45 protein-coding genes (2 of these 45 cut by a window edge) are annotated in these 57,671 nt (G+C 58.0%); 17 read left to right on the top strand and 28 right to left on the bottom strand.

What is annotated here, in order from left to right; all coding sequences use genetic code 11:
• From hflX to ABJM11_RS03340, 7 genes are all read right to left on the bottom strand, one after another.
• Nucleotides 1-344, bottom strand: the 5' portion of a protein-coding gene (gene hflX, locus ABJM11_RS03370; protein WP_348295806.1) for a ribosome rescue GTPase HflX. 955 nt of this gene lie to the left of the window's left edge; the window shows 344 of its 1,299 coding nt (coding positions 1-344); it begins with the start codon at nucleotides 342-344; its stop codon lies beyond the left edge, outside the window.
• A 143-nt stretch (nucleotides 345-487) separates the two neighbouring features.
• Nucleotides 488-736, bottom strand: coding sequence for an RNA chaperone Hfq (hfq, locus tag ABJM11_RS03365; protein WP_007154829.1), 249 nt, complete (start codon nucleotides 734-736; stop codon nucleotides 488-490).
• 40 nt (nucleotides 737-776) lie between these two features.
• Nucleotides 777-1,820 carry a tRNA (adenosine(37)-N6)-dimethylallyltransferase MiaA gene (miaA, locus tag ABJM11_RS03360; protein WP_348295807.1) on the bottom strand — a complete coding sequence of 348 codons (1,044 nt, stop codon included), beginning with the start codon at nucleotides 1,818-1,820 and terminating at the stop codon, nucleotides 777-779.
• 7 nt (nucleotides 1,821-1,827) lie between these two features.
• On the bottom strand, nucleotides 1,828-3,735 hold the full coding sequence (mutL, locus tag ABJM11_RS03355; RefSeq protein ID WP_348295808.1) for a DNA mismatch repair endonuclease MutL: 1,908 nt from the start codon (nucleotides 3,733-3,735) through the stop codon (nucleotides 1,828-1,830).
• 19 nt (nucleotides 3,736-3,754) lie between these two features.
• Nucleotides 3,755-5,071, bottom strand: a complete 1,317-nt coding sequence (locus ABJM11_RS03350) for an N-acetylmuramoyl-L-alanine amidase (RefSeq protein WP_407069954.1) — start codon at nucleotides 5,069-5,071, stop codon at nucleotides 3,755-3,757.
• Nucleotides 5,072-5,144: 73 nt separating this feature from the next.
• A complete protein-coding gene (tsaE, locus tag ABJM11_RS03345) occupies nucleotides 5,145-5,651 on the bottom strand; it encodes a tRNA (adenosine(37)-N6)-threonylcarbamoyltransferase complex ATPase subunit type 1 TsaE (protein ID WP_348295810.1) in 507 nt (168 codons plus the stop codon).
• 9 nt (nucleotides 5,652-5,660) lie between these two features.
• A complete protein-coding gene (locus ABJM11_RS03340; protein WP_348295811.1) occupies nucleotides 5,661-7,244 on the bottom strand; it encodes an NAD(P)H-hydrate dehydratase in 1,584 nt (527 codons plus the stop codon).
• Nucleotides 7,245-7,363: 119 nt separating this feature from the next.
• On the opposite strand from ABJM11_RS03340, the gene queG reads away from it, so the two are divergent.
• The gene (gene queG / locus ABJM11_RS03335; RefSeq protein ID WP_348295812.1) at nucleotides 7,364-8,428 is read left to right on the top strand and encodes a tRNA epoxyqueuosine(34) reductase QueG; all 1,065 of its coding nucleotides are present in this window, start codon (nucleotides 7,364-7,366) and stop codon (nucleotides 8,426-8,428) included.
• Here the strand turns inward: queG and orn are convergent.
• On the bottom strand, nucleotides 8,423-8,965 hold the full coding sequence (gene orn, locus ABJM11_RS03330; RefSeq protein ID WP_348295813.1) for an oligoribonuclease: 543 nt from the start codon (nucleotides 8,963-8,965) through the stop codon (nucleotides 8,423-8,425). The genes queG and orn overlap by 6 nt on opposite strands.
• Before the next feature lie 150 nt (nucleotides 8,966-9,115).
• Between orn and rsgA the strand changes: the two genes are divergently transcribed.
• The gene (rsgA, locus tag ABJM11_RS03325; RefSeq protein ID WP_348295814.1) at nucleotides 9,116-10,171 is read left to right on the top strand and encodes a small ribosomal subunit biogenesis GTPase RsgA; all 1,056 of its coding nucleotides are present in this window, start codon (nucleotides 9,116-9,118) and stop codon (nucleotides 10,169-10,171) included.
• A gap of 6 nt (nucleotides 10,172-10,177) precedes the next feature.
• Here the strand turns inward: rsgA and motB are convergent, their stop codons facing one another.
• Nucleotides 10,178-11,137, bottom strand: a complete 960-nt coding sequence (motB, locus tag ABJM11_RS03320; protein ID WP_348295815.1) for a flagellar motor protein MotB — start codon at nucleotides 11,135-11,137, stop codon at nucleotides 10,178-10,180.
• A 29-nt stretch (nucleotides 11,138-11,166) separates the two neighbouring features.
• Nucleotides 11,167-12,018 (bottom strand): flagellar motor stator protein MotA, encoded by an 852-nt coding sequence (gene motA / locus ABJM11_RS03315; RefSeq protein ID WP_348295816.1) that lies wholly within the window; start codon nucleotides 12,016-12,018, stop codon nucleotides 11,167-11,169.
• 180 nt (nucleotides 12,019-12,198) lie between these two features.
• Here motA and asd point away from each other — a divergent pair, with 180 nt between their 5' ends.
• Nucleotides 12,199-13,077, top strand: coding sequence for an archaetidylserine decarboxylase (asd, locus tag ABJM11_RS03310; protein ID WP_348295817.1), 879 nt, complete (start codon nucleotides 12,199-12,201; stop codon nucleotides 13,075-13,077).
• Here the strand turns inward: asd and epmA are convergent.
• Nucleotides 13,049-14,023: an EF-P lysine aminoacylase EpmA gene (gene epmA, locus ABJM11_RS03305; protein ID WP_348295850.1), complete on the bottom strand. Its 975-nt coding sequence runs from the start codon at nucleotides 14,021-14,023 to the stop codon at nucleotides 13,049-13,051. The two genes, asd and epmA, sit on opposite strands and share 29 nt — an antisense overlap.
• Nucleotides 14,024-14,035: 12 nt before the next feature.
• Entirely contained in the window at nucleotides 14,036-14,611 is a 576-nt protein-coding gene (efp, locus tag ABJM11_RS03300) for an elongation factor P (protein ID WP_348295818.1), read from the bottom strand.
• A gap of 45 nt (nucleotides 14,612-14,656) precedes the next feature.
• Between efp and epmB the strand changes: the two genes are divergently transcribed.
• The 3 genes from epmB to ABJM11_RS03285 all read left to right on the top strand — a co-directional run bounded on the left by epmB (nucleotide 14,657) and on the right by ABJM11_RS03285 (nucleotide 19,902).
• Complete coding sequence (gene epmB, locus ABJM11_RS03295; protein ID WP_348295819.1) at nucleotides 14,657-15,697, top strand: EF-P beta-lysylation protein EpmB; 1,041 nt, start codon at nucleotides 14,657-14,659, stop codon at nucleotides 15,695-15,697.
• Nucleotides 15,698-15,854: 157 nt separating this feature from the next.
• Nucleotides 15,855-17,663, top strand: a complete 1,809-nt coding sequence (locus ABJM11_RS03290) for a GTPase (protein WP_348295820.1) — start codon at nucleotides 15,855-15,857, stop codon at nucleotides 17,661-17,663.
• A gap of 151 nt (nucleotides 17,664-17,814) precedes the next feature.
• Nucleotides 17,815-19,902: an EAL domain-containing protein gene (locus tag ABJM11_RS03285; protein WP_348295821.1), complete on the top strand. Its 2,088-nt coding sequence runs from the start codon at nucleotides 17,815-17,817 to the stop codon at nucleotides 19,900-19,902.
• A gap of 47 nt (nucleotides 19,903-19,949) precedes the next feature.
• Here ABJM11_RS03285 and serB read toward each other — a convergent pair whose 3' ends face one another.
• Both serB and parC read right to left on the bottom strand, forming a co-directional pair.
• Nucleotides 19,950-21,173 carry a phosphoserine phosphatase SerB gene (gene serB, locus ABJM11_RS03280; protein ID WP_348295822.1) on the bottom strand — a complete coding sequence of 408 codons (1,224 nt, stop codon included), beginning with the start codon at nucleotides 21,171-21,173 and terminating at the stop codon, nucleotides 19,950-19,952.
• Entirely contained in the window at nucleotides 21,166-23,478 is a 2,313-nt protein-coding gene (gene parC, locus ABJM11_RS03275; RefSeq protein ID WP_348295823.1) for a DNA topoisomerase IV subunit A, read from the bottom strand. Before parC ends, serB begins: the two co-directional genes overlap by 8 nt.
• A gap of 216 nt (nucleotides 23,479-23,694) precedes the next feature.
• Here parC and ABJM11_RS03270 point away from each other — a divergent pair, with 216 nt between their 5' ends.
• Together ABJM11_RS03270 and ABJM11_RS03265 are read left to right on the top strand one after the other, a co-directional pair.
• Nucleotides 23,695-23,934 carry a hypothetical protein gene (locus ABJM11_RS03270; protein ID WP_348295824.1) on the top strand — a complete coding sequence of 80 codons (240 nt, stop codon included), beginning with the start codon at nucleotides 23,695-23,697 and terminating at the stop codon, nucleotides 23,932-23,934.
• A gap of 112 nt (nucleotides 23,935-24,046) precedes the next feature.
• Nucleotides 24,047-25,684 carry a methyl-accepting chemotaxis protein gene (locus ABJM11_RS03265; protein WP_348295825.1) on the top strand — a complete coding sequence of 546 codons (1,638 nt, stop codon included), beginning with the start codon at nucleotides 24,047-24,049 and terminating at the stop codon, nucleotides 25,682-25,684.
• A gap of 57 nt (nucleotides 25,685-25,741) precedes the next feature.
• Here the strand turns inward: ABJM11_RS03265 and ABJM11_RS03260 are convergent, their stop codons facing one another.
• Together ABJM11_RS03260 and ABJM11_RS03255 are read right to left on the bottom strand one after the other, a co-directional pair.
• Nucleotides 25,742-26,323, bottom strand: a complete 582-nt coding sequence (locus ABJM11_RS03260; RefSeq protein WP_348295826.1) for a YceI family protein — start codon at nucleotides 26,321-26,323, stop codon at nucleotides 25,742-25,744.
• 44 nt (nucleotides 26,324-26,367) lie between these two features.
• Complete coding sequence (locus ABJM11_RS03255; protein WP_348295827.1) at nucleotides 26,368-26,937, bottom strand: cytochrome b; 570 nt, start codon at nucleotides 26,935-26,937, stop codon at nucleotides 26,368-26,370.
• Between the two features lie 573 nt (nucleotides 26,938-27,510).
• Between ABJM11_RS03255 and ABJM11_RS03250 the strand changes: the two genes are divergently transcribed.
• On the top strand, nucleotides 27,511-28,806 hold the full coding sequence (locus ABJM11_RS03250) for an EAL domain-containing protein (protein WP_348295828.1): 1,296 nt from the start codon (nucleotides 27,511-27,513) through the stop codon (nucleotides 28,804-28,806).
• Here the strand turns inward: ABJM11_RS03250 and ABJM11_RS03245 are convergent.
• The 10 genes from ABJM11_RS03245 to ABJM11_RS03200 all read right to left on the bottom strand — a co-directional run bounded on the left by ABJM11_RS03245 (nucleotide 28,793) and on the right by ABJM11_RS03200 (nucleotide 43,803).
• Nucleotides 28,793-30,568, bottom strand: a complete 1,776-nt coding sequence (locus ABJM11_RS03245) for an SLC13 family permease (RefSeq protein ID WP_348295829.1) — start codon at nucleotides 30,566-30,568, stop codon at nucleotides 28,793-28,795. The genes ABJM11_RS03250 and ABJM11_RS03245 overlap by 14 nt on opposite strands.
• Nucleotides 30,569-30,671: 103 nt before the next feature.
• On the bottom strand, nucleotides 30,672-31,271 hold the full coding sequence (locus tag ABJM11_RS03240) for a DUF2931 family protein (protein ID WP_348295830.1): 600 nt from the start codon (nucleotides 31,269-31,271) through the stop codon (nucleotides 30,672-30,674).
• A complete protein-coding gene (locus tag ABJM11_RS03235) occupies nucleotides 31,271-33,337 on the bottom strand; it encodes a DUF2235 domain-containing protein (protein ID WP_348295831.1) in 2,067 nt (688 codons plus the stop codon). Before ABJM11_RS03235 ends, ABJM11_RS03240 begins: the two co-directional genes overlap by 1 nt.
• 48 nt (nucleotides 33,338-33,385) lie before the next feature.
• Entirely contained in the window at nucleotides 33,386-35,281 is a 1,896-nt protein-coding gene (gene parE / locus ABJM11_RS03230; RefSeq protein WP_348295832.1) for a DNA topoisomerase IV subunit B, read from the bottom strand.
• Between the two features lie 116 nt (nucleotides 35,282-35,397).
• Nucleotides 35,398-35,889 carry a protease complex subunit PrcB family protein gene (locus ABJM11_RS03225; protein ID WP_348295833.1) on the bottom strand — a complete coding sequence of 164 codons (492 nt, stop codon included), beginning with the start codon at nucleotides 35,887-35,889 and terminating at the stop codon, nucleotides 35,398-35,400.
• On the bottom strand, nucleotides 35,886-38,516 hold the full coding sequence (locus ABJM11_RS03220; RefSeq protein ID WP_348295834.1) for a S8 family serine peptidase: 2,631 nt from the start codon (nucleotides 38,514-38,516) through the stop codon (nucleotides 35,886-35,888). Before ABJM11_RS03220 ends, ABJM11_RS03225 begins: the two co-directional genes overlap by 4 nt.
• Nucleotides 38,517-38,685: 169 nt before the next feature.
• On the bottom strand, nucleotides 38,686-40,737 hold the full coding sequence (locus tag ABJM11_RS03215) for a TRAP transporter large permease subunit (protein WP_348295835.1): 2,052 nt from the start codon (nucleotides 40,735-40,737) through the stop codon (nucleotides 38,686-38,688).
• Between the two features lie 14 nt (nucleotides 40,738-40,751).
• A complete protein-coding gene (locus ABJM11_RS03210) occupies nucleotides 40,752-41,762 on the bottom strand; it encodes a putative solute-binding protein (protein ID WP_348295836.1) in 1,011 nt (336 codons plus the stop codon).
• A gap of 57 nt (nucleotides 41,763-41,819) precedes the next feature.
• Nucleotides 41,820-42,875 (bottom strand): hypothetical protein, encoded by a 1,056-nt coding sequence (locus ABJM11_RS03205; RefSeq protein ID WP_348295837.1) that lies wholly within the window; start codon nucleotides 42,873-42,875, stop codon nucleotides 41,820-41,822.
• A gap of 304 nt (nucleotides 42,876-43,179) precedes the next feature.
• Nucleotides 43,180-43,803 carry a TetR/AcrR family transcriptional regulator gene (locus tag ABJM11_RS03200; RefSeq protein ID WP_348295838.1) on the bottom strand — a complete coding sequence of 208 codons (624 nt, stop codon included), beginning with the start codon at nucleotides 43,801-43,803 and terminating at the stop codon, nucleotides 43,180-43,182.
• A gap of 160 nt (nucleotides 43,804-43,963) precedes the next feature.
• On the opposite strand from ABJM11_RS03200, the gene ABJM11_RS03195 reads away from it, so the two are divergent.
• The 8 genes from ABJM11_RS03195 to ABJM11_RS03160 all read left to right on the top strand — a co-directional run bounded on the left by ABJM11_RS03195 (nucleotide 43,964) and on the right by ABJM11_RS03160 (nucleotide 55,954).
• The gene (locus tag ABJM11_RS03195) at nucleotides 43,964-45,772 is read left to right on the top strand and encodes an acyclic terpene utilization AtuA family protein (RefSeq protein WP_348295839.1); all 1,809 of its coding nucleotides are present in this window, start codon (nucleotides 43,964-43,966) and stop codon (nucleotides 45,770-45,772) included.
• A 155-nt stretch (nucleotides 45,773-45,927) separates the two neighbouring features.
• The gene (locus ABJM11_RS03190) at nucleotides 45,928-46,794 is read left to right on the top strand and encodes an SDR family oxidoreductase (RefSeq protein WP_348295840.1); all 867 of its coding nucleotides are present in this window, start codon (nucleotides 45,928-45,930) and stop codon (nucleotides 46,792-46,794) included.
• A 10-nt stretch (nucleotides 46,795-46,804) separates the two neighbouring features.
• Complete coding sequence (locus ABJM11_RS03185) at nucleotides 46,805-48,421, top strand: acyl-CoA carboxylase subunit beta (RefSeq protein WP_348295841.1); 1,617 nt, start codon at nucleotides 46,805-46,807, stop codon at nucleotides 48,419-48,421.
• A 322-nt stretch (nucleotides 48,422-48,743) separates the two neighbouring features.
• Nucleotides 48,744-49,904 carry a citronellyl-CoA dehydrogenase gene (atuD, locus tag ABJM11_RS03180; RefSeq protein WP_348295842.1) on the top strand — a complete coding sequence of 387 codons (1,161 nt, stop codon included), beginning with the start codon at nucleotides 48,744-48,746 and terminating at the stop codon, nucleotides 49,902-49,904.
• Between the two features lie 171 nt (nucleotides 49,905-50,075).
• Nucleotides 50,076-50,894 carry an enoyl-CoA hydratase-related protein gene (locus tag ABJM11_RS03175; RefSeq protein ID WP_348295843.1) on the top strand — a complete coding sequence of 273 codons (819 nt, stop codon included), beginning with the start codon at nucleotides 50,076-50,078 and terminating at the stop codon, nucleotides 50,892-50,894.
• 339 nt (nucleotides 50,895-51,233) lie between these two features.
• Nucleotides 51,234-53,228: an acetyl/propionyl/methylcrotonyl-CoA carboxylase subunit alpha gene (locus tag ABJM11_RS03170; protein ID WP_348294687.1), complete on the top strand. Its 1,995-nt coding sequence runs from the start codon at nucleotides 51,234-51,236 to the stop codon at nucleotides 53,226-53,228.
• On the top strand, nucleotides 53,225-54,052 hold the full coding sequence (locus ABJM11_RS03165; RefSeq protein ID WP_348294688.1) for an NAD(P)-dependent oxidoreductase: 828 nt from the start codon (nucleotides 53,225-53,227) through the stop codon (nucleotides 54,050-54,052). The genes ABJM11_RS03170 and ABJM11_RS03165 overlap by 4 nt, the downstream gene beginning before the upstream one ends.
• 72 nt (nucleotides 54,053-54,124) lie before the next feature.
• Nucleotides 54,125-55,954 carry a long-chain-acyl-CoA synthetase gene (locus ABJM11_RS03160; protein ID WP_348294690.1) on the top strand — a complete coding sequence of 610 codons (1,830 nt, stop codon included), beginning with the start codon at nucleotides 54,125-54,127 and terminating at the stop codon, nucleotides 55,952-55,954.
• A gap of 392 nt (nucleotides 55,955-56,346) precedes the next feature.
• Here ABJM11_RS03160 and ABJM11_RS03155 read toward each other — a convergent pair whose 3' ends face one another.
• Nucleotides 56,347-57,327 carry an NADPH:quinone oxidoreductase family protein gene (locus ABJM11_RS03155; protein WP_348294692.1) on the bottom strand — a complete coding sequence of 327 codons (981 nt, stop codon included), beginning with the start codon at nucleotides 57,325-57,327 and terminating at the stop codon, nucleotides 56,347-56,349.
• Between the two features lie 140 nt (nucleotides 57,328-57,467).
• Nucleotides 57,468-57,671: the end of a BLUF domain-containing protein gene (locus ABJM11_RS03150; RefSeq protein ID WP_348294694.1), read on the bottom strand. 363 nt of this gene lie beyond the right edge of the window; only the last 204 of its 567 coding nucleotides appear in the window; the start codon falls outside the window, past its right edge; it ends in the stop codon at nucleotides 57,468-57,470.

The raw sequence follows: 57,671 nt of genomic DNA, 5'->3' as shown, positions 1-57,671 counted from the left end.
GCCCGTTGGGCAAATATGTCCAAGATGACACCGGTACGGTCAAGAACACGACACCGAAGCTCCCGTTCGATATTACGCTCCTGACTCGGGCTCAGGGCATGGTTGAAAAGAACCACATCGGCTTCGTTCGCGGCCACCGCATCACGGATCTCTTCCAGCTTACCCTCACCTACAAACAGCCTTGGGCTGGGCTGCTTCCGGGAGCCGGTAACAACGCCCACCGGCTCAACACCTGCGGACCATACCAGTTCGCGGAATTCGCCCAGATCCTCGGACTCCTCATGGGAGGAAAACTCAATGTGAACGAGAATAGCCCGTTCACCAACATCGGGACGTTCAAACAAGTAACAGAAACTCCGGATTAGTCAGGTTGTAACAATCAGCGCCGCCGGCAACACACCCGGGCAAAAAACAAACACCCGCGACCCTCCGGGCCTTTGCAGGCCCGTCGGGAGCGCGGGTGGTAATACCGGATTTACCGGGTAAATCAGTCCTCAGACTCTTCCCCACCTGGTGCCTGTGGCGGAATGCGAACATTCCTGGCAGGAACCACTGTGGAAATAGCGTGCTTATAGACCATCTGGCTGACAGTGTTTTTCAGCAAAATCACGAACTGGTCAAACGATTCAATCTGGCCCTGAAGCTTGATGCCATTGACCAGAAAGATGGAAACCGGAATGCGTTCCTTGCGTAATGCATTGAGGTAAGGGTCTTGTAGAGAGTGCCCTTTTGACATGTGTTTTCTCCTGTTTATAAGTAGAGGCAGATCGTCGTATTCAAGGTTTAAATGTGGTGCGAAATTCAATAATTTTCAAGGCAGTGTCTGACATAAGTTTGTCGCCACTGTCCAGCCAGTCCAAACCGGACCATTTCCGCAACCAGGTCAGCTGTCGTTTGGCAAGCTGCCGGGTAGCGGCAGCCCCTTTTTCCATCATGGTGTTGTAATCGCAATCACCCGCCAGATGGGTCCAGGCCTGTCGATAGCCGACACAACGCATGGAGGGCAGGCCGGAATGCAGATCGCCCCTGGCCATCAACGCCCTGACCTCATCAAGAAAACCGGCATTCAGCATTGCCTGAAAACGCAGGTTGATTCTTTCATGGAGTACCCGCCTGTCGGCGGGAGCCATCGCAAGCTGCACCACAGTATACGGAAGAGACGGCCTTTCGTCTGCCTGCCATTGGGTGAAATAGGTGTAATCCTCAACACTGCCACTGCCGGCATCTTCGATGGCTGGATTGTTACGTGACTTGTCCTCCCACAACGACGAAATCGGACGCCCCGTGAGGCGAATCACCTCTAGTGCCCGGATCAGGCGTTGCCGGTTATTCTGGTGAATCAGCCTGGCTGCCACCGGGTCCCGGTTTTCAAGTTCAGCATGCAGACTGCCCCATCCGTTTTCCAGGGCCTCCTGCTCCAGTGTCCGCCGGATGCCGGGATCAGCGGACGGCAGATCGGACAACCCGTGGAGCAAGGCCTTGAAGTACATCATGGTGCCACCCACCAGCAGAGGAATTCGGCCGGCCGAGGTGATATCGGCCATTTCACTCAGGGCATCTCGACGAAAATCCGCGGCAGAGTAAGTCTCCACGGGGTCGCAGATATCGATTAATCGGTGAGGTGCACGGGCCAGCTCCGCCGGCGAAGGTTTCGCAGTACCGATGTCCATGCCCCGGTAGATCATCGCCGAGTCAACACTGATGATATCGCAGGGCAGGCGACGACAAAGCTCGATGGCCAGGTCGGTCTTGCCAGAGGCGGTGGGGCCCATCAGAAATATGGCAGGAGGCTTGGCGCCCTCAACAGTGATGGCTGTCATAAAGGCGTTAGCGCCCCCGCAGGAACAGCTTGTCCAGCTCTGACAGCGTGACCACGGTCCAGGTAGGCCGGCCATGATTGCACTGACCGCTTCGCTCCGTAGCTTCCATGTCCCTCAGCAGGGTGTTCATTTCGGGAATGGTCAGCACCCGGTTTGCCCGCACCGAGCCATGACAGGCCATGGTGCCAAGCAGTTCGTGGGTAACAGCTTCAACACGGTCACTCTCGCCGTTCTCGATCAGGTCCGACAGTACATCCCGCACCAGTTGTTCGGTGTCGGCGCCCCGTAACAACGCCGGCACCTGGCGAACTGCCAGGGTTTCAGGACCTATACGCTCCACCCTTAACCCCAGCTGTAAAAGCTCCTCGCCATGGGTTTCCGCCAATGCAGCTTCCTTCTGGCTGACTGCCATGGAGACGGGCACCAGAAGCGGCTGGCTTTTCAGGTCCTGCGCTTCCAGCGCCCTCTTCATACGCTCATAGGTGATGCGCTCGTGAGCCGCATGCATATCAACCACAATCATTCCCTGGCGGCTCTGGGCGAGGATATAAATACCGTGCAGCTGGGCAATGGCGTAACCCAGCGGCGGTTCGTCGCCACTGCTCTGTGGCGGCGTCGGCGGCGCCACCGCCACCTCTCCGGCACCAGCCATGGCAGGCTGACGATCAACACCTCCTCCCTGATTCAGGGACTGATAGAACGCCATCTGATCACGGGCCTGCCATTCATGCTGTGGTGCCCGCTGGCTGCCGGTAAAGTCACCAGCCTGCCGACTGTTTGAGCCGGCAAACGGACCAGAAGCCGGCGGGGGGTTTACATCAGACATGGCAACCTGGGTGCCATAGCCGCCCGGGCCGCCGGTGGATTCCCGCCCATGGGACTGGGCCACCGCGCCCCTCAGGTGGTCATCCGGCCGCACATCCGCCAAGGCCTTGTGAAGTGTGCGGAAAATGAAATCGTGAACCAGGCGACCATCGCGGAAGCGTACCTCATGCTTGGTGGGGTGAACGTTCACATCCACATTGGCAGGGTCCACTTCCAGGTACAGCACGAAAGCCGGATGGCGGTTGTTATAAAGCACGTCGCGGTAGGCCTGACGCACGGCGTGTGCCACCAGCCGGTCCCGGATCACCCGGCCGTTGACAAAAAAGTACTGAAGATCCGCCTGGCTGCGGGAGAAAGTGGGCAGCGCAACCCAGCCCCAGAGCTTCAGCCCCGTGGCCTCGGCATCAATCACCACCGCATTATCGATGAACTGCTGGCCACACAGAGCGCCGATGCGGCGCTCACGGTCCAGAGAATTTTCCGCCGGGCGCAGGCTCTGGACCACCCGTTGATTGTGACGGAGCGTAAAACCGGTATCAAAACGGCTCAGGGCCTGACGCCTGACGCATTCGTCAACATGGTTGAATTCAGTTTTTTCGGTGCGGAGAAACTTTCGACGGGCCGGCGTATTGAAAAACAGATCCCGGACTTCCACCGTTGTTCCCACAGGGTGGGCCGCCGGAGAGATGCTGGCGTCCATGTCACGCCCTTCCACTTCCACCCTGGAGGCGGCCTCCTGGCTCTCTGTGCGCGAGGTTAATGCAAGCCGGGAGACCGAACTGATACTCGCCAGGGCTTCGCCCCGGAACCCAAGGGAAGCAACAGCTTCAAGATCATCAAGATTCTCGATCTTGCTGGTTGCGTGCCGGCTGAGCGCCAGAGGCAGATCCGACTCGTCGATGCCGCTGCCGTCATCGCGAACCCGGATGAGTTTCACGCCCCCCTGCTCGATCTCGATATCCACCCGCCGGGCACCGGCGTCGAGCGCGTTTTCTACCAGTTCCTTGACGACCGAAGCCGGACGCTCAACCACCTCGCCGGCAGCAATCTGGTTTGCCAGGCGCGGGGTCAGTAATCGAATGGAGGGCATGCTACCGGAACACCTCGTTTCAGGATGAGGGAATACGAATGGTTTGCCCTACCATAACACGGTCATCATTGAGGCCGTTATACTGCATCAGTTCGCTGACGCTTATCTGGTTCTCGCGGGCCAGGCCCGACAGCGTGTCGCCCCTGCGGATGCGATACTGACTGACACTGCCATCCCCCCGACTGTTCTGTTTCTGCCACGCCAGCAAGGTGCCTGGTGGAGGCGTTTTCTGGAAGTAGTCTTCAATACCTTCAAAAACCGCCCTGGAAATCCTTTCCCGATACCAGGAGCTGGAGAGATTCTGCTCTTCCTTGGGATTGGAAATAAATCCCGCCTCAACCAGAATGGATGGAATATCCGGCGACTTGAGCACGGCAAACGCAGCCTGCTCCACGCCTTTTTTGTGGAGCTTGGCAACACTGCCAAGCCGGCCGAGGATGGAACTGCCAACGCCGAGGCTGGAATTGATACTGGCAGTCATGGACAGATCCAGCAGAACACCGGCCAGCATCTCGTCACGGCCATCCAGGGAGACCCCACCGGCACCACCGATCAGGTCCGACCGGTTCTCGCTTTTTGCCAGCCACCGTGCAGTTTCACTGGTGGCGCCCCTCTGCGACAGCGCAAACACCGAGGCACCCCGGGGTTGGGGCGTGCGGAACGCATCTGCGTGAACGGATACAAAGAGGTCGGCGTTGTGCTTCCGTGCAAGCAACGTGCGGCTGCGCAAGTCGATATAATAGTCACCGTTACGGGTGAGTCTGGCGGTATATCCGGGTTTGGCCTCTATCAGGTCTGCCAGGGTCTTGGCCATTTTCAGCACCACGTCTTTCTCGCGCGTCCCACGCGGGCCTATAGCGCCGGGATCTTCACCACCATGACCGGCATCAACCACCACAATGATGTCACGCTTGCCGTTAGTGTTCTGGGAAACGGTCGGCTCCGAGGGCTTGCGGGCTTTCAGCCCGCCCTCATCGATCAGATCCACCACCAGCCTGTGGCCATATTGCTGGTTGGGTTCGAGCTGAAAACTCCGCGGCTTGATATCGCTTTCAAGATCCAGAACGACCCGCAGGTCATTGCCATTACGCGGAGCGCTGCGAATCCGGCGAACCGGACTGCCCGACAGGTCAAGTTTTTCAAAGTCCGCTTTGAGGCTGGCATTCTTGAGGTCAATCACCAGTCTGGACGGACCAGAAAGTGCGAAAACCTTGTGATCAATCTTGCCACCCATGTCCAGTACCAGGCGCGTATGGTCGGGCGCCGGCCAGATCCGTGCACTTTCAACACTGACGCCCGCCATCGCCGCCAGCGAGACCATTAATGACCACACCATGCCTGCCGCAAGAAACCATCTGGAGAACGTTCTTATATTCATCATCCTGCACACCTGCACTGATCATTCACGATTAATATCCCTGCCCCGGGGGCCACTGCTCACCAATCCGGGCCAGCAAACTGCCGCCACGGCTTGTTGGTGCTGAAACACGGGCCCGTCGCCCGTCACCTTCTTTGCCCAGACTAACCAGCAGGTCCGGCTCGGGGAGGACGCCGAGGCCGCGGCCGGGCCATTCTATAACGCACAGATTCCGGCCCTGGAAATAGTCCCGGATACCCATGTATTCCAGTTCTTCCGGATCACCAAGCCGGTAAAGATCAAAGTGATAGGCTGGCGGATCCAGGTGCTCATAAGGCTCTACGATGGTGTAAGTCGGACTTTTCACCGCACCTCCGTGACCCAGGCCGCGCATGATACCCCGGCTCAGAGTCGTCTTACCCATCCCAAGGTCACCCTCCAGGAACACCACCAGCCCCTGGCAGCTCTCGTTGACGAGCCCGGCCAGAATCCTGCCCAGTTGCTCGGTATCCTGCTCATCCTTCAGAAAAAGTCTGAGTTCGTCCGCTGCGACCTTCATTATCCTCTATCACCCTCCGAATTCCCCGATCGTCCAGTGCTCCCCCTGCCCGCCTGCTGATTGCTTCTCCGCTTCCAGAAGCACCCGTGGCAGAGCGTCAATGACATCCATGGGCAGCAAGCCCATGTAGCCCCGGGTTGCTGTTGCCCGGTTTGCGGCCGCCAGATGGAGCGCTGCGGCTGCCGAAGCTGCCAGGTGACCATTCCCAAGCTGTGCATAGAGACTGCCGAGTATGCCGGAGAGCACATCTCCCATACCACCGGTCGCCATTCCGGGGTTGCTGCCATTGATTATATCCGGCAGCGCGTCTGCCGATGCGACCACTGTCCCGGCCCCCTTGAGCAGAACAACACCGCCGAAAAGCTGACGTATCCGCTCTGCAGCCCCTACCCGGTCACTCTCAATATCAGCCACGCCGCATTCCAGCAGACGAGATGCTTCTCCCGGGTGCGGAGTCAGAATATGATTATCCGCGGGTTGTGCAACCCGCGATGCCATCAGGTTCAAGGCATCGGCGTCCAGCACACGCGGCTTGCCGCTGGCCACAACCTGTTGCAGCATCTGCTGCCCCCAGGCGCCCTGGCCGATGCCGGGGCCACAGACGACCACATCCGCAGCGCTGAGCAGCGGCGGCAACTCAGAACCGTGAATCAGGCCCTGAACCATCACTGATGGGCAGCGGGACAGGGCCGGTGCCACATACTCCGGGCGCGTTGCCAGGGTCACCATGCCGGCCCCGGACCTGGAGGCGGCTTCGGCCGCCATCATGCCGGCACCGCCAAACCCCCGGTCGCCAGCAACAATCAACACATGGCCGAAGCGCCCTTTGTGGGCGACCTTCGGGCGCCGGGGTAACGCCATGCTGATAACGCCCCAGTCCACCCGACGGGCCACCGGGCGCTGTCCGCTTTCGGCTGCCCAATCGTCGGTATCCAGGGATACAAATACAACCTCGCCGGCGTATTCCGGGCCCTGAGCAGTAAACAGGCCGGCCTTCAGGCCAATGAAAGTCACCGTTGCCGCCGCCCGGACCGCGCCGCCGGTCACAGTCCCGGTGGTGGCGTTCAAACCCGAGGGCAGGTCAATGGCCAATACTGGCGCAGCAGCTTCGTTACACTGACCAATCATGGCGGCAAACGGCTCCCTGGGAGCCCCGGAAACGCCGGTGCCCAGCATGGCATCGACAATCAACCCGGCGCCAACAAAATAGTCGTCGATGTCGGAGCCAGCAACATCCGCCAGTTCCATCACACGGACGCCGTCCTCGACCGCTTTCTTCCAGGCATTGTGGGCGTCGCCAGACAACTTTCCGGTAGGCGCCACGGCAAGACAGTCGACATGCAGGCCGTGACGAACAGCATTGGCAGCGACCAGATAGCCGTCGCCCCCGTTATTGCCGGCACCACATAACACCAGAATCCGGCCCGGTTCCGGCCAGTAGCGCACCAGCCGCCGGAATGCACTGGCAGCCGCAGCCTGCATCAACTCGAATCCGCCGACCCCTTGTTGATCAATTACATAGCGGTCAATCTCCCGCACCGCATCGGCGGAGTAGAGGTCTTCTGGTAAACTGTGACCACCAGACAGGGGCATGGAAGTCCGCTCCCGTTACAGAATTCGGATTAAGAAAAACGGCCAGACACCTGTAAAGAGTAGCAAAACAGCGAGAAAGGTCATAACTTAATCAAATTAAACTTCGTTACTGGCATTCAATGACCGATCCTACCGACCAGAAACTGGATGATCTGCCCCGCCAGATCCGCGCCTGGGCACTCGAACTGGGCTTCAGTGACGCCGGCATCACCCTGCCCGACACGGGCGTTCACGGTGAACGACTGAAGGCCTGGCTGAACAAAGGGCATCATGGCGAAATGTCCTATATGGCAGACCATGGCGACAAACGTTATACCCCCACCTCTCTGGTGGAGGGAACCCGGCGGGTTGTCTCCGTGCGGCTGGACTACCTGCCGGCACCGGACAACCCGGCGCGGGTGCTTACTGACCGGGAGAAAGCCTATATCACCCGCTATGCTGTGGGACGCGACTACCACAAACTGATGCGCAAGCGCCTGGCGACCCTGGCAAAGTGGATCGACGAAGCGGTATCAGGCTACGATTACCGGGCCTTTGTGGACAGCGCGCCGGTTCTTGAGCGCGCACTTGCCCAGCGTGCAGGACTTGGCTGGATCGGCAAGAACAACATGCTGATACACCCGAAAGCCGGATCGTTCTTCTTCCTCGGGGAAATCTTCACCAGCGCGCCATTACCCCTCGACAAACCCTTCGAGAAAGAACACTGCGGCACCTGCGCGGCCTGCCTGGATGTCTGCCCCACGGACGCCTTCGAAGGCCCTCACAAGCTGGATGCCCGCAAGTGCATCAGCTACCTCACCATTGAACTCAAGGGCAGCATTCCCGAAGAGCTGAGATCGAAGATGGGCAACCGTGTTTTCGGTTGCGACGACTGCCAACTGGTCTGCCCGTGGAATAAATTCAGCAAGCCCACGGCGGAGAAAGACTTCCAGCCGCGCCATGGCCTCGACAACAGCGAGCTGGCCACTCTGTTCCTGTGGACCGAGGAGGAGTTCCTCCAGCGTACCGAAGGTTCGGCCATCCGCCGCACGGGCTATGAGGGCTGGCTGCGGAACCTGGCGGTAGGCCTGGGTAATGCCCCTTCAACCATTCCCGTGATCGAGGCCCTCAAACAGAGAGCCGATCACCCGTCAGACATGGTTCGGGAGCATGTCCAATGGGCCCTGCGCAGGCACGGCCTATAACTTGAAGAAAGTCTCGCGATAGTGGCGAAGCTCGTTGATGGAGTCCCGGATATCGTCCAGCGCCAGATGACTGCCCTTCTTCTTCACACCATCCAGCACATCCGGCCGCCATCGACGTGCCAGTTCCTTGATGGTACTGACATCCAGATTGCGGTAGTGGAAGAAGGCTTCGAGCTCCGGCATGTACTTCACCAGGAAACGCCGGTCCTGGCCAATGCTGTTGCCGCAAAGGGGGGACTGACCGGGCTCAAGATAACGCTGTAGGAATTCCAGGGTTTTCTGCTCCGCATCAATTTCACTGAACTTGCTGTCCTTTACTCGCTGGGTAAGCCCGCTTTCGCCATGAGTGCGGGTGCACCACTCATCCATCTCGCTGAGCAGGTTGTCTGACTGGTGTACAGCAATAACCGGCCCCTCTTCAATCGTATTCAGGTCCGAGTCGGTAACAATTGTCGCTATCTCTATGATCCGCTCTTTCTCCGGGTCCAGCCCGGTCATTTCCAGATCAATCCAGACAAGATAATTAGCTTCTGGCATTCAGCGGTCTCCGGCGGTTAATTCGTAATTCGTACAACGGCCGGAACACCCTGCCCGGCCGCTGCAGCACATAGTCTGCCTATTGTGGATGAATCACGTATGATGTTACAGCTTTCACCATTCTTCACCAGGATCTGACCGACCTACGATATGGCTAAACGTCGACTGAACAAGCAGCAGCAATGGCGCATCAAGAAAATCCAGCAGGAACGGGCGACAAGAGCGGCTAAGAAAGAGGAGTCCATCGGTGAGAAACTGGATGCCGGCGATCTGGGCCCCGAGCAGCAGGGACTGGTTATTGCCCACTACGGCCAGCAACTGGACGTGGAAGCGCTTGAAGGAGAAGACACCGGCAAGGTGTTGCGCTGCTTCGTAAGGGCCAACATAGACAGCCTTGTGACCGGCGACAGGGTCATCTGGCGGCCGGGCAGTGACGGTACCGGCGTGATTGTGGCCCGCTGCGACCGCCACACACTATTGCAGCGGCCCGACAATTTTGGCGCGCTAAAACCCGTTGCCGCCAACATCGACTACATCATTCTGGTGATCGCCCCGGAGCCGGAACCCCACGACAACCTGATTGACCGCTACCTCGTGGCAGCGGAAAGCACGGATATTCCGGTGATTATTCTGCTTAACAAGACCGATCTGATCACTGACCGGAACCGGGAAGCCATCGACAACCTGCTGGCACGCTATGAAAGGCTTGGCTACCGCACCGAGCGCACCTCGGCAAAGACCCTGGAAGGTGAACAGGCCGTTCGGGTGGAGGATCTGGTGAAAGACCAGACCAGCGTATTCGTGGGCCAGTCCGGGGTTGGCAAATCGTCTATTATCCAGACTCTGCTTCCTGACGAGTCAATCCGCGTAGGCGCCATATCGGAGAGCACCGGCAAGGGTATTCATACCACCACAACGGCCAGACTGTTCCACCTCAACTGTGGCGGCGACCTGATCGACTCACCGGGTATCCGGGAATTCGGCCTGTGGCACATGACACCGCAGGAGATCGAGTACGGTTTCCGGGAGATCCGCGACCTGATCGGGCACTGCAAATTCCGCAACTGCAGCCATATGGGGGACCCAGGTTGCGCCATTGCGCAGGCAGCCGAAGACGGGCGGATAAGCGTGGAGCGGATGAAAAGCTTCAACCGGATTCTGCAGGATATGGCAGAACAGCAGTCCCGGGGGCTAAAAGCTGACTGAACCGGTTTACCAGTTGAGCTCACCGGGCGCGGGCTCTTCCCGCTCTTCTGACCAGTTACCCTCTTCCAGCCGCTCCATGGCTTCCTGCTGCTGCGCTTCGGAGGGTGCAGTAAGGTCGATCAGGGGCTCGCTCGATCTGCCGGCATTGCTCTGGATACCTTCCGCCGTCTTCTTGTTCATCACGATGATGGAGATACGACGGTTAACCGGTGCCTGCGGGTCGTCCTGATCAAACAGAACGGAATCACTCAGGCCCACAACCCGGCCAATCTGCTTCTGCCTTACGCCACCAGCCACCAGTGCCCTTCGAGCCGTGTTGGCGCGATCCGCTGACAACTCCCAGTTGGTGTAACCCGGGCGGCCGCTGAAGGGGGTGGAATCGGTGTGGCCGGTAATGCTCAGCTTGTTGTTGACCGTGCTCAGGGTTTTGGCCAGCTCGAACAGGATGTCCTGGGAATAATACTTGAGCTCGGCGCGGCCACTGTCGAACATCGGGCGCTGGGAGCGGTCGACAATCTGGATCCGCAGACCTTCGCTGGTGATGTCGATTAGCAACTGGTCCTTGAACTCCTGCAGGGTTTCATTCTGTTCAATCCTCTCCTTGAGGTCCTGGAACAGTTCTTCCATCTGTTGCTGCTCCAGTGTCTGGGCCAGCTCCTCAACTACCTGGTCTTCAATCTGGATATCGCTACGCTCAATATCCTCGCTGCTCTCGTTGATAACGGATGCACTACCTTCGAGATCCACCGGGTTGGGCGAACCGCCCTCGGTAAACCCCACCGGATCCTTGAAATAGCCTTCCACGGCACGAATCTGTTCCGGGGAGGCAGTGGCCGTCAGCCATAACACGAGAAAGAAAGCCATCATGGCAGTAGCAAAATCGGCAAAAGCCACTTTCCATGACCCACCGTGATGCCCACTGACAACTTTCTTTTTTCGCTTTACGATAATTGGCTGGTCTTCCAAGGAACTGCTCCCGACGGCTTTTGCTCAGATTATTTCGAACGCACGTGGTCGTTCAGTTCCTGGAATCCCGGCCGCTTGTCTGACGGCAACGCCTTGCGGCCGAACTCAATGGCCATCTGCGGTGCCTGGCCGGAAACCGTCGCAACAATTGCGGATTTCACACACTCATAGGCCTTGAGCTCATACCGGGCGGAGTGTTCCATGGCAATGGACGTGGGCCCGACGAAGCCATAACCCATCCAGATGCCCAGAAACGTACCCACCAGAGCCGCCGCCACGCTGAGGCCGATCTTCTCAGGCCCTTCGCTGAGAAAGTTCATGGTGATAACGATACCCAGTACCGCCGCTACGATGCCCAGCCCAGGCAATGCATCCGCGATCTTGTTGACGGCATGGGCCGGTTCTTCCAGCTCATGCTGGCGGCTGTCGATCTCGTTTTCCATCATGCCTTCCAGTTCATGGGTAGCCATATTCCCGGAACTGATGATCCGCAGGTAATCCGTCATGAAGGCAAGCAGATATTTGGATTTCATGATGGCGGGGTAGCGGGTAAAAATCTGGCTCTCCTGGGGATTGTCGATGTCCTCTTCAATGGCCATCACGCCCTGTTTCCGGGATTTGTCGAACACCTCATACATCAGGCTCAGCAGATCCATGTAATAGGACTTGTTGTAGGGGGAACCGGTTAACTGGATGAGTACACCCTTGCCCACTTCCTTGATGGTATGCATCGGGTTTGCAATCACGAAAGACCCAACCGCTGCACCCCCGATAATCAATATTTCGGTTGGCTGCCACAACACCATGAGATTACCGCCATGGAGAACGTACCCTCCCAGGACGCTTGCGATTACAACAACTGCACCGATTATGAGTAGCATGGAAAGAGAACATACCTTCTGTGATTGTTATCAGGAAACCGAGTCTGGACCCAAGCCGCCGTTTCGCATCGCACAGATAATAGCAAGCAGCGATGAGAACCGCGAAGGTGTGAAACAATTTCTATACACACCGCGCAGTTTGGTAAACTTCGCCTCTTTGAGCGCCAAGGATTCCACCTGATGTACGACAAGCTATTTGTAACGGGCCAGTACGTAGCACCACAACTGAGCATCTCCCGCCTGGCGGGCCGCCTTGCGGACAACGAAAGCGTTCCGGCGCTCAAGAACCGTGTCGTAAACTGGTTTATCGGCCGATATGGCGTAGACATGAGCGAAGCAGTTGAGCCAGACCCGGCCGCGTACCCCAGCTTCAACGCTTTTTTCACCCGCGCGCTCAAACCGGGGCTGCGCCCCGTGGCTACAGGTGACACTGTGATGGTCAGCCCTGTGGATGGCACCATCAGCCAATTGGGTCACATCAACGGTGGCCGGATCTTTCAGGCCAAGGGTCAGTCCTTCAGCCTCAACGAACTGCTCGGCGGCGATCAGGAGCGGGCACGCACCTTCACAGATGGCGAGTTTGCGACCATTTACCTGGCCCCCAGGGACTATCACCGCATTCACATGCCATTGGCGGGCACCCTGCGGGAGATGGTCTATGTTCCCGGCAAGCTGTTTTCCGTCAATCCGACCACGGCCGAAAACGTGCCCAACCTGTTTGCGCGGAATGAACGGGTGGTCTGTATTTTTGACACGGAGGCTGGCCCCATGGCGTTCGTGCTGGTGGGCGCGATGATCGTCGGCAGTGTTGAAACCACCTGGGCGGGCATTGTGGCCCCGGGTAAACGCCGGGTTGACGCAACCCACTACGACGGGCTCAAAACCCCCATACGCTTCGACAAAGGAGAGGAGATGGGCCGCTTCCGCCTGGGCTCAACGGTTGTCATGGTCATGCCTAAAGGCTCAGTCTCCTGGAACGGCGATCAGGTGGCTGGAGGACGGGTTCGCATGGGAGAAGCGTTTGGAGAGCTCACGCCCGGTCAGCAGGAAACGCAATAACCCCGGCGAGGTCCTCCAGCCCCAGCTTCAGCATCAGCAAACGATCAAGCCCCAGTGCCACCCCTGAACAGTCCGGCACGCCGGCATCCAGGGCTGCCAGAAATGCCTCATCAACGGGCATTTCGGGCTTGCCGGCGGAACGTCGCGCCTGATTATCTGCCGCGAACCGCCGCTGCTGCTCTTCCTTGTCGGTGAGCTCCCAGTAGCCGTTACAGAGCTCCACCCCCTGTACATACAGCTCAAAACGGTGGGCCTGGCGAAAACCGTCCTGGTCGGACACACGTGCCAGCGCTGCCTGTGATTCCGGATAGCCGGTAACGAACACTGGCCCGGTTTCAGCCAACGCCGGCTCTACCTGGCAAGTCATCAGCAGATCCAGGCATTCATCGCGGGAAAATGACTGCAACCGGGGCGCCTCCATCCACTGCTCGCAGCGGGCCGATAATTCGCTGTCGCTGGCCAGGAAGGGATCAATGCCTGCAAAGCGCAGAAAAACATCCCGGTAACGCATCGTGTCTGGCGCTTCACAGCCCAGCCACCCACATACCAGGTCAGATACTTCGGCCATCAGGTCCGAGTCAGTGAAACCCGGCCGATACCATTCAAGCAGAGAAAACTCGGGGTTGTGTCTTCGCCCGGACTCTCCATCCCGAAATACTCTCGCCACCTGATAGATGGGCCCGGCACCGGACGCCAGCAGGCGTTTCATGTGATATTCAGGGGAGGTCTGCAGCCAGGCGTTCGAAAACCCCGCTGCCACGGGTGTCGGACTGGCCGGGATACTGTCGATGTTGAGGTCGGTGACTCCGTATCGGCCCATCACAGGCGTCTCGACTTCCATCACGCCTCGCTGTGCGAAAAAGCCGCGCACCCAGGCAAGCTGGTGTGCACGGCTTCGGAGGGCAGCCACAGATGTGGAAGGCTGCCAGGAAGGTGTTGCGGCCACTTCAGAAACCAATCAGCCGCCTTTCACACGGCTGACGTATTCACCGGAGCGGGTGTCCACCTTGAGTACCTCACCAATGGTGATGAACAGGGGCACGTTCACGACAGCACCGGTAGAAAGGGTTGCCGGCTTGGTGCCACCCTGGGCGGTATCGCCCTTCATACCCGGATCGGTGTCTACCACTTCCAGCTCGACAAAATTGGGCGGAGTGACAGACAGCGGCGCACCGTTGTAAAGAGTTACGGTGTAAACATCCTGTTCCTTCAACCACTTGAGGGCATCGCCAACGGCTTTCGCATCCGCGGGGTACTGCTCGAACGACCCATCGGTTTTCATGAAGTGCCAGAACTCACCGTCGGTGTAGAGATACTCCATTTCCAGATCAATCACGTCCGCGGCTTCCAGGCTCTCACCGGACTTGAAGGTGCGCTCCCACTGACGATTGGTCATCAGGTTGCGCAGCTTGACCCGGTTAAATGCCTGACCCTTGCCGGGCTTTACGAATTCGTTCTCGAGAATGATACAGGGGTCCCCGTCCAGCAAAACCTTAAGACCGCCGCGGAATTCGTTGGTAGAATATGAAGCCATGAAATTATCACCTGAAAAGATGCGTATAAAAATTCGAAGGTCGCTATGATACAGCGAACCGCCACCCGTATAGAAGCCCGCCCATCGGATCGTGATTCACGTAGCTGGCAGCAGCTACTGTCAGCCTCTGTGACAACACCAGAGGATCTGCTCAGGCGGTTGGAGCTTGACCCCGACATCTGGCTGTCCGGTGCAACGGAAGGTCACCGGCTGTTTCCGCTGCGCGTACCAGAGCCCTACCTCCAACGCATCATCCCGGGTGATCCCGCGGACCCGCTGTTAAGGCAGGTACTCCCTCTCTCTGCAGAAACTGACACCAGATCGGGTTTTGTCCGTGATCCGCTTCAGGAGCGCGATTCGATGCAGACTACCGGCCTGATCCGGAAATATCAGAGCCGCGCCCTGCTGATGGTCACCGGGCAATGCGCCATCAATTGTCGGTACTGTTTCCGCCGCCACTTCCCCTATGACGAACACCGACTGACACCGGAAGACCGGGCCGAGGTGCTGGCGACCCTCGGTAACGACACCCGGATTAACGAAGTGATTTTCAGCGGAGGGGACCCGCTGGTCGCCAATGACCGATTGCTGTCATCCTGGGCCGAATCGCTGGCGGGCATCTCCCATATCCGTCGCCTGAGAATCCACACACGGCTGCCCATAGTGATTCCCCAACGTGTCTGCGAATCGCTCCTGGGGTGGATTTCCGAAAGCCGGCTACAGGTGGTCATGGTGATCCATAGCAATCACCCGGCCGAGCTGGACAACGACACCCGTCACGCCCTCGAGCGCCTGAAGGCCGCCGGGGTCACCCTGTTGAATCAGAGCGTCATACTGAAAGGCGTCAACGATACAGCCCGGGTGTTGAGTGACCTCAGCGAGCGGCTGTTCGAATGCGGCGTACTGCCCTATTACCTCCATGCGTTTGACCCGGTGGAAGGCGCCCACCATTTCAGTGTCAGCGACGACAGGTCCCGGGAGCTGGTTCGCCAACTGATTGGCACACTTCCCGGATTTCTGGTGCCAAAACTTGTCAGAGAGCTGCCGGATCAGCCCGGGAAGACACCTCTGGACCTCTTTGCGTGACACGTTTGGCAAAGTTGGCCCAAATTTACTTGTTAAACATTGTCAACTCGTGCTCTGCTCGCTTTTTGTTATGCGTTTGCTATTTTAGAGTGCGAAGAGTGACAACAATAAAAAGCTCCGGAGTACCAACCGTGGTCCAGACAATTGGCGTGAACTCATGGAAGGCATGATCCTGAAACCCGATCTCCGTATTCCTGAACAGAAAACAGCAAGCCTGTCATTTTGCCAGACGTCACCAAAAGCCTTCAGGGCCTGGGTCAACCAGTTGCCCATGGCCAATATTGGTGAGGCGTCCCGGCAGCTCTATCATGCCATTATTGAACTGAATCAGCTGTTTGTTGCGCCGCAGCAGCGACTTCAGCTACTGGAGCTGATTCGCCCGAAAATACACTTTGTGTGCTCGGAGCTGTCCAGGCACTATCTGGGCATGGCCATTGCCCTGCCCGAAAAGCAGCGCAAGATCGCCAACCTTTCTCAGGCACTCCAGCTCCACGCGGCCAGCGGCTATAAACTCTGTGTACTGGAGTTTCTGGATAATGGCGGGCTGGACAAGAACCGTAAGGCAGTGGCCACAGCGATTCACCGGGCAATCTCGGAACTGGCCGCGACGATTGTGCGGTCCCATCAACTGTATTGCCCCAGCCCCGCACAAAGCTGGCTGGAATGTCATCGCCTGTTCCGGTTTGCCCACCGCAACAAACTCAGTGGGCTGTCTGTGGAGGATGAGACTCTGGGCCACCGCCACGCCAGCACGATAGGAGACAGCTACAAGCGAATTCTGCTGCTCGGCTGTGCCCGCCCCAACCAGTTACGACAGGCGGAACTTGCGCTGGTCTACGAACTGTTCGAGGGCTGGACCCATCTTGTCTCCTGCGGCCCCGACGCTGACAGCGACAGTCTGTTCGTTGTGAACATGGAGCGTGACACGGCCCCCATATACCGCAGCCTGCTTGAGCAGAAGCCCGGTAACGACAGTTACAACTTCGACACCCGCGAATTGTCAGAACGCATTACCGAGTCTCTCCATGCCCGCCACCAGAAGGACGGCCACACCACGGGAAGCCTGGAGCTGCCATCCCGGGTCAGTGACACCCTGCTGACCCACCTCAGCCAGGCACTGGGAATTCTGGCAAAGAGGAATTTTAACCGCATTGCCAGCCAGGGCACCCTGGAAGTATGCGTGGGCCTCACAGCCACCCACTTTTACGTGGCAGGCGCCAAGACCTTCAATGAATTTGTCAGTGGCAATGACAACGGCCACCTTGAGGAAGACAACCAGTTCATGAGGTCGTCCCGCCGCAGGGATGACGCCTGGGCTGGCGCTCATGACGCGGGCCCCGGCGATGACCCGATACAGTCGGCGGACACGCCCATCAATTTCCGCAATAGCATCGGCGCCAAACCGGATAGCGAACATGACCGCAGGCGCCCCCAGTCTCACCATGCCCTGCTGATCAACACCAGTCCCGGCGGTTACTGTGTTGGCTGGGAAACCAACGTGCCGGCTTCACTGCAGGCCGGAGAGATTCTCGGGGTTCGTGAGCAGTCCAATCATCCATGGAGTATTGCGGTGGTACGCTGGATACGCCAGGTTCGAAACCAGGGTACCCAGGTAGGCATCGAGTTGCTGGCGCCCAGTGCGGCCCCCTGCGGCGTGCGACTGATCCAGAAGGTCGGCAACAGCAGCGAATACCTTCGGGGCCTGTTGTTGCCGGAAATCAGCGTGGTCAATCAGGCCGCCACCCTGATCACACCGAGGCTCCCCTTTCAATCCGGGAGCCGTATCTCTCTACTCCACGACGGCCGCGAGGACCAGGGCACGCTTTCCCGCAAGATCTCCGCAACCGGAAGCATCAGCCAGTTTGAGCTCAAGCTTCAGAACAGCGGAGCTGCAACCGCGAGCAACACGTCGCCAGCGGCCGGCACCAGCGAGGATGAATTTGATTCGCTGTGGCCGTCACTCTAGGGCTTGATTTCCGACAATCGGAAGCGCCCAGGCCGGCGCCAAGGGTTGTTATTGAACGGTAACCCCTGCATCATTCAGCGTTAGTGAAAAGCCCGCTCTATACTTGCTGAAGAGCCGGCACAGCCAACGCGTATCACGAGACACCTGACGAATGCAGAAAAAGAACGCAACCGTACACCTGCTGATCCTTGATCCCTCGCAAAACGACGCTGAGACGCTTGTGAGCCTTCTCCGGAACTCCGGCAAGGCCACGCGCGCTCACCGCATCACGTCAGAGGAAGATCTCGAGGAAACCCTGAAGGCAGGCAACTGGGACCTGTTACTGGCGCGGGACGACGCAGATCAGGAATTCGGACCAGACGGCGCCCTGGCGATGATTCGTCGCATGGACAAGGATATCCCGTCCATACTGCTGACCACCGAATTCAGCCGCGAGCGCACAGTCGCGGTCATGAAAGCCGGGGCCCACGATGCGGTCCCCTTCGAGAACAGCGATCAACTGGTCCTGGTGGTTAACCGTGAGCTGAGTGCACTCGAAGATCGCAGACGACGCAGAACCCTGGAATCCCACCTGCGTGAAGCGGAGCAGCGTTGCCAGTTATTGCTGGAAAGCTCCAAGGACGCCATTGCCTACATCAACGACGGCATGCACATCTACGCCAACCAGTCCTACATGGAATTCCTTGGCTACGATGATATCGACGACCTGATCTGCATTCCGGTGCTGGACACCCTGACCCCGGAAAGCCAGGAAAAATACAAGGAATTCATGAAGTCCTTTGCCGAGAGTGGCGAAGACGGTATGACCATGAACTGCGTGGCCCGCCGCAGTGATGACCAGGAACTGAACGTAACCATGTCGGTGTCAGCAGCCACCTATGACGGCGAGATCTGCACCCAGATTGTCATCCAGCCGGAACACAGCGATGCTGAGCTGGAGGAGAAGATTCGCCAGATCAGCAGCCAGGATCTGCTCACCGGCCTGTTCAACCGGCAATACCTGATGGATGCCCTTGGTCAGGCCATTGCAAAGGCCGGCAAGGACAACCAGACCGGCGCCCTGGCCTACATCGCCCTTGATAATTTCATGAGTCTCAAAGGCCAGGTTGGCATCGCCGGCGCCGACCTTATGCTGGGAGATCTGGCCACGCTGCTCAAGGAACAGACGCCCGAGAATATGATTCTCGCACGCCTGAGCGATGACGCTTTCTGCCTGCTTTGCCAGCCCTGCGAAGAAAAAGCCCTGGCGGAGCAGTGTGAGGCCATCTGCAAGAAGGTGGAGGACCATCTGTTTGACATCAACGGCCGCACGGTGCAGCTGACCCTGAGCATCGGGGTTGCCGCCATTACCGAAAATGCACCCAAGGCTCCTGACCTGATGGGGCGGGCTCATACTGCCTCTTCTGAGCTGAAGAAAAAAGAAGGCCACGAGCAGGGCAACGGCGTGTTGGTCTACAACCCGGCCGATTACGAAACGATGGACGAAAGCAACTCGGCCGATGCCATACAGAAGGCGCTGGACGACAATCGTTTCAAGCTGCTGTTCCAGCCGATTATTAATCTCCGTGGTGAAGGCGAGGAACACTACGAAGCGTTCGTCAGAATGCTCAACAAGGACGACGAGGAAGTGTCGCCCTACGACTTCCTGCCACCGGTTGGCCCCTCGGAAATGGCCCTCAAGATCGACCGCTGGGTAATCCTGCAAACCATCAAGCAGCTCTCCAGCCATCGCTCACGGGGGCACGACACACGCCTGTTCCTGAATGTGACGGCGGAAACGCTGGAAGACAGGACCTTCACACCCTGGTTGAGCGTGGCGTTAAAGGCAGCCCGACTGCCCGGTGACTCATTGATTTTCCAGATTCGCGAAGGTGACGCCAACAATTACATGAAGCAGGCCAAGGATTTCGCCAAAGCCGTACATGAACTGCACGCCAAGGTGTCGATCTGCCAGTTCGGATGCGCACTGAACCCGTTCAATACCCTGAAGCATATCGATGTGGATTACGTGAAGATCGACGGTTCTTTCACCGAAGAGCTTCAGAAGAAAGATGAAGCCAAGGAAGAAGTCAAGGAGATGGTCAAGAGCCTCCAGAGTGCGGGCAAGCTGACCATCGTGCCGCTGGTGGAAAATGCCGGCGTGCTTGCCACCTTGTGGCAGGCGGGCGTGAACTATATCCAGGGCTACTACCTTCAGGCACCGGTTCCGGAAATGAACTACGACTTCGGCGACCACTAGCCTTCACAACAGCCCGGGCAGGCCCCTCGTCTCGCCCGGGCTAATGGTTACTGCTTCCCTGTCTGAAGACTGTCGCTTTCCCGGAATCCAATCAGGTAGAGAATCGCATCCAGCCCCAAAGTTGAAATGGCATGGCGGGCAGACTCCTTTACCAGCGGTTTCGCCCGAAAGGCGACACCCAAACCAGCCTGGCTCAGCATGGGCAGGTCATTGGCGCCATCCCCAACCGCGATAACCTGTTCCCGCGAGATATGCTCACGTTCCGCAATTTCCAGGAGCAGTTCCGCCTTGCGCTTGCCATCGACAATCTGACCAGCGACACGGCCGGTAACCTTGCCATTCTCGATTTCCAGCTCGTTGGCGTAAACGTAGTCAATGCCCAGCTTCTCCTGCAGATGACGAGCAAAGTAGCTAAAGCCCCCCGACAGAATGGCCGTACGGTAACCCAGCGACTTCAGGCTGAGAATGAGGTGCTCGGCGCCCTCGGTCAGCCGCAGGCGGCCGGCAATGCTTTCCAGCACTGATTCATCCAGGCCCTTGAGAAGAGCCAGGCGTTCTGCAAAGCTCTGACTGAAGTCCAGCTCCCCCTGCATGGCGCGCTCGGTAATCTCCGCTACCTGGCTGCCTACTCCGGCCTCCAGGGCCAACTCGTCAATCACCTCGGCATCAATCAGGGTGGAATCCATGTCGAACACCACCAGCCGGCGGTTGCGACGGAAAATGGAATCCTCCTGGAAGGCAATATCCACGTTCATTTCAGCGGCTATGTGCAGGAAGTCAGAGCGCAGCTGCTCAAGATCAGAGGGCGTGCCCCTGACCGAGAATTCGACACAGGCAATGCGGTTTTCAGAGGAATTCAGCGATGGCCGGGCTGAGAGCCGGCTGATATTGTCGATGTTCAGGCCGTGGCGGGCGGTAATGGCGGATACCCGTGCAATCTGCTCGGCCTTGATATCCCTCGACAGCAGCGTGACGATGTAACAGGCACGATTGCGGCCCTCCGCCCATTGCTGATACTCCTCGATGGTGATCGGCGCAAAGCGCACCTGCAGGTCCAGCGCATGCAGGCGGAACAGCAGGTCCCTGATCACCGGCGAGGACTTGGACTCGTCCGGAATTTCGATCAGAATCCCCCAGGTCAGGTGGTCATGAATGACCGCCTGACCAATGTCGAGAATCCGCACATCGTACTGTCCCATAATGCCGGTAATCTCGGACGTCAGGCCGGGCTTGTCACGCCCCGACACATTAATCAGAACGAGCTCACTCACGGTCAGACGGCTCCTCTGCATTGGCTGCGTCAGCGGCTTCGGCGTTACTGGCCGACTGGATGACATCAATGGCATCCACCCGCTGGAGCCCGCGCGGCAGCTTGTGGCCACGACGGCCGCGCTCACCCAGGTAATGCTCCAGATCGCTGAACTGCAGCCCCATCTTGCGCTTGCCGGCGCGAATTTCCAGTTGGTCGTCCTCGGCAAACACGGCAACAGCAACCACGTACTCTTCGCGATTCTGCACTCGAGCCGAAGGAATGCTGATGATCTTGTTGCCCTTACCCTTCGACAACTCCGGCAGCTCACTCAAAGGAAACACCAGCATCCGGCCCTCATTGGAAATAGCGCCCAGATAAAGCGGTTTCTCCGAGTCCGGCACCGTTACCGGCGGCATAATTCCTGCCCCTTTCGGCACCGACACCACCGCCTTGCCGTTGCGGTTCTTGCTGATCATGTCGTTCAGGGAAGTCACGAACCCATAGCCGCCATCAGTAACAAGCAGCACCTTGCGAGCTGGGTCCCCCATTAGCAGCCCGGAGAAGGTGGCACCGGAAGGGGGGTTGATACGCCCACTCAGCGGTTCGCCCTGCCCCCTGGCAGACGGGAGGGAGTGGGCAACCAGGGAATAGGCCCGCCCGGTGGAATCCAGGAACACCGCTTGTTGGTTATTGCGCCCCTTTGCCGCCATGGCAAACTTATCGCCGGCCTTGTAACTGAGGCCCTCGGGCTCGATATCGTGGCCCTTGGCTGCCCTCACCCATCCTTTCTCAGACAGTACCACCGTGACCGGATCGTTAGAGACCAGCTCGGTTTCACTGAAGGCTCTTGCTTCACTGCGCTCAACAATCGGTGAGCGGCGATCATCACCATAGGTTTCCGCATCCGCCAGCAGCTCGTCCTTGATCAGTTCCCGCAGGCGGTCTTCCGAACCCAGAATGGCCTGGAGTTCATCCCGCTCGGCGGCAAGCTCGTCCTGTTCACCACGGATTTTCATTTCCTCGAGTTTGGCCAGGTGGCGCAATTTAAGCTCGAGGATGGCTTCAGCCTGCTCTTCCGACAGCCCGAAGCGGGAAATCAATTCCGCCTTGGGTTTGTCTTCATAGCGGATGATGGCAATAACTTCGTCGATGTTCAGGTAGGCCACCAGCAGGCCTTCAAGAATGTGCAAGCGTGCCAGTACCTTGTCCAGGCGATGCTGAAGACGCCGGGTGACCGTGGTGCGGCGGAAACTGAGCCACTCCGTCAGCATTACCCGCAAGCCCTTAACGCCCGGGCGTCCATCGTTACCGATGACGTTGATATTGACCCGGTAGGTTTTTTCCAGGTCGGTACTGGCGAACAGGTGAGCCATCAGCCCTTCCTGGTCTACCCGGTTGGAGCGGGGAACAATCACCAACCTGGTCGGATTCTCATGATCTGACTCGTCACGCAGGTCCGCCACCATGGGCAGCTTCTTGGCCTGCATCTGCTGGGCGATCTGCTCCAGCACCCGGTTGCCAGAGACCTGGTGGGGCAGATCCGTTACCACAATTTCCCCACTCTCGTTGATCCAGCGGGCGCGCATCCGCAGCGAACCCTTGCCGGTTTCGTACATCTGCCGGATATCCTTGTTGGGCGTAATAATCTCGGCATAGGTCGGGAAATCCGGGCCCTTGACGTGTTCACACAGTTCGTCCGTGGTGGCGTCCGGTTGCTCCAGCAGCCGTACACAGGCCGCGGTGATTTCACGGACATTGTGGGGCGGTATGTCGGTCGCCATGCCCACTGCGATACCAGTGGTGCCATTCAGCAGAACGTGAGGAAGCCGGGCGGGCAACACCGATGGTTCGTCCATGGTACCGTCGAAGTTCGGCACCCAATCCACCGTACCCTGCCCCAGCTCGCTGAGCAGGACATCCGCAAATTTGGCCAGGCGGGATTCTGTATAACGCATGGCGGCAAAGGATTTGGGATCATCAGGCGCGCCCCAGTTGCCCTGGCCATCAACCAGTGGATAACGGTATGAAAAAGGCTGGGCCATGAGCACCATGGCTTCGTAACAGGCGCTGTCACCGTGCGGGTGGAACTTACCCAGCACATCCCCCACCGTTCGTGCAGACTTCTTGTATTTTGAGGTGGACTTGAGACCGAGCTCGGACATGGCGTAGATGATCCGGCGCTGAACCGGCTTCAGGCCGTCACCCACGTTGGGTAATGCCCTGTCGAGGATGACGTACATGGAGTAATCAAGGTAGGCCTTCTCGGTGTAGTCCCTCAATGAAACCCGCTCAAAGCCTTCATCCGTGGTCTGAAACTCTGGCATGGATGCCCCTTTGTTGCGTGACTTGCTTGTTATGAATTCCGGTGGCTACCCGGGCGGCAGCCGAAGGGCACATTATATGGAGGCGGGGACAGATACACCAACACCCTGTCGGATTTCCAATAGCGGAATTCCCGCATGGAGAGAGTTTAACCCTCGCCGTATGCTCGCAATCAGTAAAACGATGACCCGTTTCACGACATCCGAGAGTGGAGAACTATGAGACCCAACCTGAAAGCCTGCGGGCAGGCCATGATCACGGCCGCGGTGAATGCTGTTCTTGCTCTGGCCCTGATGCTGTTGGTGGAGTTTGCCATAAGCGGTACGTTTCAACTGGCAGAACCCTATCTTTGGGCAGGACTCCTGATCGGCCTGGTTATCTTTTTCGGCCAGTTCTGGCGCCAGCGCCACCTTTGCCGCAACGGGCAACCGGGCCACGGCTCCACTGACACCTATTAACGCGCCACTTACCAGGCCATATCAAGCGTTACACTTATCAACAATGTCAGCTCCCTTTCCGGTGCTATCCTGACTGAACGCGCTAGACTGCAACGAACCGTCAGGATTGAAAATGACTATAAGAAACTCCCTGGGCCTGAGGGCCAAAGTCGCCTTACCTTTTGCCGTTTCTGCCATCGCCCTGGTTGTGATAGGTCTCTTCAGCGTCCTGACGGCGCGCAACCTGGTGTCAGACACTGACACACTGTCCGAACGTTATCTTCCCGCCGTAAGTGAAGCTCTCAACGGTGACCGCGACCTTTACCAGGCCCTTGTCGCGCAGATGTCATTTATAAACGCTACTGACAATAATGCATCCACTGCTCAGTACAAAGCGGCCTTCGAAGAAAATGCCACACAGGCTCTGGACAGAATGAACGCAGCCGTGGAGCGCCTGCGTGGCACGGGCGTTTCCGAAATAACCGATGGCTTTCGCAGCACTTACGACCGCTGGCTCAAGTCGGCGCGGGAGTCCATGGACGTCGCGAAGGCAGGCGATCCTGACCGCGGACACCAGCTGTTGACCGGCCCGGGTGACCAGGCGTTCAGCCAGCTTCGGGATTATTACGACAGCGTCGGCGTGCACGCTGATGAAAAGGCTCAGGTCGTTGCCCGGGAGGCGTCTGATGAAGGACTCGCCAGTTCCGTCTTTATACTTTCGATTACGGCCGGCGCCCTCATCATTGGTATCATTCTGTTCGTTGTAGTCCTTCGTATGATCATCCAGTCTATCAGCGTGCTGCGGAAGCAACTGGACAACATCGCCCAGGGGGAGGGAGATCTCACCCAGCGTATTCCTGTTGAAATGGACGATGATCTGGGAAAGCTTGCTGCGAGCTTCAATCACGTGCTTGAAAACCTCCAGGGCATGATCGGCTCGATCCAGAATCTCAGCAGGCAACTGGGCGAAGGCGCCTCTGAATTGTCCTCGACCGCCCACGACAACAGTAACGGCGTCACCCGGCAAACCGATGCCATTTCCATGGTCGCAACCGCCATCAATGAAATGCAAAGCGCCATCGAGGAGGTGGCGGGCAATGCCTCTCGCGCCGCCGACATCACCAGGCACGCCCAGGAGAAGGGGCGTAATGGTGCGACCATCATCCGCAACTCATCGGTCCAGGTACAACGTCTGGCCGCACAGATATCCAAAGCTGTGGAGGTTATACGCAAGCTTTCACTGGACTCGGAGAACATTACTTCGGTACTGGACGTTATTCGGGAAATCGCCGACCAGACCAACCTGCTGGCACTCAACGCAGCGATAGAGGCTGCCCGCGCCGGGGAGCAGGGCCGGGGCTTTGCCGTGGTTGCCGACGAAGTACGCACATTGGCCAAACGAACACAGCAGTCGACCGAAGACATACAGACCATGATTACCGCCCTCCAGACCGGCGTCGCCGATGTCGTGGCGGTGATGGAAACCGGAAGCAAGGAAGCGGTGGAAACCGAAAAACTTGCGACTGAAGCCGAGGCGGAACTGCAGGGTATTCTTGAATCGATGGCGGACATCAGCGACATGAATACCAGCGTGGCGTCGGCGACAGAAGAGCAGACTCAGGTGGTCGACGAGATCAACCGCAGTGTTACCGAAATCAATGATCTGGCTTTTGAAGGGATGGAAAGATCAGGAAGCATCAACCGCATAAGCAAGTCGCTGGACGGCTACGCCAGAGAACTGGAGCAACAGACAGGAAGGTTCAAGGTATAATGGGCGGGAGTTCGCCCCATCTCCGGCTTCTCCAGGAGACGGGGCGAGCCGTGACGGTTACTGGCGAATGCCTTCCACTGAAATGATCATTTCGACCGTTTCAGAGGCTTTGCCAAGATCCATGGGAATACCGAAGTCAGAGAGCTTGAACTCGGTTTCAGCCTCGAACCCCATCCGGTAGCCACCCCAGGGATCTTCCCCATGGCCCAGCATTTCCACATCAAGGGTGATTTCTTTCGTCACGCCACGCAGAGTCAGGTCACCGATAATGTCGGCTTCGCCTTCCTCGTCTACTTCTACCCTTTTGCTCTTGAAAGTCGCTTCCGGGTATTCGCTGACATGGAGGAAATCATCGGAACGCAGGTGCTTGTCCCGCTCACCATGGTTTGAATCTACACTGGATGTATCGATTGTCACTTGCACAGAGCTGTTTTCCGGGTTCTCCGCGTCGTAGGCAAACTGGCCGTCAAAGTCATTGAACCGGCCATACAGCCAGCTGTAACCCAGGTGGGAAATCTTGAAGGTAATAAACTGGTGTGCGCCTTCGGTATCGAAGGCATAGGTTCCGCTATGCTCCGATGCCTGGACGCCACCAGCCATCGTGAGTGAAACAGCAGATGCGAGCAGCAGTTTTTTCATGTTCATCTCCTTGTTGAAACAGCCCGAAGGCGCGATTAAAGACATCAGTCAGTTCGGTGTTGATGACGATCCTTACCCAGCATACGCCGTAAGGTGTCGTCACGATCAATCACATGGTGCTTGATTGCCGCAAGGCCATGCAGGCCGGCAAGCACAACCAGGACCCAGGTTACCCAGTAATGAACCAGGCCGGCCGTATCCTCCATTCCCTTGATCCGCCCCGTCACCGAAGGAACGTCAAACCAGCCAAACACACTGATGGACGACCCGTCCGCGGTAGAAATGAGATAACCACTGATCATGGCGACGAAGATCAGGACATATAGCAGCAGGTGCGCACCGTGGGCTGCCAACACCTCGAAGCGGCTGTGACTGGGTAGCGGACGCGGCATCGGATTAATGAAACGCCAGGCCAGGCGAAGCACCATAACCATCAATAACAGAATACCGATGCTTCGATGGATATCAGGGGCTGTCCGATACCAATCGTCATAATAAGACAGGTCTACCATCCAGTAGCCAAGGCCGAAAAGGCCGAATACAGCCACGGCAACAAGCCAGTGAATACCAATAGTAACAACCCCAAACCTGTTGGCCGTGTTGCGTACCTGCATAACAGTCTCCGTTCCCGATACCCTGGCTAGTCTGGCACCTGCCCGTTAAATCTTGAAGCAGTGTAGAAACAGGCGCCCCCGAAACCAATCAAAATGTTTTGCATGCATAGGTCAGAAATTCTGACCAAGAGACTTGTTGCGGACTTACACGTACTTTCCCTTATACCTTTGGTCTGATACGGGTTCTACGGATTGTCGAAACGATGGAAAAGATAGAATTTACACATATTGAATGCCCGGTTCGGGTTACTCATTGAACGAGAGAAAGCGACATGGAAATTGAATTCGACGAATCTGTTGTAGTTCCCAGCAACAACTGATTTCAGACGGCTCTGCCGGGCCGTCTACATTCCCTCCCCACGGCGGCATTTGTGCGCTGTTACTTCGTGTTGCCTTTTTTTACATGAAATAGTGGCAATAATATGCTGGTTTTGGCACTCTTCCGTCTGGATCAATAATCCTGTGCATCCTCGTTGAAATTTCACCAGAATCAGCAAGGTGCAGCCTGGACCAACAGATTGGAAAGCCACCGGGCGTTTCCGATGTTTTCGTATATCCGGACCCCAAAGGCCTATGTCGCGAACCCTCCCAGAAGAGTTGACCGCACCGGAACTGGACGTGCTGTCGCCTATGTTATCCAGGGAGGGTGAATCATGGACGGCCGATTATCAGGGCCTGACCCTGCGAACGGCGTTACAACCCATATTCAGTATTTCTCACAAACGCATTGTCGGCTACGAGGCTCTGATCCGCGCTTTTGACCCCGACAATGCAGCCGTGCTCCCACTGCACCTGTTTGAACTGCCGGCGTCCGATGCGGAAAATCTGTTGCTTGACCGACTCTGCCGTTACTTGCACATCCGCAATTATTCGAATTTCCACGACCAGCTTAACTGGTTGTTCCTGAACGTTTCTCCACGAGTGGTCTCGGCAGGCAACCGGGCTGACTCGTTTTTTGGGGAGTTGCTGAAGAAAACCGGGCTGCCCCCTCACCGTATCGTGATGGAAATCGTTGAGCAGCCCACCGACGACGCCGACCGGCTGCGGGAGACCGTTGCTTACTACCAGCAACTGGGGTGCCTGACCGCCATTGATGACTTCGGCGCTGGCCACTCCAATTTCGAGCGCATCTGGAATTTATCACCAGACATTGTAAAGCTCGACCGCAAATTGCTGACCCGTGCCACCGATGACCGCAAAGCCCGGCAGATTCTTAACGGTATTGTCTCGCTGCTCCACCAGTCAGGATGTCTGGTCCTGCTGGAAGGCGTGGAAACCCACCACCAGGCCATGATTGCCATCGATGCGGGGGTCGATTTTGTACAGGGTTTCTATTTCCGCAAGCCCAGCATCTCACTGGCGGACATCCCCGGTGAAGTGACGGATCTGGACGGATTGCTGAAAGACTACAAGAGCAAGAACCGGATAAAGCAGGACCCAACCCAACAGCTGACATCCTTTTTCGAGGGATTCTTTCGCAATGCGGTAGACAGGCTCAGCCAGGGCATGGTGATGAAGGAAGCCTGCAATACCCTGCTGAATCACCCGGCGGTCTCGCGATGTTATCTGGTGGATGAGAGCGGCGTTCAGATCGACGATACCCTGGTTTCAGAAGCCATGGCCAGCAGCCTTGACCCCCGCTTCCGCCCCCTGGAAAGCACCACCAGCGCCGACTGGTACCGCCAGCAATATTTGCGGCAGGCTATCGCCCTGCCAGGCTACCTGCAGGTGACGGCTCCCTACCTCTGCATTACCGGTGCCTACATGTGTGTAACCCTGTCCCTGGGCTATTATCATAATGGACAACTGAGGGTGCTTTGCTGCGATATTCTCGCCAACCCCACCGAAACGGCGGTCAGGAAAGCCTGATTCCGTAGACCAGGGAAATCACCCCCACCGTGACCAGCCCAATAAACAGATTCATCGGCAGGCCAATCTTCACGAAATCCATGAACCGGTAGCCACCGGGGCCGAAGACCATCATATTGGTCTGGTAGCCCAGGGGAGTAGCAAAACTGGCAGATGCGGCCATCATCACCGCAATGACGTAGGGCTCGGAGGCAATACCCAGTGAGGCAGTCATCGACAGCACGATGGGTAGCACCAGCACCGCCGCAGCGTTGTTGGTGATCACTTCAGTGAGTACTGACACGGAAAAATACACCAGCAGGACCGTCAGCAACGGATGCCCACTGCTGACATTCAGTATCCCCTCGGCCACAAATGCTGCTGCGCCGGTTTCCTGCAGCGCCGCGCCCAACGCAAATGAGGCGGCGATGGTGAGCATGACGGGCACGTCCACCGCTTTCTGTGCCTGACCAACCGAACAGCAGCCACTGAGTACCATCAGCGCCGCCCCCATCAACGCGGCGTTGAGCATGCTCAATACCCCAAAGGCGGCGGCCCCCACCAGTACCAGTAGTATTCCCCAGGACAGATACGCGCGGTCGTGACGGGGCGTTTCCGTTTCCAGGTCATTGATCAGCAGGAAGTCCTTGGCGTACCGCTGGCGGCTGACAAACGCGGGACGGGCCTCTAGCAGCAGAACATCCCCCGGTTTGAGACGAATATTACCCAGGTTACCGGATACCCGCTCACCGCCCCGCGCAACCGCCAGCACTACCGCCCCGTATCGGTCCCGGAACCGGGCATCGCGGATGGTCAGGCCAAGCACTTCAGACTGGGGCGATAGCGCGGCCTCCACCAGCCGTCGCTCTGCCCGGTCTTTACTCAGGCTAGGTTCGTCGTCGTGAACAGAGGGCACAATGCCGTTGATACGCAACAGATCGGAAATGGCCTGGGTATCCCCGGCAAACACCAGCCGGTCACCTCCCCGCAGGCGCTCCTCCGAGGGCACAGCGGTGACCACACTGCCATCCCGCTCGATCTCAACCAGGTAGAGCCGCTCCAGCTCACGCAGGCCGGCTTCACCAACGCTCTTGCCTACCAAGGGTCCATCGAAGGCAACAGCCACCTCCAGGGTGAACTCCCGCATGGAACCAAATTTCTGCTGGTCCTTGCGGTCAGGCAGCGCGCGCGGCAGCACCAGAAGCATGGCCGCTACGCCAATCACCGCGACCGGCAACCCGACGGCGGTAATGGAGAATATCGAAAAGCCCGCTTCCCCGGTTAGCTGCTGGTACTGACCATTGACCACCAGGTTGGTACTGGTGCCAATCAAAGTCAGGGTACCACCGAGGATGGCGGAGTAACTCAGGGGCATCATCAGCTTCGATGGAGATATGCCGATCTTTCTTGACCAGGCGTGTACCGCCGGAATCATGGTGGCAACGACGGGGGTGTTATTAAGGAAGCCGCTCAGTAACGCAACGGGGAACGCAATCCGGGCCTGGGCAGAACGTACGGTACGGGGCGACCGCAGAAGGTGATTGACCACGAGGTCCACGCCACCGGAGTGATGGATACCGGCAGCCACTACAAACATTGCAACAACGGTTATCAGGCCGGTGTTGCTGAATCCGGCGAGAGCCTGATCGGCAGCGACAATACCACTGGCACTCAGCACGATCAGCACGCCCAGCATGACAAGATGTGGGCCAAAACGCCCGACACTCATCAACAGCAACGCTACCACCGCGAGGCTTAAAGCAAACCAGCCCTGCCAGTCCATCTGGTGTTCCCCTGGATAAAAGGCGCAGGATACCGAGTTTGCAGAAGACTTAGAAAGAATAAAGGATGCTTTTTAAAGCACTTTAAGATATATAATAAACCCCCTACCAACCCTCGGTCGGCACACCATGCTCTTCAAGGTAATCGCCGTGCTGCTCCAGATAGTTTTCCGTTGCGACCGCAAAGTCACCGGGATCGCCTTCTGTCTCCGTGGCCTGCATGCGCATCACTTCCACCTCATTGCCAATCTGGTTCAGGATCCAGACCACCACGGTGCCTCCGGGGGCCAGACCAATGGTCATGGTGTGCCGGGGGCTCATACGTAACCCATCATAAGCCTTGAACGGTGCAGGTTCCCGCATCTGGTCCAGAAGGCCGGGCGGCACTTCAATCAGTTTGGTGTAATATTTCTGTTCGGCAAAGGAGAACCAGCGAAGGAAGATCAGTTCGGGGAAAGGGTCCGCGGCTGTTCCCTTACCCGAAGGCCCGTGGGGCCCTTTCCAACAACATGCAACGCTACCAATGGGTTGACGCCAGCTCCGTTCTCCACTCTTCTCCAGAAACATGTCGATCACCCACACTTCGTAATTCATGGGTGCCGCTATCTTGATGTTCCACGGTTCACGGCTATCAGGCGACGAAGCACAAGCGCTGACCAGAAATATTGTCAGAGTCAGCCACAGAATCACAATTTTTCTAACCATCAGCAGCCTTCCTGTTGCGGGTACACCCTGCGTTCCCTCGATGACGCTGGGGCATGTGGCCTGACATGGCGGAACAGGCTTACCCGCACGGGCACCTCGCCGATCAGTGTTTCAAAACTGTTATAGTTCGCGGAGTAGTGAATATAACGTTGCAACAACAACTCGTGGCTCTCCCTGGATAGAGAAGGCTCATCGTCTCCCTGTTTGACCTGCTGCATAAGCTTGTCGAGTATGGCTTTCAACTCTTCAGGCATTGTTTCATCCCGCTTCGTCGCACCTACATCCTTCAATGGCACCCCCTTGTCTGTTGCAAGCCGGTGCATCATTCGCAGGGCCACCCGGGAATAGTCGCCACGAACCTGTCGGGTCATGCGCAGTGCCAACTCTACCTCACCTTCCGGTGCGGGATGGTCTTTTCGGTTTGTCACTATGTCCAAGCTGGCATCACCTTCCGAGCCAGGGTTGGCCTCCCAGTTGTGGGGTTTGCGGGACTGCCGAACCGGTAAACTGTGGAGGCCAATCCAGCCCTCAGCTGCCACTTGTGTTCGCAATGCCTCAAGGTTATCCCATTCCATACTCTTCTCTGGCCAGCGCAGCCGGCTCGGTGGCACCGGCAATAGCGGACTGATCAAGACCTCCTCTCGCTGACTGTCACCGTATCCACCACCAATGTCCGAGTGGGCTCCGGGTAGCGCGATTTCACGGAAATTAGCAGGAAGGGTACCGTTCGGACTACGAAGACTATTCAGGGCGAAGTTCTTGCGGTGCTCGTGGGTAGCGGTTAGATGCACCGCATGATCAACCTGACCGGGGTCCAGATAGAGCTTAACAGGACTGTTGCGGGCATTGTCCGCAGCCAGGTCGCCGGCAAAAACGTTGACGATACCAGCAACAGTGTCATACAGCCCAACGAAACGGATGCGAACCTCCTTTGGCCAGGCGACGCCGTACTCACTCAAAACCTTTGCCAGCAGCCCCCCTGGGCCAATATTAATCTCATGCGCTGCATGACGAGCCGCTGCCGCACCGCGGCTAAAACCAAAAAGATCGACTTTCAGTTGGTCACTTTGTTTACCTTGCAGGTCTTCTCTCATCTGCATGGCCAGCTGTGAAAATGCATAGTGAACCTGGCGAATAACGCCAGCAGCTCCCAAGCCGGTAGCTGCACCGTACAATGAATCTTCGCTACCCGACTTTGAACCGGCGCCCGGTGCGTAAATGCTTCGACGAAAAGTAATTTTATTGTCTGACCTTAGTTGTCTATTTGGGTACAAATCCCATAGTTTCGCCACATTACTCGGAGCATTGGAGTAACTGCCACCCAGCATCAGACCCAAACGACGTTCACATTCTTCCTGGCTTATTTCATCGTTCTCAAAGGGAGCCAGACACTCTTTCTCCAACTGCTCCTTAAAAACCCGGGTGTTCGTCGCATTATTCAAGGTCCCATCTGTAAAAATCCCCACCTCCAGATGAATACCGGCCGGTTCTTCCGACTTCTTAGTGGCATCAGTCGCTGGACTGGCAGTGGCAGGAAGCGGTATCACCGACGCGGCACTCCCTAGAGGTAGTGTCAGTGCACTTCCAGATGACGATTGTCTCTGATGGTTTTCGGCGTGATGCCGGATTTGCATGTCGATGCCAAATGTCCGACTCCGGAATCCGCCAATTCCCGCAGGATTGCTGCTACGCAACTGCTCCGGGGTAACCGCCCATTCATTCAGCTTTGCCACGTCGTTTTCGAGGAATGCGCCAACAATCAGCGTGTTCACTTTCCACTGGCCACCGCCAGGAAAGTGTTCGCCGGGGTGCCAGGTAACTACCGGGGACACTGGAAAGCCGTCCACGGGACCAAGGACCAGCAACAGCTCACCGTTGCGAACCTGGTCCTGGAGGGTATCGGGATAGGCATTACGCCCATAAGGCTTGCGGGGGAGGTCCTGAGGTAGCTGCAATGCAGAAAACGGGTCGGCCAACAGGTGCTGAACCTTATTGGCGGCCAAAAACGGGCTTTCAATACGAGGAAGATCATAGGCGGTCAAATCCCTTGACCGGACAAGTTTCATCGTCACCACTCCTTGCTGACGTTGTTGTTTAAGCTGTTGCGGACACCATCACACCTCGATGTCTGCCATATTGCCGTAGGTTTCCAGCCAGACCCGACGATCGGAGGCGCGCTTTTTGCCCAGTAGCATATCCATACGGGCGTCGGTGTCGTCACCATCGGCAATGGTAAGCATCACCAGCCTGCGGGTATCCGGAGCCATGGTGGTTTCCCGAAGCTGGAGAGGGTTCATCTCGCCCAGGCCCTTGAAACGGGTGACCGAGATTTTGCCACGCCGGTTTTCCGCCGCGAGACGGTCGAGAATGCCCTGCTTTTCATGTTCATCCAGGGCGTAGAAGGTTTCCTTGCCCAGATCCACCCTGTACAGGGGTGGCATGGCAACGAACACATGGCCGGCAGCAACCAGCGGGCGGAAATGCTTGACGAACAGCGCACACAGCAAAGTGGCGATGTGCAGCCCGTCTGAGTCTGCATCGGCGAGGATACAGATCTTGTTATAGCGTAGCCCCTCGAGTTTGTCGGAGCCCGGGTCTACGCCGACGGCGACGGCAATGTCGTGGACTTCCTGGGACGCAAGGATCTCGCCGGAATCCACTTCCCAGGTATTGAGAATCTTCCCCCGCAACGGCATCACGGCCTGGAAGTCCCGGTCGCGGGCCTGCTTGGCAGAGCCACCGGCTGAATCCCCTTCCACCAGAAACAGTTCCGAGCGGTTGCTGTCGCTGCCTGAGCAGTCCGCCAGCTTGCCAGGCAGTGCCGGGCCAGAGGTGACCCTTTTACGGGCGACTTTCTTGCTGGCACGAAGGCGGCGCTGGGCGTTGCTGATGAACAGTTCTGCCAGCATTTCGGCAACGGCGGTGTGCTGGTTAAGCCACAAACTGAAAGCATCCTTGACCACGCCGGAGATAAACGCCGCCGCTTCCCGCGACGAGAGACGCTCCTTGGTCTGGCCGGAGAACTGGGGCTCCTGCATTTTGAACGACAGCACGTAGGCGCAGCGCTCCCAGATATCCTCCGGCGACAGCTTCACCCCGCGGGGCAGGAGGCTGCGGAACTCGCAGAATTCCCGCATGGCTTCAAGCAGGCCCGTACGCAGCCCATTGACGTGGGTGCCCCCTTGGGCGGTGGGAATCAGGTTAACGTAGCTTTCCATCACCGCTTCGCCACCTTCCGGCAGCCACTGGATGGCCCAGTCCACTGCTTCCTTGTTACCGGAAAAGCTGCCGGTGAAAGGCTCCAGCGGCACCGCTTCGATGTCTGCCAGTTCGGTGCGCAGATAATCACGCAAACCGCCTTCATAGCACCATTCGTCCTTGTCACCGGTCTGCTCCTGCAGGAAGGTGACGTTCAGGCCCGGGCAAAGTACGGCCTTGGCCCGCAGATTATGGCGCAAGCGGCTGACAGAGAATTTCGGGCTGTCGAAGTAGCTGGGATCGGGGGTGAACTTCAGCCGGGTACCGGTGTTACGCTTGCCAACGGTGTCGACAACGGCGAGGTCGGTTTCCTTGTGGCCATTTGCGAAGGTCATCCGGTGCAATTGCCCGTCGCGCTTGATCAGTACTTCAAGATGCGTCGACAGGGCGTTGACCACTGACACCCCTACCCCGTGCAGACCACCAGAGAAGTTGTAATTACCCTCCGAGAACTTGCCACCGGCATGAAGGCGGGTAAGAATCAGTTCCACACCGGGCACGCCGTGCTCTTTGTGCATGTCCACCGGCATGCCACGGCCATCGTCTTCCACGCTGAGTGACCCGTCGCTGTGGAGGATCACGTCTATCCGGCGGGCGTGGCCTGCCAGGGCTTCGTCAACGCTGTTATCAATGACTTCCTGGGCCAGATGGTTAGGGCGACTGGTGTCGGTGTACATGCCCGGGCGTTTGCGGACCGGGTCCAGACCACTCAGAACTTCGATGGCATCGGCGTTGTACAGTTTCTGACTCATGGGAAGGAAGCGACTCCACGGGTTTGTTATTAAGCTGGCCCATAGCTTATGGATTCACGGGGAAAGATCAACGGTTGATTTGTGCAGGTGAGGATCAGCGCAGCCCCACAGGACAGTTAGCGCTGGCGTGTAGTGGTTTCCAGGCCTTTGCCGGATACCCTGAGCTGCTCCCAGTCATCTGGGGTGATGGCAATGATGGCGCAGGGCGTGGTGAGCGCCTGGGTGACCATGGCATCCGGAGCGGGCGTCCTGACATCGAGGGTCAGCTCCAGCACGTTGGCCGCTATCTCCGCGGAGTCCAGGGTCAAACCATAGCCCCCGGTAGCCTTCTGGCCCAGCCCCACAAGCACCAGATGCTCCGTTTCGAGATCAATAGCCCGGAGCTTTTTCATCGCAAGGTTGCCGGATGGCAGGCGCCCGAGCTTGTCCAGCTCGCTGGCATTGCTGATATAGACCAGCCCCGGCGCGGTCAGGCCGCAATGGTCTGACTCGGTGACCTGCCTTGCCAGCGGTGCCCCGGTGGCAGTTGCGGACCGGTTAACGGCACAACCAGCGACCAGGACGGTGGCGAGGGTCAGTGCTGTGATATCCCTGAAACGTTTGATCAAGGTTGGTTCTCCACACTACGAGTTGGCACCTTCTCCTGCCCCTTTTCATCACCGGACTTCAGGCGATAGCCTTCAAACCCAACCCGGGGCAGGCCCATGGCAGAGATGGTCGGTCGGCGGAAACTGGTGCTTAACCTTACCCCGCCGAGTGACTCGCCACCAATTACAATTTTTTCCGGGAGCCCGTTGACCGGGTATTCCGCACAAGCTTCTCCGTTCTCACAGATCAGGCCATTGTTGTCGATGTCGGTGCCGGCCACCAGGAAATACTCTCCCGGCTCGACCTGATCAAAGGCAAATCGGTACTGGCCACCACTTGCCGACACCACCGTCTGCTCAATGGTATTGCGGGCATCATCAGCGCTGACCAGAAGCACATAATGCCTGCCTGCGTCGCGGTCGTCTGCGGATGTGCCCAGACGCAGAGAAACCGGGACCGTCAGGGTTGCGGCATCGCCATTCTGTGGATCGTAGTCAATGGACAGTTCGGTCGTGTAACGCTGATTATCATTGAGCCCAGAGGTGTCCACCGAAAGGGTGAGCGACTGGGATGGGTCGGTCGGAGCCTCCCCCAGAGTGAGCCAGGCCGCGCCGGCGGTTACTCGGGTGATAGTGACCGGCTCTCCTTCGGGATAGACGGAAAACTCGAGTTCCGCACTCAGAACAGCCGGGTTGAACTGCAGCGCCGACGGAGAGGTCCCGAGGGTGATGGGGAAGTTGCCGTCCAATGCGGCATCCATGGCCGCAAGGGCGTTAATCAGCCCGGCACCGTACTCAAAAGCAGGGCCCACCTCTTCCGTCAGAGCACCACTTCTTAACAGATTACGGAACTCCCCAGGCGTGATGGTGGACTCTCCTTTCATCAGGGCGTAGATACCCGCCACGTGAGGTGCTGCCATGGAGGTTCCCTGAAGGCCGGCATAGCCAGGCTCGAACGATCCACTGTCATCCCTGCCCCAGGTGCTGATAATCACGTCCGCGGTTCCATCCTGATTGGCGTCCCGGCTCGCGTCACCGCCCGGTGCGACCACGTCCACGGACTCGCCCACATTGGAATAAGAGGCACGTTTGCCGCCTCCGTCCACAGCGCCCACGCCGATGACGTTGGGATAAGCAGCCGGGTACGTTGGCTCGTCTGTGCCCTGATTGCCAGCAGCAGCCACCACGAGCTTTCCATTCCCACCATTCCAGGCCGCATCAATGGCGTTCTTGAGAGCGTCACTGGGCCCCAGACCACCAAGGCTGAGGTTGATTACATCGATTTCACTGCGACCGGCTGCCCAGTTCAGTGCAGCAATCAGGTCGGCAGAAGAGCCTACGCCGTCTCGACCAAGAACCCTGACCGGATAAATGCTGGCGCCGGGCGCCATGCCGACAATACCTTCGGCGTTATCCACCGCTGCGGCAATGCCGGCTACGTGGGTGCCGTGGAAATTACTGCTTCGGGCCTTGCCGTCGCCGGGGTCGGCGGGGTTGGCGTCTCGGCCTGGTTCCTGATCAATATCCAGATCACCGGACACATAATCCATGAGTTGACCGGATATCAGTTGAACATTTGCCGCCAGGTCCGGGTGCCAGGCACCGCTGGTTGCAGGGGGTGATCGAAACACCCCGGTATCCATTACCGCGATACCGATCCCGGCACCCACCTTTGGCGCAGCCTGCCAGGCCATGGGCGCTCTTGTCAGTGGCAGATTCCATTGTCTGTCATAGAGCGGGTCATTCCCCGGAGAGACCTGTTGAGAGGTGTACAGATAATTGGGCTCGGCTGCGACGACACCGGGCTGCTCACGAAGCTCCCTTATCCAGCCCAGGGTTTCCTTGCGGGCATCCCGCAACTGGCTGGCGGACATGGCACCGACATTTCGGGCGCTGTCCCTGCGCATCAGCCAGGCACCCCGGCCCAGGTCCCGTCGTTCCGATACCGCCATGGCTGCAGCCTTTGAACTGCCACCGGATTCTGACTCAAAACTCACGATGGCTTCGTCCATCATGAAAGCAGGCTCGGAATAGCTGGTATTCATGACACTGCCAGAGGCCTGGCCCGCCAATGTAAGAACATAACGGAACGGAGTACCCCCGGTAGTGCTGACTTCGATAAGATAGGAGCCAGGGTCTGCCGCCTCCGGGAGGGTAGCAATCAGTGCACGTAGATCACTGGAGGTGCTATCGGAATCCACCTCCACCAGGCTTGCCCCCTCCTGTTTGAGGATACGCAGGTTTCGATCTGGCAGTGGCTGACTCTGGTCCGGCGACAAGAATGTCTGCACGGCTACCCGGTCACCAGGTGACAGTTCCGCCGTGTAAAAGTCCTCGGTATCTTCAAAGAAATCGAAACGATCCGGAGTTCCCGTGTTGTAGGTACCTTCGGTGGAACTGAGATAACCGCCCGCAATCACCCCGGAAGGCAGCGCCTGGGCAGATCCGGGCGTGCCATTGTCCACCGACTCACTGAGGCGGATGTCGTCAGCCGTGTCTGAATCCACCCGCGTTCCGCTTTCTATATCAACAGTCCCGGCCAGGTCAGGCGGGTCTTCGGTGCTTCCGCCCGAGCCTCCACCACCACACCCCGATAGCATCAGCGCAAATAACAGAAAACCAGAGGCGACAGGCACAATCCGGAACATAATAATTTCACCAGAGCGACATCGTGGATACGCGAGAACAACTTTCCTTGTTCTTCCGCATGATAGCTAAATAATGTTGGTAGCATCGGATACGTTGCAAACTTTTCATCAGATGCAAAAAACCGCCTTCAGATTACCCCGAAGGCGGTTTCTTTATAGTGACAAACGGTTACAGCGCGTAAAACAGCAATGGCACGAAGGCAGCTGTCAGCAACGTTGGCCCCATCACCACGAGCGGCAATAGCAAACGCTCATACCGATGCCAGAAAGAGCCGGTGCGCTCGGCCGCCAGCACCTCGGTTTCACCAACCACCTGCCGTGTCAGCAGATGGTTCAGTGCCACAGGCGGGCTCAGGTATCCCAGTTCAAAGGCCACCAGGCACACGATCCAGAAGTGCAGCGGGTCAATGCCGAGCTGGATGGCCGGCTGGGCTATGGTTGCGGACACCAGGATAACCGCGCCGAACGGGTCCATCACCATTCCAATCACAGTCAGCATTACGACGATTACCAGCATGGCCACCCAGGGGCTGGTCAGGTCTTCGGGGAACAGCGCATGAACAATCTCAGAGCGCTCCAGGATACCACCAAGGCAAATGGAGAAACCGATCAGTGCCAGCAAGGCACCGATGTGCACGGCGGAGTCGCTGGCGGCAGCTGTACTGCGCATCCAGAACGCCCGGCCTCTCGATTGCCCCTGTTCATCAGGGTCCTTTCCGGAGTCCAGGTAGACCAGCGCCAGCATCACCAGCGGCAGGATCATCGGCGCACTGTACTCATTGAACCCGAGCCCGAGGATCAACCAGATGGCAAGAATCACCACCGCAGCGACAGCGGCGTAAGGCGCCAGTGGCCGTAGTTCGGCAAGGGATTTCCTGAAGGCCCCGGGGGCCGGGCGTGGTTTCCAGTTGCCCTGGGTTTTGCAGACCACTACCGAAAACAGCGTCGCTGACATGATAAACACCCAGAAGCCCCAGCCATACATCTCGGATGTGGTCACTTCCTTGTTCAGGGCAGCCACTACCACGATCAGCAGGCAGGGGTTCAGCACCACACCCAGGCTGCCGGACATCGCCGTTGTTGCCAGGGAAAGCTGACGCCCCGCCCCGCTCTTGCGCATCTCATCATAGACAACGCCGCCAACGGCCAGGATAAAAATACCCGAAGCACCCGTGAATGCAGTAGGAAAGGCGGTGGCGAAAATTATCACCGAGGCCAGCATGGGTGCGGGGAGATGGTATGGCTTGATCACGTTCAGCAGCAGTTCCGGAATTCTGGTCTGCTTGAGGGCCATACCCACCAGCACATAAAGGCCGATATTGATAAACATGGACGACAGGTTGGTCATCATGCCGAAGTAAATGGCCAGGCCGGAGGAGTAGCCATCGATGAAGAAGAAGTAACTCATCGCAATCAGTCCCATGGCGCAATACAAGGGCAGAACCAGGCCGGAGGATGCTGCCAGCACTCCCGGCCTCATTCGAGCCGGTACGGAGAGGATACGCACGAAGTTGATGGCCATGAACAGGCCAAAAACGGCTGCCCAGGCGTACTGCAGCACCATGGCATCGTCCGAGCCGGGGGATGACGACAACCGGCCCACATAGGAAAACAGCGAATACACCATCAGCCCGTTGACCACGAACTGCATACCCTGGCTCAGACGCCATTCTGCGCGGTTACGGGGCAACCTCAGGGCAATATGGTCGGCATCCAGTGCGGATATGGCGGCGGCCATGGCAAACATGGCAATGAACAGGTACTTGGTCAGCTCGATATTATCCAGCAGGAAATCCGCAAACCCCTGCTCAACCGCCTTGAACACGGCCAGCGCGTCGGTAGCGTGCTTCTGGTTTTCCTGGTACAGAAAATGTTTCTCCTGACAAAGCGCCAGGTTCTTTTCCAGGGAGTTGCGGATCGCGTCCGGGTCGGGCGGCGAGCTGAACAGGTCATCGGGGTCGGGCTCATAGGCCTCGACCCGCTTTTCAACTTCCGCATCGATATCCATGACCAGTTGGCACGTTGGCTCCGTGGCGTCCGGGTCCAGCAGATAGTAGTTTGGCCAGGTTTGCTCACCCACCCACAGCATGCGGGAGTGAAGTGAGTTCCCCATACCCAGAAGAAGCGTGAAGATAAGGAGCAGCAGGAGAATAACCCCGTGCAACCGGTGCACGGGGTACAGCGTTTTCGAGCCTGCGGCTGATAATGCTCGCCAGTTCATGGAGTATCAGCCCTTTATTCGCGATCAGACGCTGTGCACTCGGAGGCACCAGGATTACTGGAGCAGCGAATTTTGCTCAGCAGGCTCATCATCTTGGGATGGTAAACCTCGTCGGCGCCATTTGTGCCATCTCGCAGTTGCAGGCGGTTCTCACGGAACATTTCCTGGTAGCCTTCAATATCTTCGTCCGGAATGCGTACCCATTTTTCCTCGGGAATGGCCGACTCCTGGCGCTCAATGAGATCCATGGCCTGGCCATACATCCCCCAGGCAACCTCACGGGATTTCTGGGCAGTTTCGTCGTTGAATACCTCATCCCGGGCAATGATCTGGATGGTCAATTGCGCCAGCGGATAATCCACGATACCGCCTTTGTCACCAATGCCCTTGTAAAGCTCCAGAGCCTCGTAGGCGAAGGCCGGTGCATAAGCCGTGTCCACCGAACCGTTGTTGAACTTGCCCGCGAAGTTAGTGATATCGGAGGGCACAACGGTCGCCTTTACGTGGTTTACCATGTGAATGGCATCTTTCTGATAATCCAGTGTGGCCATTCGTTTACCGGCAAGCTCACCGGCGGTATCGATGCTGCGATCATTCACGAACAGGTAACCGGCGCCGGCCGGAACAATCCCCAGCACTTCATAATCCCCGGTTTTCATAAGTGGAGCTGCCTTGGGCTGAGCCAGGGTTGCCAGGGTTGTCTTGAGGTCACCGTAGGTAGGAATGGCGCCAACCGCACTGATACTGCCGGTAAACCGGTTGAAAGGGCGGGTACGAAGATCTGTTGCCGCTACCGCATCGCACTGCCCGGAGTTGAAGTCACCGACGGCCACTCCCTCATCCGTGTAAGGCCGCAATTCAAAGTCGACGCCATGGGCCTTCATTTCCAGCGCATAGTCTTTGACCATGTTGTACATATCGCCATTGGCGCCGATCACATCGAAAACACACATTTTGACAGGTGCAGCCGTCACAAAAGGGGCAGCGACAACCAGTGACAGGGCAGTAAGAGATTTGCGGATCATAAACGACCTCCGGGTTTCTTGTGTTTGTTGGCTTTTTGTCAGAGTGGTGGACGCCCGCTACAGCAGGTCGTCCAGATCCATGGTTTCCGGTTCTTCGCCCTCTCGCTCCGGGCTCATGCGGCCAAAATGAGTGCGAGGGGTGCGATAGCCATAGTTGGCAGTCCAGTGTTTATCGGATGAGAACTGGATGACGTCGCGGGCCACTTCGTCCACCAGCTGGAATTCGTCCCATACCACGATGGTGTTCTCGGCCTCGGCAAACCTTGCAATGACGTCTTCAAGCACCTCCGGGCGGCCGAATGTCTCTGCGGCAACGGCCTGGACAGCCATGGAAGCGCGAATTCCGGCCGCCACACCCAAGCGGGAGCTGTCTTCCAGCACTTCCCAGGGATCGGGCGACAGGCTGGGACGGGTATCCGGCAGCAACAGCCAGACCAGGCCGCGAATGGCGTTCGGCAGCCCACCCCACTTCTCGTTGTCCACGCAGGTAGCAGCACGCTCCGCTTGCGGTGCAATGTTGCGTGGCACACCTGCAATGGCTCCGGAGTTGGCATCATTGACGATGGCCTGCATCCCCGTCAGCAAGCCCAACAGGAAGGTGAGTTCTTCCTGGTCGTCAAACAGGAACGGACACTCGAACTCTTCGGCTGCTGGGTCGAAATCGTAGGCTGCCATGGCCCTCTGGTAGGCAATGTAGCGACGCCTGGCAGTCTCAGCGTTCAACCGCTTTGCCTTCTCACGGGCGTCCTTTGCCGCTGGCACGTTCCCGGCGAAATCCGCACGGAGGTAATCAAGCTCCGCTTCCCAGGCCCGGTACTCGGAACAGTTTCCCGCCAACAGCATCAGCAGAGAGCCGGTGCTTTCCGGGGCATCCGTTACCCGGGAGAAGGAATACAGCAAGGGGTCCACGCCCTCACCCAGGGCACAGGCCATTTTGGGATCGGACATCTGCATCACGTAGGGGGTTGCCTCTCCTTCCGAATAACTGGAGAGAACCACCCCCGTGGTCGTGTAGATGGGGTTTGCCGAGCAACCGGCAAGGAGCGTCAACACCAGAAGGGCAACGCCACTGTTGCGAAGGCGCGCGAAGGATTTCACCAGTGGGGAGTTCATAGTTCGTCCTGTCTTACATTGTTTTTATAGGTGGGAGATGACCGGGGTTTATTATCACTGTCTGATCGACAGATACCGTGACGGATAACCCGCTATCAAATCCCCGCTCGCATTTTGACAGGGGCAAGAATGCTGCGAATCTTGTCTGACAAAAATGGCTGGAATGCCGAAATGGTTATGCCGATCAGGCCAATGGCCCGCAGAGACGGGGAAAAATAAAGTTAATATTGATTTAAAACAATAACTTATGAAATTTATTACAATTGACACATTCGTACCAGCACCAGAAATTTCCGGGCCAGGGTCAGCGCCCGGACCCTGCCAGCCCCATCATGGCGACCACCTGTTGTGTCAGGTCATCCAATGTCAGGCCACCATTCGGCCGGTACCAGGTCACCGTCCAGCTCAGTGCGCCAGTCAGCATACGGCGCACCACAAACGGATCTGCAGCCAGCACGCCGTCCTTCCTCAGAGCCTCCAACACATCCAGCCACAACTGCTCGTAGATATCCCGGAGTTCAAGCACGTAGGCACGGGATTCCTCTGAAAGGCTGCGCCATTCGAACACAAGCACAGCCATGGCTTCTCCGGTCTGGCCGTTGATGGACTCCAGCTCTGCACGGACGAGCGCCTGAAGTTTGTCACGATAGCTTGTCGCGGCCTCCATTGCCGCCTGCATCAACGCGGTGTTGAGGCGAATGGTTTCCACCATTACCGCCTTGAGGATCTCCTCCTTGGTTCTGAAGTGATGAAACAGACTGCCGGACTGAATCCCAACTGCCGCCGCAAGGTCCCGAACCGTCGTGCGTTCGTAGCCCTTTTCCCGAAACAGCCGGGCTGCCTCGTGAAGAAGCCGGCCGCGCGCACTGGCGGGGTCGGAAACCAGGTTTTCGGCAATCAGTGAGCGCAGTATCGAGTCGTGATTCACGGTGTTTTCCAGCCAGGGAACAGAAGAACGTCAATTCTATCCTGATTTTGCCTGTTTACAAACCAAGCGCTTGCTTGGTATTGTCAATGGCATCGCTGACAAACTTCGCAAACGACGCCTCAGTTGGCGACTTTGCGGCTTCCGCTTACAAGGTGAAGACATGCCCGATTCCGATCTTTCCAGGCCAGAAACCATCCGCATCGGCTGTTCCGCCGCGTTCTGGGGCGACACCGAAACCGCCGCGGCCCAACTGGTCCGCAAAGGTAATATCGATTATCTGGTGGCGGACTATCTGGCGGAAATCACCATGTCGATTATGGCCGGACAGAAGATGAAGGACCCGAGCCAGGGTTATGCCCGGGATTTCGTACAAACGGTGATGGGACCGCTCCTGGGTGAGATCAAACAGAAAGGTATCCGGGTGCTGGCCAATGCCGGCGGTGTCAATCCAGTGGCCTGCCGCGATGCCCTCCAGGCGCTGTGCAAGGAAGCGGGCGTCAACATGAACATTGCCCTGGTACTGGGTGACGATTTATTGCCCAGGAAGAAGCATCTGACAGACTCTGGCATCACCGAAATGACCACTGGCCAGCCGATGCCGCCAATGATGGTAAGCCTCAATGCCTATCTCGGCGCTCCGGGGCTGGTGGCAGCACTGGAACAGGGCGCGGATATCATTATTACCGGTCGGGTTGCCGATAGCGCTCTGGTGCTGGCGCCGCTGGTGCACGAATTCGGCTGGAGCTGGAACGACTACGACAAATTGGCGCAAGGCAGCCTTGCCGGACATCTTCTGGAGTGCGGTGCGCAGTCCACCGGCGGGAATTTTACCGACTGGGAGGAGGTGGCAGGCGGCTATGCGGATATGGGGTTCCCCATTGCGGAAGTCTCTGACAGCAGCGAGTTCGTCATGACCAAGCCGGAAGACACCGGAGGCAAAGTCTCCCGGGGAACGGTGGCGGAACAGCTGGTCTACGAGATTGGCGACCCGAGGGCCTACCTGCTGCCGGATGTGACCTGTGATTTTACCAACGTCACCCTTGAGGAGGTGGCGGCGGACCAGGTACGAGTCAGGGGAGCACGGGGCATGCCCCCCACGGACAGCTACAAGGTGTCCGGCACCTGGCCGGATGGTTTCAAGTGCACCGTTACCTTCCTGTTAGCAGGCATGAATGCCAAAGCCAAGGCACAGACAGTAGCGGAGGCGATACTGGCAAAGACGTCCCGGATGTTCAGCGCGCGTGGTCTGCCGGAGTACACGGACACCAGTATCGAACTGCTGGGCACGGAGACGACCTATGGTCCACAGGGCCGCATGGGAGACTGCCGTGAGGTGGTGGTGAAGATCAGCACCGCTCACATGAAGAAGGAAGCACTGGTGCTGTTTTCCCGTGAGATTGCCCAGGCGGCGACGGGGATGGCCCCGGGCATTACCGGGATTGTGGGTGGACGCCCGACCGTGTGGCCGAAGATCCGTTTGTATTCCTGCCTGGTTCCCAAGACGGACGTTTCAGTGGCCGTGGATCTGGATGGCAACAGGCAAACGGTGGAAGTGGATACCAGGGGTGGTTTCAAGCCGGGGCAACTTGAAGAACAGGCGTCCGGAACTGCGGCACCTGCCACGGATACGACGGTGCCGTTGATCCGGCTGGCATGGGCGCGCAGTGGGGACAAAGGCGACCACACCAATATCGGGGTGATTGCCCGCAAGGCGGATTTTGTGCCGTTTATTGAGGCGGCGTTGACGGAACTGGCCGTGGCGGAGTGGATGGGCCATACGCTGGACCCAGAGCATGGCCGGGTTACCCGTTGGGCGTTGCCGGGGTTCCATGCGTTCAATTTCCTGCTGGAGCACAGTCTTGGTGGGGGTGGCGTTGCCAGCTTGCGTATTGACCCTCAGGGCAAGGCATTTGCCCAGCAGTTGCTTGAGTTTCCTGTGCCTGTAAGGGCTGAGTTGCTTGACGCTTGATGCCTACAAATTTGGTGCATGCACTCTGGTGGGAAAATTTGTCCGGGACACGCTGTGAATACGTCCATGTACGCTCGACAAAAACATCCATGTTTTTGACGGTCCCGGACAAATTTTCCCACCAGAGCGCCCAGAACTTTTAGAGGATTTCTGACATGGGTTATCGATCGGTTTTTCATCCTGATCTCTTTAAAGATCATATTTTCATTGTGACCGGGGGTGGATCTGGAATTGGGCGTTGCACCGCCCATGAACTGGCTGCGCTTGGTTCGCGGGTTGCACTGGTTGGGCGGAAGGCCGAGAAGGTTGAGGCGGTCAAAGCTGAAATTACCGAGGACGGCGGTGTTGCCTCGGCTCACGTGTGTGACATCCGCGAGGAAGAATCGGTCAAGGCTACCGTGAAGGCCATTATCGAAGAACATGGTGGGCTGAACGGTGTGGTGAATAACGCCGGCGGGCAGTTTCCCTCTCCCTTGGCGAATATTAACCAGAAAGGCTGGGAGACGGTGGTTCGCACCAATCTTACCGGTGGCTTCCTGATCGCCCGTGAGGCTTACACCCAGACGCTGTCGAAAACCGGCGGGGCGATTGTGAATATTGTGGCGGACATGTGGGGCGGTATGCCCGGCATGGGGCATTCCGGGGCGGCCCGGGCGGGTATGGTGAACTTTACCCAGACAGCAGCGGTGGAATGGGGTTGTTCCGGGGTGCGGGTTAATGCGGTGGCGCCGGGCTGGATTGCGTCCAGCGGCATGGACAACTATCCGGAACATATGAAGCAGTGGATTCGCAGCCTGGGGGATAACGTGCCCATCAAGCGTATGGGTACAGAGTCGGAGGTCAGTGCAGCGATCTGTTTTCTGTTGAGCCCCGGGGCTGCATTTATCAGTGGGGATTGCCTGCGGATTGACGGGGCTGCTTCTCAGGGTGGCCGGGTATGGCCTTTCCCGAAGGCGAAGAACAACGAACCTTTCGATGGTTTCCATCGGGCGGTCACGCCTAAAGTTCTGAGTGACGACTGAGGAGCACGCAATGCAGGTACTGGAGTCCATGGTAAATCCCCAGTCCGAAGACTTTCGCGCCAATGCGGAGGTGATGGAAGCCCACATTGCCGCCTTCCGGGATGTGGAGCAAAAGGTGCTGGATCTGGCAGAAGCTGCGCGGGAGAAATTCACCAAGCGTGGCAAGCTGCTGCCCCGAGACCGTATCAACCGTTTGCTGGATCGGGGCACGCCGTTTCTGGAGCTGTGCTCGCTGGCCGGTTACATGATGCACGATGACAAGGACGGCAGCATGTCCGGTGGCGGCATTATTGCCGGCATTGGCCACGTAAGCGGTATTCGCTGCCTGGTGGTCGCCAGTAACAGTGCCATCAAGGGCGGCACCATAACGCCTGCGGGCCTGGACAAGACCTTGCGGCTGCAGCAGATCGCCATGGAAAACAAGTTGCCGGTGGTGTCGCTCTCCGAGAGCGGCGGCGCCAACCTGAACTACGCCACGGATATTTTTGTGCTGGGCGCACGTGGGTTCGCCAACCAGGCCCGCATGTCTGCCGCCGGCATTCCCCAGGTGACCATCGTGCACGGCAACGCCACCGCTGGCGGCGCTTACCAGCCGGGGCTGTCAGACTACGTGATTGTGGTGCGCGAACAGGCCAAGATGTTCCTGGCCGGCCCTCCCCTGCTGAAAGCCGCCACCGGCGAAGTCGCCACCGACGAGGAGCTCGGTGGCGCCCAGATGCACGCCGAAGTAGCCGGTACGGCGGAATACCTGGCCGAAGACGATTCCGATGGTATACGCCATGCCCGCAATGTGCTCGAAGCGCTGCCCTGGAACGAACAGCTACCCCCGGCGCGGGAACCGGAATGGGAAGAGCCGCTTTATCCTGCTCAAGAATTACTGGGCGTGATCCCCAGCGATGCCAAGAAACCCTACGACGTCCGCGAAATCCTCGCCCGCATTGCCGACGGCTCGAAGTTCATGGATTTCAAAAACGGCTACGACGACCAGACCGTCTGCGGCACCATCCGCATTGAAGGCCACTCGGTGGGCATTATCGGCAACAACGGCCCAATCACCCCGGCTGGTGCCACCAAGGCCGCCCAGTTTATCCAGCTCTGCGACCAGGCGGGCACGCCGTTGCTGTTCCTCCACAACACCACCGGTTTCATGGTGGGCACCCACTCGGAACAGAACGGCATCATCAAGCACGGGTCAAAAATGATCCAGGCGGTGGCGAACTGCCGGGTGCCAAAGGTCGCAATTGTTATCGGCGGTTCCTATGGTGCAGGTAACTACGCCATGTGCGGCCGCGGCCTGGACCCGAGATTCATCTTCGCATGGCCCAACAGCCGCACCGCAGTCATGGGCCCGGCACAGGCTGGCAAGGTGATGCGCATTGTCGCTGAGGACAAACAGCGCCGGGGTGGTATGGAGCCGGATCCAAAGACGCTGGACTTCCTGGAACAGGCCACCGCCAAGAAACTGGAAGACGGCTCCACTGCCCTGTTCGGTACAGCGCGGTTGTGGGATGACGGCCTGATCGATCCCCGCGATACCCGGCGGGTTCTGGCCATGGTGCTTTCGGTCTGTCGCGAGGCTGAGATTCGGCAGTTGCGGCCTAATTCGTTTGGCGTTGCCCGCCTCTAGGCGGTCTTAATTATGGTGGTTGGAACCGGGGCGGAGGGCTTCCCAAAAAACGCCCGTGAATACGTCCCTGTAGGGCTCGGTCGCGCCATCCCTGGCGCTCCACGTTTTTGGGAAGCCCTCCGCCCCGGTTCTGGTAGACCGCCAGTTGTCGCGTTTGGCGAGCAGGCTTATCTGGGCAACGGGTCGCAAAAATGTCGGATTACGCCTCCGGCTAATCCGACAAAAAAGAAACAGGAAGCACCAAACTTACAGCCGCCACCCAAGCTTACGGACGTGCACCAACACCAAACAGGCACGAACTAACAACCAGGAGAACAAAAACGTGAAATTCACTGCCGAACACGAAGCCCTCAGAAAAACCGTCCGCGATTTCGTGGAGAAGGAAATCAATCCCCACTGCGACGAATGGGAAGAAGCCGGCGAGTTTCCGATTCACGACATTTTCAAGAAACTCGGCAACCTCGGCCTGCTGGGCATCCAGAAGCCGGAAGAGTACGGCGGCATGGGGCTGGATTACAGCTACAACCTGGTGGCTGCGGAAGAGCTGGGCACGGCCCACTGTGGCGGTGTACCTCTGGCTATCGGTGTTCAGACCGACATGTGCACCCCCGCCATTTCACGCTTTGGCTCCGATGAACTGAAACGAACCTTCCTGGCCCCGGCCATTGCCGGCGACATGGTGGGCTGCATCGGCGTAAGTGAAGTCGCGGCCGGTTCCGACGTGGCGGGAATGAAGACCACCGCGAGGCAGGATGGCGATGATTACGTCATCAACGGCTCGAAAATGTGGATCACCAACAGCCCCAGGGCGGATTTTATCTGCCTGCTGGCCAACACCTCCGATGACAAGCCCCACAAGAACAAGTCACTGATCGTCGTGCCCATGAACACCCCGGGTATTTCCTTCAGCCCGCACCTGAACAAGCTGGGTATGCGCTCGTCCGAGACCGCGCAGATTTTCTTTGACGACGTTCGGGTCCCCCAGCGCTACCGGATTGGTGCCGAGGGCACGGGGTTCATGATGCAGATGTTGCAGTTCCAGGAAGAGCGGCTGTGGGGCGCCGCAAACGTCATCAAGGCCCTGGAGCACTGTATCACCAAGACCATTGAATACTGCCGCGAGCGCAAGACCTTCGGCCAGCCGCTGATCAATAACCAGGTGATTCATTTCCGCCTGGCGGAGCTGCAGACCGAGGTGGAGGCCCTGCGTGCCCTGACCTATCAGGCCTGTGAGCTTCATATTGAAGGTAAAGACGTTACCAGGCTGGCATCCATGGCCAAACTTAAGGCCGGTCGGCTTGGGCGTGAGGTAACGGATAGCTGCCTGCAGTATTGGGGTGGCAATGGTTACATGTGGGAGAACCCGGTGTCCCGTGCGTTCCGGGATGTGCGGTTGGTGTCCATCGGTGGTGGCGCTGACGAAATCATGTTGGGGATTATCTGCAAGATGATGGGGACTCTTCCTGGCAAACAACGCGACTGAGTTTTCAGGCTTTGGTGGAAGAACTGGCAGGTAGGAAGGTAGGGCCGTTTCGAGACACGCTGTGAATACGTCCATGTACGCTCGACAAAAACATCCATGTTTTTGACGGTCCCGAAACGGCCCTACCTTCCTACCCACCAGTCCCCGGACAACGGTATTGGAGTCATTTTTATGGAGAGTTTACCTCACTGCGAAACGCTTCTTCTGGAGAAACAGGGGCCCGCGCTTTTCGTCACCATCAACCGGCCCGAGGTTAGGAACGCCATGAGCCTGAAAATGGTGGCGGAGCTTTCGACGGTGTTCAGCCAGGTTGAGGGCGACAACAGCATTCGCGCGGTGGTTCTTCGCGGAGCCGGTGGCCACTTCTGTGCTGGCGGAGACATCAAGGACATGGCCGGCGCCAGGGGGCAGAAACCCGCCGAGGGCAAGGAGGATCCGTTTTACCGGTTGAACCGGGCGTTCGGGCAGATGATTCAGCAGGTGAACCAGTCGTCGAAGGTGGTGATTGCAGTCACCGAGGGCGCCGTGATGGGCGGAGGCTTCGGACTGGCCTGTGTGTCGGATGTGGCGATTGCAGGTCCGTCTGCCAAGTTCGGGATGCCGGAAACCACCCTGGGGGTGATCCCTGCGCAGATTGCTCCGTTTGTGGTAGAGCGTATCGGGCTGACCCAGGCGCGGCGGCTGGCGCTGCTGGGTTTGCGGGTGGATGCCAATGAGGCTTGCAGCCTGGGGATTGTTCATCAGGTTGCGGAGTCCGAAGTCGAGATTGATGAACTGCTGGGTTATGCGGTTGAGAGGGTTCGCCAGTGTGCTCCCAACGCGACGGCAGAAACCAAGGCGCTGTTGCACCGCGTCGGCCATGAGTCCATGAGCGGCCTTCTGGACAGCGCCGCGGAGAAGTTTGCCGAGGCGATTCGCAGTGACGAAGGTTCTGAGGGGACTCTTGCGTTTATGCAGAAGCGGTCGGCTTCTTGGGTTGCTTCTGAGTGACGTTTTTTAGGCTTTGGTAAAGGAGCGGGGTTGACCAGGCTTTCCGGGACACGCTGTGAATACGTCCCTGTACGCTCGACAAAAACATCCATGTTTTTGACGGTCCCGGAAAGCCTGATCAACCCCACCCCCAAGCACTGTGCAAAACGCCCATAAGAAAAAACAGGCATGCAATTACAAAAGTTGGAAGGAGCTTTGGTGGGCGGGCGGCCCTGGTTCAGGACCCTAAAAAACATGGATGTTTTTTAGGAGCCTACATGGACGTATTCACGGCGTGTCCTGAACCAGGGCCGCCCGCCCACCAAAGCGGATAACCACCCAACCATGAGACCAGCAAAAATGCTAAAAAAGCTCCTGATAGCAAACCGAGGCGAAATCGCCGTACGGGTGATCAAAACCGCAAAGTCACTGGGTTACCGCACTGTAGCGGTCTATTCAGAGGCAGACGCCAAAGCCCTGCATGTGGAGATGGCCGATGAGGCGGTTTGTATTGGCCCGGCTCAGGTGTCGGCCTCGTATTTGAAGGCTGAAGCCATTATCGACGCAGCGATGAGGACCGGGGCGGATTGTGTGCATCCCGGGTATGGGTTCCTGTCGGAGAATTCGGGGTTTGCCAGGGCCTGTAAGGACGTCGGGCTGGTGTTTGTGGGGCCTCCGGAGGCCGCTATCGAGTTGATGGGCAGTAAGCGGCGGTCGAAAATTGCGATGCAGGAAGCCGGAGTACCAGTGGTGCCCGGATTTGAAGGCGACAATGCAAACGACGAGGAGCTCATCGACGCTGCCAGGGCTATCGGTTACCCGCTGATGATCAAGGCCTCCGCCGGCGGGGGTGGCCGGGGCATGAGGCTGGTGGAGAAGGCGGAAGAGCTGGCCGACAACATTCAGCGGGCCCGTTCAGAGGCGAAGCAGGCCTTCGGAGATGGCGAGCTGATTCTGGAGAAGGCGGTTATTGAGCCCCGCCATATCGAGATTCAGGTGTTTGCTGACCAGCACGGTAATGCAGTTTATCTGGGTGAGCGGGACTGTTCCGTTCAGCGACGACACCAGAAAGTGGTTGAAGAGGCCCCCTCGCCATTCGTCACCCCCGAACTTCGCGAGGCCATGGGCAATGCAGCGGTCAAAGCGGCACTGGCCTGCGGTTACGAAGGTGCCGGTACCGTCGAGTTCCTGGTGGACAAGGACCGCAATTTCTATTTCCTGGAAATGAACACCCGCCTGCAGGTGGAGCACCCGGTAACCGAGCTGATTACCGGCCAGGATCTGGTGGCCTGGCAGCTTTCCGTGGCAGAAGGCTTCCCACTGCCACGGACACAGGACCAGATCCAGCTGAACGGCCACGCTATCGAAGTGCGCCTGTACGCGGAAGACCCGGCCAACGGGTTCACGCCGCAGACCGGACCATTACACCAGTTCCGGCCCGCGGAAGGCGAAGGGTTGCGTTTTGATACGGGTGTTCGCTCCGGCGATTCCGTAACACCCCACTACGATCCCATGCTGGCTAAAGTAGTGGCCTGGGGAGCCAACCGCAACGAGGCCCGCCGCCGGCTGTTGCGGGCACTGGAGGACACCACCGTATTTGGTGTGACCACCAACCGCTATTTCCTCAGCCGCATCCTCGCAGACGACACCTTCGGGGCTGGGGAGGCTACCACGGCGTTCCTGCAGCAGGCCTTCCGCGACGACCCGTCCCTGGCTCCGAAAGACATCAGTATTCGCGAACTCGCCCTGGCCGCCTGCGTTTTCAGCCATGGCATTTCAGGCCCCGGTGACGCTCGTCATGACTCAACCACTTCCTGGAGCAATGCGCCGGCGACGGTCACGCCCATGAAACTGGAGACCGGGGACAAAACCCTGGAACTGCTGGTGCGTCGGGCCGGTAGTCACTTCACCGTGACATTGGGTGAAGATCAGTACGAGCTCGACCTTGAAAGCATGGGCGCTGGCCTGTTATGCATTATCGACAGGGGCGTTCGTCAACAATGCCAATACCACCGCCGGGGCGATCACCTATATTTGCAGGCGTCCGGAGAGGCGGTGTCGTTACGTGACGTCACCCACCAGCCAGCCAGCGGCACCGCTGCCAGCGGCAGTGGCCAGATCAAGGCTACCATGGACGGCGCCATCATTGATGTTCTGGTGCAGGCCGGCCAGGCGGTAAAACAGGGCGATACCTTGGTGATCCTAGAGGCCATGAAGATGGAGCATCCAGTGAAGGCAGACCGCGATGGTACCGTGGGTGAGGTGCTGACAACCAAAGGCGATCAGGTAAAACGCAGCCAGTTACTGGTGGACATCACTGCTGCCGATGCCACCTCAGAGGAGGCCGGACAATGAGCAAAATGCACAACAGAACCGTTTTTATTACCGGCGGCAGCCGGGGTATCGGCCGGGCCATTGCCCTGGCCTGCGCCAGAGAAGGCGCCAACGTGGTGATCGCGGCCAAATCCGACCAGCCACACCCGAAACTACCGGGCACAATTCACAGTGTGGCGGAAGAAGTATGGGAAGCCGGCGGAAAAGCCCTGCCCCTGGTGCTGGATGTGCGGGACGAAAAGCTGGTACGCCAGCGCGTAGAGGAAGCCGCAGACCACTTCGGCGGTATTGATACCCTGGTGAATAACGCCGGCGCCATCAAACTGAGCGGCGTGGAAAACCTCAAGGCCAGCCGCTATGACCTGATGCACCAGGTGAACGCCCGCGCGGTATTTATATGCAGTCAGGCGGCGTTACCCTGGCTTAAAGAGTCGGACCGGGCCCATATCCTGAGCCTGTCGCCGCCCCTGAACCTGGACACCCGGTGGTTTGCCCAGTATGGGCCTTATACCACCACAAAATACGCCATGACCATGCTGAGCATGGGTATGGCCGAGGAGTTCCGGCGCTATGGCATTGCGGTGAACACGCTCTGGCCGAAAACCCTGATCGCCACCGCCGCCATCGAGTTTGAAGTGGGCGGCCCGCAGATGATGGCCCAGGGCCGCAAGCCCGAGATCATGGCAGACGCCGCCCTGAGCATTCTCAGCCGGTCCGCCGAAAACATGACCGGTCAGTCAGTGATTGACGAGGATGTACTTCGAGCTGATGGCGTCACGGATTTTGAACACTACAGGTACCAGGCCGGCGACAAACCGCTGATGCCTGACCTGTTTCTCGATTAGCTCCGGCGTCATTTGTTGTCCCGGGGCACAAACGAATAACAACGTTAAACACTGACCCTGACGGATGACCTTATGACCCAGGACAACGTATCCCCACGCGATATTGCCCGCAGCCTGCCGAGCATACTCCGGCGCTTCCCGGCCATTGCCCGGGGCTATTACTATTACGCAGTCAGGAACGACAACAAGGACCTGACTCTGGGCACCCTGGTTGAGCGCAATGCCAGAAAACATGGCCAACGCGCCGCTGTCCTGTATGAAGACCGTAGCATTACCTGGCGGGAATTGGACGAGTGGGCCAACCGTATCGCCGGTTTCCTGAAAGCTGAGGGGCTTGGCAAGGGGGATGCTGTTGCCGTGTTCCTGGAAAACCGGCCGGAACTGCTGGCCGTGGTCGCCGGTGCCGCCAAGATCGGCGTGGCCTGCGCCATGCTCAACACCTCCCAGAAAGGCAAGGTACTGGCACACAGCATCAACCTGATCAGTCCGAAGATGATCGTGGTTGGTGAAGAACTGGTAGACAGCTTCGAGGGTGTAAAGGCCGACATCAGGACCAGCCACCCCAAACCCTTCCTGTTCCTCGCCGATACCAACACAGTGAACATCTTCGGCGATGCCCCGGAAGGTTATGTCAACATGGCCCCGCAGGTGAGCGCACACCGCAGCACAGCCCCGGCACCTGCCGAACAGCCGGTCATGGGTGACACGGCCATTTACCTGTTCACCTCCGGTACCACCGGCCTGCCCAAGGCCGCGCCTGGCAGTCACCGCAAGTTCATGAAAGCCTATGGCGGTTTCGGCATGATGTCCCTCGACATGAAGCCTCACGACGTCCTCTACTGCACCCTGCCTCTGTACCACGGCACCGCCCTGCTGGTGTGCTGGGGCTCGGTCCTGGCGGGGGGCTCCGCCATCGCCCTGCGCCGCAAGTTCTCCGCCAGCGCCTTCTGGGACGATGTGCGATTTTTCAAGGCAACCACCTTCGGTTACGTGGGCGAACTCTGCCGCTACCTGCTCAATCAGCCGCCCAGCGATCAGGACCGCAACCACAACCTCACCAAGATGATCGGCAACGGTCTGCGCCCGTCCATCTGGAAGGAGTTCAAGGAGCGCTTTGGTATCCAGACCGTGGCTGAACTCTATGCCTCCAGCGAGGGCAATATCGGCTTCAGTAATTTTTTCAACATGGACAACACCGTCGGTTTCTCGACCGCGCCCTACAAGCTGGTGAAGTTCCACGACGGCACCCGGAATCCGATCCGGAACGACAATGGATTCATGCAGGAAGTGGAGAAAGGCGAACCGGGCCTGCTGATCGGCGAGATCACCAAAAAGTGGTCGTTCGAGGGCTACACCCAAAAAGACGCCACGGAGAAATCAATCCTGCGGGATGCCTTCAAAAAGGGCGACCAGTGGTTCAACACCGGCGATGTGTTGAAGGAAATCGGCTGCGGACACCTGCAGTTCGTGGACCGCATGGGCGACACCTTCCGCTGGAAGGGAGAAAACGTGTCCACCACAGAGGTGGAGAACATCATTGACGGCTCCAATATGGTGGAGGAGGCCATCGTCTATGGCGTGGAAATCCCGGCCACCAACGGCAAGGCGGGGATGGTAACGCTGGTCCCCCACTCCAATGGCGAGGAGTTCGATGTAAACCGCTTGTTCCGGTACCTGAACGACAACCTGCCCCCCTATGCGGTTCCGGTCTTCGTACGGGTCACCAACGCCATCGAGAAAACGGGCACGTTCAAATACCGCAAGGTGGACATCCAGAAAGCCGGGTATTCCATCGACAAGCCGGAGGAGCAGGTTTATGCGTGGCTGCCAGGGACTGAGGGGTATACCCTTTTGACGCCTGAACTGGTGGCTGAGATTGATGCTGGGGCGGTTCGGTTCTGAGTTTACCTGGCGATTGGGTGGAGTCTGGTTGGTTTGACCCTAGCCCGCTTAGATTTGGGGCTGCACCGGTGGTAACCCCCTCCCAAAAAACGCTTCAAGCACATCCATGTGCGCTTGGGCTCCGCCATCCATGGCTCCGCACATTTTTGGGAGGGGGTTACCACCGGTGCCGACTAATTATTCGAGATATCGCCAGAAGGGCAGAGATATTCCCTAGGTCTTCCGGCCGGGGCTGAGGGGCCCTCCACAAAATGTCTCCGGCCAGGGACGGCCGGAGTCAAGCGCACATGGATGTGCTCGTAGCGTTTTTGTGGAGGGCCCCTCAGCCCCGGCCATGCACCAAGACAAACAGGCTAGGCCCAAAACCCCGGGGTCAACTCAAAGGCCAGAACTCAAGAACCAACCTTAAGAACGATCTTCCCGGTAGCCGTGCGCCCGGTCAGCGCACCAAGCGCCTTCTCGTAATCCTCGAATTCGTAAACCTCACTGATTCTCGGGTTAATCTTGCCCTCGGAGAACAGCTTCAGCAGTTCCATCATGTTCTGAGCGCTGTTCTGAGGCTCACGCTGGGTGAAGCTGCCCCAGAAGACACCCACTACCGAACAGCCTTTCAGCAGGGTCAGGTTCGCAGGAATCTTCGGGATGTCACCAGCCGCGAATCCGATAATCAGATGGCGACCGTTCCAGGCCATGGCTCGCAGGGCCTGTTCGGTGAATTCACCGCCCACCGGGTCGTAGATAACATCCACACCCTTGCTGTTGGTCAGTCGTTTGACGGCGTCTTTCAGCGGCTCTTCGGTGTAGTTAATGAGCTCATCGGCACCGGCTTCCTTCGCCACCGCCAGCTTCTCAGCCGTGCTTGCCGCCGCGATCACATGAGCGCCCATGGTCTTGCCCAGCTCGACTGTGGCAAGGCCAACGCCGCCGCTGGCACCCAGCACCAGCAGGGTTTCACCGGGCTGGATGTTGGCCCGTTGCTTGAGAGCATAATAGGAAGTGCCATAAACCATGGAGAAAGCCGCGGCCTTCTCGTCAGACATGGATTCGGGAATGGGCAGGATATTCTGTTCTGGAACCACCACTTCTTCGGCAAAGGCGCCATAACCGGTAAGGCCGGCAACCCGGTCGCCCGGCTTGAAACGGGTCACTTTTTCGCCCACTTCGATGACCTCTCCGGCCATCTCTCCACCGGGCGAGAACGGCATGGTGGGTTTGAGCTGATACTTCCCTTCGATGATCAGGGTGTCCGGAAAATTAAGGCCTGCGGCCTTTACCCGGACCTTCACACCATGGCCGTTGGCCACGGGGCTGGCAACGTCTTCTATCACCAGTTTGTCCGCAGGGCCGTATTCTTTGCAGAGAATCGCTCTCATGTTATGACTCCGTTGATCGACGATCGATAAAGGATGACTGCAGTTGATGGTTATCAACCTAAACAGAGTCGCGTCATGAAGCAAATAAAGAAATCTTATCCCACTGAATAAGCGCTGCTAATGTCTCCGAAGGCCCGGCGTCAGAGCATGGTACCTACATAGGCCATTGCACCGACCAGGCAGATCGCAGCAGCAATGAGACCCGCAAGAATGCCCTTGGGAATAACTGACTGCCTGTTTCTGTTGCTGCGTTCGCCGTCATGGCTGACGACCCGGCCGTCCTGGCTGGAGTTCCTGATCAGGGTGATCATTTCCTCACACTGACCACGATTGAACCCTGACGG

Origin of the sequence: Marinobacter sp. (genome assembly GCF_039977835.1) — a bacterium.
Taxonomy (GTDB): Bacteria; Pseudomonadota; Gammaproteobacteria; order Pseudomonadales; family Oleiphilaceae; genus Marinobacter.
Note: the sequence above shows the minus strand (reverse complement) of the source record. Positions and strands in the feature narration are given on the sequence as shown.

Excerpts from the sequence above, each read along its gene's own strand:
- hfq (WP_007154829.1), bottom strand. The coding sequence starts at position 736 with ATGTCAAAAGGGCACTCTCTACAAGACCCTTACCTCAATGCATTACGC.
- miaA (WP_348295807.1), bottom strand. The coding sequence starts at position 1,820 with ATGACAGCCATCACTGTTGAGGGCGCCAAGCCTCCTGCCATATTTCTG.
- mutL (WP_348295808.1), bottom strand. The coding sequence starts at position 3,735 with ATGCCCTCCATTCGATTACTGACCCCGCGCCTGGCAAACCAGATTGCT.
- ABJM11_RS03350 (WP_407069954.1), bottom strand. The coding sequence starts at position 5,071 with ATGGTGTGGTCATTAATGGTCTCGCTGGCGGCGATGGCGGGCGTCAGT.
- tsaE (WP_348295810.1), bottom strand. The coding sequence starts at position 5,651 with ATGAAGGTCGCAGCGGACGAACTCAGACTTTTTCTGAAGGATGAGCAG.
- ABJM11_RS03340 (WP_348295811.1), bottom strand. The coding sequence starts at position 7,244 with ATGCCCCTGTCTGGTGGTCACAGTTTACCAGAAGACCTCTACTCCGCC.
- queG (WP_348295812.1), top strand. The coding sequence starts at position 7,364 with ATGACCGATCCTACCGACCAGAAACTGGATGATCTGCCCCGCCAGATC.
- orn (WP_348295813.1), bottom strand. The coding sequence starts at position 8,965 with ATGCCAGAAGCTAATTATCTTGTCTGGATTGATCTGGAAATGACCGGG.
- rsgA (WP_348295814.1), top strand. The coding sequence starts at position 9,116 with ATGGCTAAACGTCGACTGAACAAGCAGCAGCAATGGCGCATCAAGAAA.
- motA (WP_348295816.1), bottom strand. The coding sequence starts at position 12,018 with ATGCTACTCATAATCGGTGCAGTTGTTGTAATCGCAAGCGTCCTGGGA.
- asd (WP_348295817.1), top strand. The coding sequence starts at position 12,199 with ATGTACGACAAGCTATTTGTAACGGGCCAGTACGTAGCACCACAACTG.
- efp (WP_348295818.1), bottom strand. The coding sequence starts at position 14,611 with ATGGCTTCATATTCTACCAACGAATTCCGCGGCGGTCTTAAGGTTTTG.
- epmB (WP_348295819.1), top strand. The coding sequence starts at position 14,657 with ATGATACAGCGAACCGCCACCCGTATAGAAGCCCGCCCATCGGATCGT.
- ABJM11_RS03290 (WP_348295820.1), top strand. The coding sequence starts at position 15,855 with ATGGAAGGCATGATCCTGAAACCCGATCTCCGTATTCCTGAACAGAAA.
- ABJM11_RS03285 (WP_348295821.1), top strand. The coding sequence starts at position 17,815 with ATGCAGAAAAAGAACGCAACCGTACACCTGCTGATCCTTGATCCCTCG.
- parC (WP_348295823.1), bottom strand. The coding sequence starts at position 23,478 with ATGCCAGAGTTTCAGACCACGGATGAAGGCTTTGAGCGGGTTTCATTG.
- ABJM11_RS03270 (WP_348295824.1), top strand. The coding sequence starts at position 23,695 with ATGAGACCCAACCTGAAAGCCTGCGGGCAGGCCATGATCACGGCCGCG.
- ABJM11_RS03265 (WP_348295825.1), top strand. The coding sequence starts at position 24,047 with ATGACTATAAGAAACTCCCTGGGCCTGAGGGCCAAAGTCGCCTTACCT.
- ABJM11_RS03260 (WP_348295826.1), bottom strand. The coding sequence starts at position 26,323 with ATGAAAAAACTGCTGCTCGCATCTGCTGTTTCACTCACGATGGCTGGT.
- ABJM11_RS03255 (WP_348295827.1), bottom strand. The coding sequence starts at position 26,937 with ATGCAGGTACGCAACACGGCCAACAGGTTTGGGGTTGTTACTATTGGT.
- ABJM11_RS03250 (WP_348295828.1), top strand. The coding sequence starts at position 27,511 with ATGTCGCGAACCCTCCCAGAAGAGTTGACCGCACCGGAACTGGACGTG.
- ABJM11_RS03245 (WP_348295829.1), bottom strand. The coding sequence starts at position 30,568 with ATGGACTGGCAGGGCTGGTTTGCTTTAAGCCTCGCGGTGGTAGCGTTG.
- ABJM11_RS03240 (WP_348295830.1), bottom strand. The coding sequence starts at position 31,271 with ATGGTTAGAAAAATTGTGATTCTGTGGCTGACTCTGACAATATTTCTG.
- ABJM11_RS03235 (WP_348295831.1), bottom strand. The coding sequence starts at position 33,337 with ATGAAACTTGTCCGGTCAAGGGATTTGACCGCCTATGATCTTCCTCGT.
- parE (WP_348295832.1), bottom strand. The coding sequence starts at position 35,281 with ATGAGTCAGAAACTGTACAACGCCGATGCCATCGAAGTTCTGAGTGGT.
- ABJM11_RS03220 (WP_348295834.1), bottom strand. The coding sequence starts at position 38,516 with ATGTTCCGGATTGTGCCTGTCGCCTCTGGTTTTCTGTTATTTGCGCTG.
- ABJM11_RS03215 (WP_348295835.1), bottom strand. The coding sequence starts at position 40,737 with ATGAACTGGCGAGCATTATCAGCCGCAGGCTCGAAAACGCTGTACCCC.
- ABJM11_RS03210 (WP_348295836.1), bottom strand. The coding sequence starts at position 41,762 with ATGATCCGCAAATCTCTTACTGCCCTGTCACTGGTTGTCGCTGCCCCT.
- ABJM11_RS03205 (WP_348295837.1), bottom strand. The coding sequence starts at position 42,875 with ATGAACTCCCCACTGGTGAAATCCTTCGCGCGCCTTCGCAACAGTGGC.
- ABJM11_RS03195 (WP_348295839.1), top strand. The coding sequence starts at position 43,964 with ATGCCCGATTCCGATCTTTCCAGGCCAGAAACCATCCGCATCGGCTGT.
- ABJM11_RS03190 (WP_348295840.1), top strand. The coding sequence starts at position 45,928 with ATGGGTTATCGATCGGTTTTTCATCCTGATCTCTTTAAAGATCATATT.
- ABJM11_RS03185 (WP_348295841.1), top strand. The coding sequence starts at position 46,805 with ATGCAGGTACTGGAGTCCATGGTAAATCCCCAGTCCGAAGACTTTCGC.
- ABJM11_RS03175 (WP_348295843.1), top strand. The coding sequence starts at position 50,076 with ATGGAGAGTTTACCTCACTGCGAAACGCTTCTTCTGGAGAAACAGGGG.
- ABJM11_RS03170 (WP_348294687.1), top strand. The coding sequence starts at position 51,234 with ATGCTAAAAAAGCTCCTGATAGCAAACCGAGGCGAAATCGCCGTACGG.
- ABJM11_RS03165 (WP_348294688.1), top strand. The coding sequence starts at position 53,225 with ATGAGCAAAATGCACAACAGAACCGTTTTTATTACCGGCGGCAGCCGG.
- ABJM11_RS03160 (WP_348294690.1), top strand. The coding sequence starts at position 54,125 with ATGACCCAGGACAACGTATCCCCACGCGATATTGCCCGCAGCCTGCCG.
- ABJM11_RS03155 (WP_348294692.1), bottom strand. The coding sequence starts at position 57,327 with ATGAGAGCGATTCTCTGCAAAGAATACGGCCCTGCGGACAAACTGGTG.